The 52423-nt window shown below is 69.4% G+C and carries 64 protein-coding genes, 2 tRNA genes and 1 pseudogene (2 of these 67 cut by a window edge); 39 read left to right on the forward strand and 28 right to left on the reverse strand.

All coding sequences use genetic code 11. The features are described from left to right. On the forward strand, positions 1 to 2668 hold the 3' portion of the coding sequence (locus L8951_RS08155; RefSeq protein ID WP_244382496.1) for a M16 family metallopeptidase. Its footprint begins 194 nt before the window's first position; only the last 2668 of its 2862 coding nucleotides appear in the window; its start codon lies off the left edge, out of view; its stop codon occupies positions 2666 to 2668. A gap of 150 nt (positions 2669 to 2818) precedes the next feature. On the opposite strand, the gene rplA is transcribed toward L8951_RS08155, so the two are convergent. The 4 genes from rplA to L8951_RS08175 all read right to left on the reverse strand — a co-directional run bounded on the left by rplA (position 2819) and on the right by L8951_RS08175 (position 5472). Then, positions 2819 to 3517, reverse strand: a complete 699-nt coding sequence (gene rplA / locus L8951_RS08160) for a 50S ribosomal protein L1 (protein WP_244382497.1) — start codon at positions 3515 to 3517, stop codon at positions 2819 to 2821. Positions 3518 to 3519: 2 nt separating this feature from the next. Beyond that, a complete protein-coding gene (gene rplK, locus L8951_RS08165) occupies positions 3520 to 3951 on the reverse strand; it encodes a 50S ribosomal protein L11 (protein ID WP_244382498.1) in 432 nt (143 codons plus the stop codon). A gap of 175 nt (positions 3952 to 4126) precedes the next feature. Then, positions 4127 to 5086 carry a hypothetical protein gene (locus tag L8951_RS08170; RefSeq protein ID WP_244382499.1) on the reverse strand — a complete coding sequence of 320 codons (960 nt, stop codon included), beginning with the start codon at positions 5084 to 5086 and terminating at the stop codon, positions 4127 to 4129. Between the two features lie 230 nt (positions 5087 to 5316). After that, positions 5317 to 5472 (reverse strand): hypothetical protein, encoded by a 156-nt coding sequence (locus tag L8951_RS08175; protein ID WP_244382500.1) that lies wholly within the window; start codon positions 5470 to 5472, stop codon positions 5317 to 5319. Positions 5473 to 5714: 242 nt separating this feature from the next. Between L8951_RS08175 and L8951_RS08180 the strand changes: the two genes are divergently transcribed. Genes L8951_RS08180 through L8951_RS08205 form a run of 6 tightly spaced genes read left to right on the forward strand, consistent with a single transcriptional unit; the run spans position 5715 to position 9594 of the window. Next, positions 5715 to 6197, forward strand: coding sequence for an arylsulfotransferase family protein (locus tag L8951_RS08180; RefSeq protein ID WP_244382501.1), 483 nt, complete (start codon positions 5715 to 5717; stop codon positions 6195 to 6197). 51 nt (positions 6198 to 6248) lie between these two features. Further along, a complete protein-coding gene (locus L8951_RS08185; protein ID WP_244382502.1) occupies positions 6249 to 7565 on the forward strand; it encodes an arylsulfotransferase family protein in 1317 nt (438 codons plus the stop codon). Next, positions 7553 to 7837 carry a hypothetical protein gene (locus tag L8951_RS08190; protein ID WP_244382503.1) on the forward strand — a complete coding sequence of 95 codons (285 nt, stop codon included), beginning with the start codon at positions 7553 to 7555 and terminating at the stop codon, positions 7835 to 7837. The genes L8951_RS08185 and L8951_RS08190 overlap by 13 nt, the downstream gene beginning before the upstream one ends. Continuing rightward, positions 7834 to 8226: a hypothetical protein gene (locus L8951_RS08195; protein WP_244382504.1), complete on the forward strand. Its 393-nt coding sequence runs from the start codon at positions 7834 to 7836 to the stop codon at positions 8224 to 8226. The genes L8951_RS08190 and L8951_RS08195 overlap by 4 nt, the downstream gene beginning before the upstream one ends. Further along, positions 8226 to 9278 (forward strand): sulfotransferase, encoded by a 1053-nt coding sequence (locus L8951_RS08200; RefSeq protein ID WP_244382505.1) that lies wholly within the window; start codon positions 8226 to 8228, stop codon positions 9276 to 9278. The genes L8951_RS08195 and L8951_RS08200 overlap by 1 nt, the downstream gene beginning before the upstream one ends. A 55-nt stretch (positions 9279 to 9333) precedes the next feature. Next, positions 9334 to 9594: a hypothetical protein gene (locus L8951_RS08205; RefSeq protein WP_244382506.1), complete on the forward strand. Its 261-nt coding sequence runs from the start codon at positions 9334 to 9336 to the stop codon at positions 9592 to 9594. On the opposite strand, the gene L8951_RS08210 is transcribed toward L8951_RS08205, so the two are convergent. Continuing rightward, the gene (locus L8951_RS08210; RefSeq protein WP_244382507.1) at positions 9591 to 9923 is read right to left on the reverse strand and encodes a hypothetical protein; all 333 of its coding nucleotides are present in this window, start codon (positions 9921 to 9923) and stop codon (positions 9591 to 9593) included. The genes L8951_RS08205 and L8951_RS08210 overlap by 4 nt on opposite strands. Positions 9924 to 10176: 253 nt before the next feature. On the opposite strand from L8951_RS08210, the gene L8951_RS08215 reads away from it, so the two are divergent. Beyond that, positions 10177 to 11103, forward strand: a complete 927-nt coding sequence (locus L8951_RS08215; RefSeq protein ID WP_244382508.1) for a hypothetical protein — start codon at positions 10177 to 10179, stop codon at positions 11101 to 11103. A 142-nt stretch (positions 11104 to 11245) separates the two neighbouring features. Then, a complete protein-coding gene (locus L8951_RS08220) occupies positions 11246 to 11416 on the forward strand; it encodes a hypothetical protein (RefSeq protein ID WP_244382509.1) in 171 nt (56 codons plus the stop codon). Between the two features lie 69 nt (positions 11417 to 11485). On the opposite strand, the gene nusG is transcribed toward L8951_RS08220, so the two are convergent. The 5 genes from nusG to L8951_RS08245 form a co-directional block, all read right to left on the reverse strand. Beyond that, positions 11486 to 12022: a transcription termination/antitermination protein NusG gene (gene nusG / locus L8951_RS08225; RefSeq protein WP_244382510.1), complete on the reverse strand. Its 537-nt coding sequence runs from the start codon at positions 12020 to 12022 to the stop codon at positions 11486 to 11488. A gap of 20 nt (positions 12023 to 12042) precedes the next feature. Beyond that, positions 12043 to 12240 (reverse strand): preprotein translocase subunit SecE, encoded by a 198-nt coding sequence (gene secE, locus L8951_RS08230; protein ID WP_244382511.1) that lies wholly within the window; start codon positions 12238 to 12240, stop codon positions 12043 to 12045. 138 nt (positions 12241 to 12378) lie between these two features. After that, positions 12379 to 13896: an ArnT family glycosyltransferase gene (locus tag L8951_RS08235; protein ID WP_244382512.1), complete on the reverse strand. Its 1518-nt coding sequence runs from the start codon at positions 13894 to 13896 to the stop codon at positions 12379 to 12381. Positions 13897 to 13927: 31 nt separating this feature from the next. Continuing rightward, positions 13928 to 14003: transfer RNA gene (locus L8951_RS08240), tRNA-Trp, on the reverse strand. Between the two features lie 45 nt (positions 14004 to 14048). Further along, on the reverse strand, positions 14049 to 15842 hold the full coding sequence (locus L8951_RS08245; RefSeq protein WP_244382513.1) for a fatty acyl-AMP ligase: 1794 nt from the start codon (positions 15840 to 15842) through the stop codon (positions 14049 to 14051). 121 nt (positions 15843 to 15963) lie between these two features. Between L8951_RS08245 and L8951_RS08250 the strand changes: the two genes are divergently transcribed. The 5 genes and pseudogenes from L8951_RS08250 to L8951_RS11640 form a co-directional block, all read left to right on the forward strand. After that, entirely contained in the window at positions 15964 to 16506 is a 543-nt protein-coding gene (locus tag L8951_RS08250; protein WP_244382514.1) for a regulatory protein RecX, read from the forward strand. Between the two features lie 122 nt (positions 16507 to 16628). After that, on the forward strand, positions 16629 to 17195 hold the full coding sequence (locus L8951_RS08255; RefSeq protein WP_244382515.1) for a cold-shock protein: 567 nt from the start codon (positions 16629 to 16631) through the stop codon (positions 17193 to 17195). A gap of 104 nt (positions 17196 to 17299) precedes the next feature. Further along, positions 17300 to 17659 (forward strand): DUF192 domain-containing protein, encoded by a 360-nt coding sequence (locus tag L8951_RS08260; RefSeq protein WP_244382516.1) that lies wholly within the window; start codon positions 17300 to 17302, stop codon positions 17657 to 17659. Positions 17660 to 17699: 40 nt separating this feature from the next. Further along, positions 17700 to 18089: an NADH:ubiquinone oxidoreductase subunit NDUFA12 gene (locus L8951_RS08265; protein WP_244382517.1), complete on the forward strand. Its 390-nt coding sequence runs from the start codon at positions 17700 to 17702 to the stop codon at positions 18087 to 18089. 223 nt (positions 18090 to 18312) lie between these two features. Then, a pseudogene (locus L8951_RS11640) lies at positions 18313 to 18483 on the forward strand (DUF2155 domain-containing protein); the annotation flags it as partial. Between the two features lie 35 nt (positions 18484 to 18518). On the opposite strand, the gene aat reads toward L8951_RS11640, so the two are convergent. The 6 genes from aat to aroQ all read right to left on the reverse strand — a co-directional run bounded on the left by aat (position 18519) and on the right by aroQ (position 22411). Beyond that, complete coding sequence (gene aat, locus L8951_RS08275) at positions 18519 to 19247, reverse strand: leucyl/phenylalanyl-tRNA--protein transferase (RefSeq protein ID WP_244383220.1); 729 nt, start codon at positions 19245 to 19247, stop codon at positions 18519 to 18521. Positions 19248 to 19320: 73 nt separating this feature from the next. Continuing rightward, entirely contained in the window at positions 19321 to 19674 is a 354-nt protein-coding gene (gene arsC, locus L8951_RS08280) for an arsenate reductase (glutaredoxin) (protein WP_244382518.1), read from the reverse strand. Next, on the reverse strand, positions 19671 to 20036 hold the full coding sequence (locus tag L8951_RS08285) for an ACT domain-containing protein (protein ID WP_244382519.1): 366 nt from the start codon (positions 20034 to 20036) through the stop codon (positions 19671 to 19673). Before L8951_RS08285 ends, arsC begins: the two co-directional genes overlap by 4 nt. After that, a complete protein-coding gene (accC, locus tag L8951_RS08290; RefSeq protein WP_244382520.1) occupies positions 20033 to 21388 on the reverse strand; it encodes an acetyl-CoA carboxylase biotin carboxylase subunit in 1356 nt (451 codons plus the stop codon). Before accC ends, L8951_RS08285 begins: the two co-directional genes overlap by 4 nt. 8 nt (positions 21389 to 21396) lie before the next feature. Continuing rightward, the gene (accB, locus tag L8951_RS08295) at positions 21397 to 21882 is read right to left on the reverse strand and encodes an acetyl-CoA carboxylase biotin carboxyl carrier protein (RefSeq protein WP_244382521.1); all 486 of its coding nucleotides are present in this window, start codon (positions 21880 to 21882) and stop codon (positions 21397 to 21399) included. A gap of 7 nt (positions 21883 to 21889) precedes the next feature. Then, a complete protein-coding gene (aroQ, locus tag L8951_RS08300; protein ID WP_322597140.1) occupies positions 21890 to 22411 on the reverse strand; it encodes a type II 3-dehydroquinate dehydratase in 522 nt (173 codons plus the stop codon). A 50-nt stretch (positions 22412 to 22461) separates the two neighbouring features. Between aroQ and thiS the strand changes: the two genes are divergently transcribed. From thiS to L8951_RS08325, 5 genes are all read left to right on the forward strand, one after another. Next, positions 22462 to 22680: a sulfur carrier protein ThiS gene (gene thiS, locus L8951_RS11645; protein ID WP_244382522.1), complete on the forward strand. Its 219-nt coding sequence runs from the start codon at positions 22462 to 22464 to the stop codon at positions 22678 to 22680. 33 nt (positions 22681 to 22713) lie between these two features. Further along, on the forward strand, positions 22714 to 23496 hold the full coding sequence (locus tag L8951_RS08310) for a bifunctional sulfur carrier protein/thiazole synthase protein (RefSeq protein WP_244382523.1): 783 nt from the start codon (positions 22714 to 22716) through the stop codon (positions 23494 to 23496). 125 nt (positions 23497 to 23621) lie between these two features. Further along, positions 23622 to 24032 (forward strand): CsbD family protein, encoded by a 411-nt coding sequence (locus L8951_RS11740; protein WP_407696402.1) that lies wholly within the window; start codon positions 23622 to 23624, stop codon positions 24030 to 24032. Positions 24033 to 24233: 201 nt separating this feature from the next. Further along, positions 24234 to 24389, forward strand: a complete 156-nt coding sequence (locus tag L8951_RS08320; protein ID WP_244382524.1) for a hypothetical protein — start codon at positions 24234 to 24236, stop codon at positions 24387 to 24389. Between the two features lie 214 nt (positions 24390 to 24603). Further along, positions 24604 to 24831 carry a hypothetical protein gene (locus tag L8951_RS08325; RefSeq protein ID WP_244382525.1) on the forward strand — a complete coding sequence of 76 codons (228 nt, stop codon included), beginning with the start codon at positions 24604 to 24606 and terminating at the stop codon, positions 24829 to 24831. A gap of 308 nt (positions 24832 to 25139) precedes the next feature. On the opposite strand, the gene L8951_RS08330 is transcribed toward L8951_RS08325, so the two are convergent. The 3 genes from L8951_RS08330 to L8951_RS08340 form a co-directional block, all read right to left on the reverse strand. Then, positions 25140 to 26804, reverse strand: coding sequence for a thiamine pyrophosphate-binding protein (locus tag L8951_RS08330; protein WP_244382526.1), 1665 nt, complete (start codon positions 26802 to 26804; stop codon positions 25140 to 25142). Between the two features lie 240 nt (positions 26805 to 27044). After that, the gene (locus L8951_RS08335) at positions 27045 to 27305 is read right to left on the reverse strand and encodes a hypothetical protein (protein WP_244382527.1); all 261 of its coding nucleotides are present in this window, start codon (positions 27303 to 27305) and stop codon (positions 27045 to 27047) included. A 141-nt stretch (positions 27306 to 27446) separates the two neighbouring features. After that, a complete protein-coding gene (locus L8951_RS08340) occupies positions 27447 to 28874 on the reverse strand; it encodes an NAD-dependent succinate-semialdehyde dehydrogenase (protein WP_244382528.1) in 1428 nt (475 codons plus the stop codon). A 94-nt stretch (positions 28875 to 28968) separates the two neighbouring features. On the opposite strand from L8951_RS08340, the gene L8951_RS08345 reads away from it, so the two are divergent. Further along, the gene (locus L8951_RS08345) at positions 28969 to 29274 is read left to right on the forward strand and encodes an SCP2 sterol-binding domain-containing protein (RefSeq protein WP_244382529.1); all 306 of its coding nucleotides are present in this window, start codon (positions 28969 to 28971) and stop codon (positions 29272 to 29274) included. A gap of 84 nt (positions 29275 to 29358) precedes the next feature. Here the strand turns inward: L8951_RS08345 and L8951_RS08350 are convergent, their stop codons facing one another. From L8951_RS08350 to L8951_RS08360, 3 genes are all read right to left on the reverse strand, one after another. Then, complete coding sequence (locus tag L8951_RS08350; RefSeq protein WP_244382530.1) at positions 29359 to 30849, reverse strand: ABC transporter permease; 1491 nt, start codon at positions 30847 to 30849, stop codon at positions 29359 to 29361. Continuing rightward, on the reverse strand, positions 30846 to 31766 hold the full coding sequence (locus L8951_RS08355; protein ID WP_244382531.1) for an ABC transporter ATP-binding protein: 921 nt from the start codon (positions 31764 to 31766) through the stop codon (positions 30846 to 30848). Before L8951_RS08355 ends, L8951_RS08350 begins: the two co-directional genes overlap by 4 nt. 107 nt (positions 31767 to 31873) lie before the next feature. Continuing rightward, the gene (locus L8951_RS08360) at positions 31874 to 32854 is read right to left on the reverse strand and encodes a YeiH family protein (RefSeq protein ID WP_244382532.1); all 981 of its coding nucleotides are present in this window, start codon (positions 32852 to 32854) and stop codon (positions 31874 to 31876) included. Positions 32855 to 32977: 123 nt separating this feature from the next. Here L8951_RS08360 and L8951_RS08365 point away from each other — a divergent pair, with 123 nt between their 5' ends. The 16 genes from L8951_RS08365 (at position 32978) to nadA (ending at position 45271) form a co-directional block, all read left to right on the forward strand. Next, positions 32978 to 33685, forward strand: a complete 708-nt coding sequence (locus tag L8951_RS08365; protein WP_244382533.1) for a CoA transferase subunit A — start codon at positions 32978 to 32980, stop codon at positions 33683 to 33685. Then, positions 33685 to 34326, forward strand: coding sequence for a 3-oxoacid CoA-transferase subunit B (locus tag L8951_RS08370; RefSeq protein WP_244382534.1), 642 nt, complete (start codon positions 33685 to 33687; stop codon positions 34324 to 34326). The genes L8951_RS08365 and L8951_RS08370 overlap by 1 nt, the downstream gene beginning before the upstream one ends. An 8-nt stretch (positions 34327 to 34334) precedes the next feature. After that, positions 34335 to 34616 (forward strand): DUF6694 family lipoprotein, encoded by a 282-nt coding sequence (locus L8951_RS08375; protein WP_244382535.1) that lies wholly within the window; start codon positions 34335 to 34337, stop codon positions 34614 to 34616. Positions 34617 to 34618: 2 nt separating this feature from the next. Continuing rightward, positions 34619 to 35617: an NADPH:quinone oxidoreductase family protein gene (locus L8951_RS08380; RefSeq protein ID WP_244382536.1), complete on the forward strand. Its 999-nt coding sequence runs from the start codon at positions 34619 to 34621 to the stop codon at positions 35615 to 35617. 10 nt (positions 35618 to 35627) lie between these two features. After that, the gene (locus L8951_RS08385) at positions 35628 to 35909 is read left to right on the forward strand and encodes a hypothetical protein (protein ID WP_244382537.1); all 282 of its coding nucleotides are present in this window, start codon (positions 35628 to 35630) and stop codon (positions 35907 to 35909) included. Between the two features lie 181 nt (positions 35910 to 36090). Next, entirely contained in the window at positions 36091 to 37434 is a 1344-nt protein-coding gene (locus L8951_RS08390) for a L,D-transpeptidase family protein (protein ID WP_244382538.1), read from the forward strand. A gap of 76 nt (positions 37435 to 37510) precedes the next feature. Continuing rightward, positions 37511 to 37837, forward strand: coding sequence for a DUF1476 domain-containing protein (locus L8951_RS08395; RefSeq protein WP_244382539.1), 327 nt, complete (start codon positions 37511 to 37513; stop codon positions 37835 to 37837). Next, entirely contained in the window at positions 37837 to 38085 is a 249-nt protein-coding gene (locus tag L8951_RS08400; protein ID WP_244382540.1) for a BolA/IbaG family iron-sulfur metabolism protein, read from the forward strand. Before L8951_RS08395 ends, L8951_RS08400 begins: the two co-directional genes overlap by 1 nt. After that, a complete protein-coding gene (gene grxD, locus L8951_RS08405; protein ID WP_244382541.1) occupies positions 38082 to 38402 on the forward strand; it encodes a Grx4 family monothiol glutaredoxin in 321 nt (106 codons plus the stop codon). Before L8951_RS08400 ends, grxD begins: the two co-directional genes overlap by 4 nt. A gap of 301 nt (positions 38403 to 38703) precedes the next feature. Continuing rightward, the gene (locus L8951_RS08410) at positions 38704 to 39960 is read left to right on the forward strand and encodes a glycosyltransferase (RefSeq protein ID WP_244382542.1); all 1257 of its coding nucleotides are present in this window, start codon (positions 38704 to 38706) and stop codon (positions 39958 to 39960) included. A gap of 68 nt (positions 39961 to 40028) precedes the next feature. Beyond that, on the forward strand, positions 40029 to 40556 hold the full coding sequence (locus L8951_RS08415) for a hypothetical protein (RefSeq protein ID WP_244382543.1): 528 nt from the start codon (positions 40029 to 40031) through the stop codon (positions 40554 to 40556). A 103-nt stretch (positions 40557 to 40659) separates the two neighbouring features. Then, positions 40660 to 41034, forward strand: a complete 375-nt coding sequence (locus tag L8951_RS08420; RefSeq protein ID WP_244382544.1) for a BlaI/MecI/CopY family transcriptional regulator — start codon at positions 40660 to 40662, stop codon at positions 41032 to 41034. Next, positions 41031 to 42569: a M56 family metallopeptidase gene (locus L8951_RS08425; protein ID WP_244382545.1), complete on the forward strand. Its 1539-nt coding sequence runs from the start codon at positions 41031 to 41033 to the stop codon at positions 42567 to 42569. Before L8951_RS08420 ends, L8951_RS08425 begins: the two co-directional genes overlap by 4 nt. Before the next feature lie 106 nt (positions 42570 to 42675). Next, positions 42676 to 43569, forward strand: coding sequence for an MBL fold metallo-hydrolase (locus L8951_RS08430; RefSeq protein ID WP_244382546.1), 894 nt, complete (start codon positions 42676 to 42678; stop codon positions 43567 to 43569). Continuing rightward, complete coding sequence (locus L8951_RS08435; RefSeq protein ID WP_244382547.1) at positions 43536 to 44279, forward strand: DUF4230 domain-containing protein; 744 nt, start codon at positions 43536 to 43538, stop codon at positions 44277 to 44279. Before L8951_RS08430 ends, L8951_RS08435 begins: the two co-directional genes overlap by 34 nt. Then, positions 44276 to 45271: a quinolinate synthase NadA gene (gene nadA / locus L8951_RS08440; RefSeq protein WP_244382548.1), complete on the forward strand. Its 996-nt coding sequence runs from the start codon at positions 44276 to 44278 to the stop codon at positions 45269 to 45271. Before L8951_RS08435 ends, nadA begins: the two co-directional genes overlap by 4 nt. Here nadA and L8951_RS08445 read toward each other — a convergent pair. The 4 genes from L8951_RS08445 to L8951_RS08460 all read right to left on the reverse strand — a co-directional run bounded on the left by L8951_RS08445 (position 45268) and on the right by L8951_RS08460 (position 48825). Further along, positions 45268 to 46206: a hypothetical protein gene (locus L8951_RS08445; protein ID WP_244382549.1), complete on the reverse strand. Its 939-nt coding sequence runs from the start codon at positions 46204 to 46206 to the stop codon at positions 45268 to 45270. The genes nadA and L8951_RS08445 overlap by 4 nt on opposite strands. Continuing rightward, the gene (locus tag L8951_RS08450) at positions 46199 to 46906 is read right to left on the reverse strand and encodes a L,D-transpeptidase family protein (RefSeq protein ID WP_244382551.1); all 708 of its coding nucleotides are present in this window, start codon (positions 46904 to 46906) and stop codon (positions 46199 to 46201) included. Before L8951_RS08450 ends, L8951_RS08445 begins: the two co-directional genes overlap by 8 nt. Before the next feature lie 84 nt (positions 46907 to 46990). Further along, entirely contained in the window at positions 46991 to 47398 is a 408-nt protein-coding gene (locus L8951_RS08455) for a DUF4112 domain-containing protein (RefSeq protein WP_244382553.1), read from the reverse strand. After that, positions 47398 to 48825, reverse strand: coding sequence for an ABC transporter substrate-binding protein (locus L8951_RS08460; RefSeq protein ID WP_244382554.1), 1428 nt, complete (start codon positions 48823 to 48825; stop codon positions 47398 to 47400). Before L8951_RS08460 ends, L8951_RS08455 begins: the two co-directional genes overlap by 1 nt. Before the next feature lie 110 nt (positions 48826 to 48935). On the opposite strand from L8951_RS08460, the gene L8951_RS08465 reads away from it, so the two are divergent. Further along, a complete protein-coding gene (locus tag L8951_RS08465; protein WP_244382555.1) occupies positions 48936 to 50882 on the forward strand; it encodes a transglycosylase domain-containing protein in 1947 nt (648 codons plus the stop codon). Positions 50883 to 51065: 183 nt separating this feature from the next. Continuing rightward, positions 51066 to 51224, forward strand: coding sequence for a Flp family type IVb pilin (locus tag L8951_RS08470; RefSeq protein WP_244382556.1), 159 nt, complete (start codon positions 51066 to 51068; stop codon positions 51222 to 51224). Between the two features lie 255 nt (positions 51225 to 51479). Here the strand turns inward: L8951_RS08470 and L8951_RS08475 are convergent. Beyond that, positions 51480 to 51555, reverse strand: a tRNA-Ala gene (locus L8951_RS08475). A gap of 70 nt (positions 51556 to 51625) precedes the next feature. Beyond that, on the reverse strand, positions 51626 to 51937 hold the full coding sequence (locus L8951_RS08480) for an FYDLN acid domain-containing protein (protein ID WP_244382557.1): 312 nt from the start codon (positions 51935 to 51937) through the stop codon (positions 51626 to 51628). A 109-nt stretch (positions 51938 to 52046) separates the two neighbouring features. Here L8951_RS08480 and cmk point away from each other — a divergent pair, with 109 nt between their 5' ends. Next, positions 52047 to 52423 carry the 5' portion of a (d)CMP kinase gene (cmk, locus tag L8951_RS08485; RefSeq protein ID WP_244382559.1) on the forward strand. 271 nt of this gene lie beyond the right edge of the window, so 377 of the gene's 648 nt are visible here — the first part of the coding sequence; the start codon lies at positions 52047 to 52049; the stop codon falls past the right edge of the window.

Raw genomic sequence — 52423 nt, forward strand, 5'->3', positions numbered from 1 at the left:
GGACGACACCACGCCCGACGTCTATGTCTCGATGTGGTATGACGTCGGCTCCAAGCACGATCCGGCGGGGCGCGGCGGGTTCGCGCACCTGTTCGAACATATCCTGTCGCGCAAGACCGAGAACATCACCTTCTCCTCGATCGCCAAATATGTCGACGACGTCGGCGGCAGCCGCAACGCCTCGACCTGGCTCGACCGCACCAACTATTACGAGACCGTGCCCGCCGCGCACCTCGAACCGATCCTGTGGACCCATGCCGAGCGCATGGCGCGCCCGGTGATCGACGAGGACGTGTTCAAGGCCGAGCGCGACATCGTGCAGGAGGAATATCGCCAGCGCTACGCCTCGCCGCCCTACGGCCGCCAGCTGCTCGCGCTGAACGAGAACCTCTATTCGGCCTCGCCCTATCGGCGCCCGACGATCGGCAATATCGAGGAACTGCAGTCGGCCACGCTCGAGGACGCGCGCGCCTTCTTCGAGGCCTATTACGGCCCCGATACCGCAACCCTCATCGTCGCCGGCAATTTCGACGAGGCCGAGCTGCGGGCGCAGGTCGAGAAATATTTCAGCGACATCCCGCGCCGCGCCAACCCGGTGAGCCTCGAGATCGAGACGCTGCCGCAGCCGCTCACCGAGAGCCGCACCGTCACCGTGACCGCGCCCAACGTGCCGCTGCCCAAGGTCGCCTATGCCTGGCAGCTGCCCCCGACCAGGAGCCGCGACATGGCGGCGGTCGACCTCATCACCACCATCCTGTCGGGGGGCGACAACAACCGCCTCGACCCCGCGCTCGTGCGCACCGGGCTCGCCGTCGGCGCCGGCACCTTCGCCAACGACCTCGAGGAGGGCGGCTTCATGGTCGTCGACGCGACCGCCGCGAGCGGGACCGATCCCGACAGGCTCGCCCAAGCGCTCGACGCGGTGCTCGCCCGCTTCATCGCCGAAGGCCCGACCGAGGCCGAGATGACCGAGGCCCGCAACACCATCCTGTCGAACCGCCTGCGCGGGCGCGAGACCGCGACCGGGCGCGCCAACGAGATCGGCGAGGCGCTGGTGCGCTCGGGCGAGCCCGACCAGGCCAACAAGCGGCTCGAGCAGGTGCTGTCGACGAGCGCCGCCGACGTCCAGCGCGTGGCGCGCGAGATCATGCGCCCCGATGCGCGCATCGAACTGCGCTACGTCAAGGGCGACGGCGACAATGACGTCTGGGCCAACCCGGCCCCGGGGCCGGTGCTCAAGACCCCGCCGCCCGCCACCCAGCCGCTGCGGCAGGTCAAGGCCGAGGGCGAGCGCATGCCCTGGCCGACCCCGGCCGCCGACGTCGAGGTGCCGGTGACGCAGCTCGAACGCGCGCGCCTGTCCAACGGTATCGAGGTGCTCGCGGGGCAGACCAGCGAGGTGCCGGTCGGCACCCTGATCATCGCCTTCGAGGGCGGGGCACTGGTCGACCCCGCGGCCAAGGCGGGGCGCGCGGCGCTCGCCGCCTCGCTCGCCGAGAAGGGCACCGCGACCCGCAGCGAGGAAGAGATCGCCGCGCGGCTCGAGGCCCTGGGCGCGCAGGTCGGGGCGTCCTCGGCCGCCGACGGCAGCTACCTCTTCGTCCTCGCCCCGGTCGCCAATCTCGAGGCCGCGGCGATGATCGCCGCCGACCTCGTCAAGAACGCGACCTATCCGCAGGCGGTGTTCGAGCGCGAACGCAAGCGCGCGCTCGACGGGCTGCGCGTGGCGATGAACAATCCGGCGGGGCTCGGCGGCATGCTGGTCGCGCCGCTGATTTTCGGCGCCGGCTCGCCCTATGCTGTGCCCACCAGCGGCACCGTGGGCAGCCTCGAGGCGATGCGCCGCGAGGACCTGGTCGCCTATCGCGAGGCCTATTGGCGGCCCGAGAATGCCACCATCATCGCCTCGGGCGGGTTGAGCGCCGAGCGCGCCACCGCGATCGCCGAGGCGGCGTTCGGCGACTGGAGCGTCGAGGGGCCGGGCGGCGAGATCGTCACCGAGGTCGCCACCGAGATGCAGCCGCGGCGCACGCTCGTCGTCGACATGCCCGGCGTCGGGCAGGCGGCGGTGTTCGCGGTCGCGCGGGGGGTGACCGCCAGCGACCCGCGCCTCGATGCGATGCAGCTGGTCAACGCCGAGCTCGGCGGGTCGGGTACCGCGCGCCTGTTCGACGAGGTGCGCAACAAGCGCGCGCTGTCCTACGGCGCCTATAGCGGCATCTCGACCTACACCCACGACGGGCTCATCACCGCGCGCTCGCAGACCAAGAACGAGAGCGCGGCCGAGGTCGCCAAGCTGCTCGTCGAGGAAATGGATAAGGTCGGCGAGGGCCACTACACCGAAGAAGTGCTCGAACCGCGCCGCGCCTTGCTCGCGGGGCGTGCCGACCGTTCGCTCCAGACCAGCCTCGGCTTTGCCGCCACGGTCGCGACCGCGGTGGGCGAGGGGGTCGAGCCCGAGCGCGCATTGTCCTACGGCAATCGCGTGCGCGTCGTGCCCGCCGAGCGGGCCGGCGCGATGTACGGCGCCTTCCTCGAACCCGAGCGCGTCTCGGTGGTGATCGTCGGCGATGCCTCGGCCTTCATCGACGAGCTGCGCGAATGGCGCCCCGACGTCGAGGTCGTCGCGGCCGGGGAGGTCGATCTCGACACGATGCTCGCCCGGTAGGGCGCGGCATCACCGCCCGATCGAAGAGGGGCCGGGGAGCTGCACGCTTCCCGGCCCCTTTTTCGCGCCCGTCATCCCGCGCGAGGGCAAAGAAAAAGCCGGCGGGTTGCCCCGCCGGCCCTTCCGTGTTCGAGCGTTGGTGAAGGTCGCTTAGGCGCCTTCGACCTCGCTGGTGTCGATGCGCACGCCGCGACCCATGGTCGAGGAAAGCGCGACCTTTTGGACATACTTGCCCTTGGCGCCCGACGGCTTGGCCTTGACGATGGCGCTGACGAAGGCGTCGAAATTGGCCTTGAGGTCGGCGTCGGCGAAGCTCGCCTTGCCGATGCCGGCGTGAATGATGCCCGACTTCTCGGCGCGATACTGGACTTCACCGGCCTTGGCGTTCTTGACCGCTTCGGCGGGGTTCGGCGTGACCGTACCCAGCTTGGGGTTGGGCATCAGCCCCTTGGGGCCGAGCACCTTGCCGAGGCGACCGACGACCCCCATCATGTCCGGCGTGGCGATCACGCGGTCATAATCGAGGTTGCCGTTCTGCATGTCTTCCATGAGGTCCTCGGCGCCGACGACATCAGCGCCCGCGGCCTTGGCCTCGTCGGCCTTGTCGCCCTTGGCGAACACCGCGACCTTGACGTCCTTGCCGGTGCCGTTGGGCATGGCGACGACGCCGCGGACCATCTGGTCGGCGTGGCGCGGGTCGACCCCGAGGTTCATCGCGATCTCGACGGTCTCGTCGAACTTGGCGGTGGCCAGTTCCTTGACCAGCTTGATCGCCTCATCGACGCCGTAGAGCTTTTCCGAATCGACCTTGTCGGCGAACGCCTTCTGCTTCTTGGTGAGCTTGGCCATGATTAACCCTCCACCACTTCGAGGCCCATGGCGCGCGCCGAGCCTTCGATGATCTTCGTGGCGGCCTCGATGTCATTGGCATTGAGGTCGGCCATCTTGGTTTCCGCGATCTTGGCAACGTCGCTGCGCTTGATCGTGCCGGCGCTGTCGCTGCCCGGCGCGCTCGAGCCCTTCTTGAGCTTGGCGGCGCGCTTCAGCAGGAAGCTGGCGGGCGGGGTCTTCATGGTGAACGAGAAGCTGCGATCCGCATAGACCGTGATGGTCGTCGGGATCGGCATGTTCTTTTCCATGTCCTGCGTGGCGGCGTTGAAGGCCTTGCAGAATTCCATGATGTTGACACCACGCTGACCGAGCGCGGGGCCGATCGGCGGGGAGGGGTTGGCGACGCCCGCGGGCACCTGGAGCTTGATATAGCCCGAAATCTTCTTCGCCATGGCAAAGAATTCCTTTCACACTGTCGAGACCGCCTCGCAGCGGCTCTCATGTTAAGCGGTACGAACGGCCGGCCCGACGGGCACGGCCTCCCGCGCGAAGTATCTCGATCCGGGGATGGAGATGGGCGCGCGCCTAGCAGCAAGCGCCCGCCCGATCAAGCCCCGCGGCGGTCCGCTAGAGCCGCGTGCGCGCGGCCAGCGCGACCTGCCCGTAGGCATAGCCCTCGCCGAGGATCGTCGGCACCTCGCTGTAGAGCGCCTGCGCCTCGAGGCTGACGCGCCCGGACGCGGGGCTGGTGACCCGCGCCTCGATAAGGCGGCTGCCGCGCCAGTCGCTCCCGCGCTCCTTCTGCGCGCCCCAACCGCCCGCCAGCCGGTAGCGCCACCCCGCGGCAAAGCGCTGGACCTGCACCACCGGGAGCAGCTGGAGATAGTCGCCGGGGGCATAATAGTCATATTCGCGCGGCACGCTGTCGCGGAAATAGCGCCCGCGCAGCTGCAGGCTCACCCCCGCGTCGGGGGCGATCGCGTAGATCGCGTTGGCGCGCGCGTGGAGGCGGCGGTTGTCGCCGCTGAAGTCGAGCGCCGCGCCGACGAGCGTGAGCTGCGCGCGCGCCCCCAGCGGCACGTCGAGCGACGCCCCCGCGAGCGTGCTCGACAGCCCGAGCGCGAGCCCCTGCGGGGTCTCGACGATCTCGCGCTCGACGAAGAATTCCTTGCGCAGCGGTACCGCGTGGACCAGCGCGGCGGTGCCCAGCAGCCGCTCGCCGTCGGTGCCCACCAGGCTGTCGATCTGCCACTCGGGGGCGACCGGGCGGACGAGGCGCAGATAGGCGCGCGTCGCGGTCTCGGGGGTGCCGCCCGCCGGCGCGAAGCGGGCGCGTTCGAGCCGCACCCCGAGCGCCTCCTCGCGGCCGACCCGTGCGAGGTCGAAGTCGATCCCCAGCTTGGTGACCTCGGTGCCGTCGGCATCGCTCGAGGCGAACAGGCTGGCGCCGATCGCGGGACGCGGCGCGTCCGCGCTGGCGCCGGCGTCCCCGCTCGCGCTGGCGCTGGCGCTGGCGCTGGCGTGGGCGCTGTCGGGGGCGAGCGCGAGCGCGAACAGCGCGGCGGTGGCGACGAGGCGCACGGTCACTAGCGGGTTCCCCATTTCTTGCGCAGCCCGAGCAGTTCGGCGACATACCCCCACACGCACACCGGCTGCACGACGATGCGGGGCGGGTGGTTCACGAGTGGGAGGTCGATTTCTACAAGCATTTTCCCGACGCCCGCGACTTCGTGCCCAAGAAGCGCTTCCCCGCCGCGCACCGAGAATTACCACCTGCAGGGGGTCGAGGCCTTTCCCGACGGCTCGCTGCTCTTCAACTACAGCCATTTCGCGGCGGTCAAGCTCGATGCCTGCTCGAACGTCGAGTGGCGCGTGAAGGCGCCGCTGCACCACCAGGTCACCGCCAATCCCGACGGCACCTTCTGGGTGCCGAGCCATCGCGAACTGGCCGACACCCCCGAAAAATGGATCACCTTTCCCTACGACCGCGCCAGCCTCGAGGCGATCACCAAGGATGCCAAGCGCTATCACGACACGGCGGTGCTGCTCTCCCCCGAGGGCGAGATCCTGCACGAGGTGTCGATCCTCGAGGCGGTGGTCGAGGACGGGCCCGAGCAGGCCTTCTACGAGGCCGCGCGCTACGATCCGACCGACCTCACGCACCTCAACGATGTCGAGGTGGTCACCCCGGCGCTGGCCGCGCGGATCGAGGGGGGTGGAGGCGGGCGACCTGCTGGTCTCGCTGCGCGACTTCCACATGCTGGCGATCATCGACCCCGACAGCAACGCGCTCAAATGGTATCGCAGCGGCCCTTGGGTGCGGCAGCACGATCCCGACATCGCCCCCGACGGCACGATCACGCTGTTCAACAACCGCTCGGGGTTCCGCGGCCAGAGCCAGCTGTTGCGCTACGACCCCGCGCGCGACGCGGTCGAGCTGCTCTACCCGCACGACCCCGACACGCCGTTCTTCTCGGACATCATGGGCACCCAGCAGGTGCTGCCCAACGGCAACGTGCTCCTGACCGAGAGCACCGGGGGGCGGATCATCGAGATCACCCCCGCGGGCGAGGTGGTGTGGGACTATCGCGCCGCCTTCGACGAGGAGGATGCCGCGCTGCTGACCGAGGCGGTGCGGCTGGCGCCCGACTTCTTCGAGCCGGGCGCGCTCGCCTGCGCGCCGTCGCGGCGAGGATGATTACCGCCGCCTTTACCATTTTTTCACCGCTCGGCCGGCACAGCGTGGGGCATGAGTGAACGAGGTTTCAGGGACCGGCTGCCGATCTATCTGCTGGCGGCGGCGGGGCTCGCGCTGGCGGGGATGTACGGGGCGGTCGGGGGCTGGCCCTTCCCCCAGCTCGTCGCGCAGGCCAGGACCAGCTACGAGATCGGCCAGACCGTGCTGGGCTCGCGCCGCCCCGAACTGTTCGCGCGCGAATATGACGGCGAGGGGCTGGTCGCCCACGATCCGGCGCGCAGCGCCGGGGGGCTGACGCTCGTCACCGGGACCTTCCGCGAGGGGCAGGCGGTCCGCCTGCTCGATGCGGAGGGGCGCATCGTCCACCAGTGGGAGGTCGATTTCTTCGAGCATTTCCCCGACGCGCGCGAGTTCGTGCGCGACAAGCGCTACCCCGCGAGCCACGCCAACTACTACCTCCAAGGCGTCCACCCCTTTGCCGACGGCTCGGTGATGCTCAACTACAGCCATCTCGCCGCGATCAAGCTCGATGTCTGTTCGCAGCCCGTCTGGCGGGTCCGGGCGCCGCTCCACCACAGCATCTCGCAAAATGCGGACGGCAGCTTCTGGGTGCCCTCGCACCGCGAACTCGACGCCACCCCCGAGGCGTGGATCCACCCCCCGCATACGCGGCAGGGACTCGAGGCGCGGACCCGTGACACCCACCGCTATCACGACACCGTGGTGCGCGTGTCGCCCGAGGGCGAGATCCTCGCCGAGGTGTCGGTCCTCGAGGCGGTCATCAAGGGCGGACCCGAGCACGAATATTTCGATTCGATGGCGCGCAACCCGACCGATCTCACGCATCTCAACGATGCCGTGGAGGTCACCCCCGCGCTCGCCGCCAAGATCGACGGGGTCGAGGCGGGCGACCTGCTCGTCTCGCTGCGCGATTACCATACCCTCGCGATCATCGATCCCGAGGACAATGCGCTGCGCTGGTACAAGACCGGGCCGTGGTTGCGCCAGCACGATCCCGACATCACCCCCGAGGGCAACATCACGCTGTTCAACAACCGCACGCGCTACCTCGGGCAGAGCCAGCTGATGGAATATGACCCGGCCACCGACGCGGCCCGCGTCCTCTATCCGCGCGCGCCCGAGGACCGCTTCTATTCGTGGATCATGGGCACCCAGCAGGCGCTCCCCAACGGCAATTTCCTGCTCACCGAAAGCGCCGCCGGACGGGTCATCGAGGTGACCCGCGCGGGCGAGGTGGTATGGGATTATCGCATGCCTTATGATGACGCCGATGCGGCGATGATCACCGAGGCGATCCGGCTGCCGACCGATTTTTACGATACGGAGATACCGCAATGTCCGAGATGACCCAGAAGCTCACCGCCCCGCTCGCCGGCCTCGCGCTGGTCGGCGCGCTCGTGCCCACCCCCGCGCTCGCCTATGTCGGCGCCGGTGCGGGGCTGTCGGCGATCGGCTCGGTGCTGAGCTTCCTCGGCGTCCTGCTCCTCATGATCGTCGGGTTCGTTTGGTACCCGGTCAAGCGGCTCATGAAGAAGCGCCGCGGCAAGGCCGCCGACGAAGCCCCCGCGACTAGCGCGACCCCCGCGACCCCCGCGACCACCGCCCAGCCCGAGGAATGATCGCGCTGCTGGCGACCTACTGCGCCGCCGTCGCTCTCTTCGCCATCGCCTTCACCCGGCTCGGCATCATCGCCACCGTGCCCGCGCTGATGCGCGAGATGCGCACCGCCTTCGCGGTCATCGGCGACAAGGCGCTCGACGACGAGGCCAAGGAAGCCGCGGTGCGCCAGACCTCGATCGCGCTCCTCGGCAAGGCGCTGAAGCTCGCGCTGGGCCTCGCCGCCGTCCTCGCCGCCGCCGCCATCCCCGCGCTCCTCGCCGAGGCCGCCGGCTGGAGCAGCATGGCCGCCTTCATCGCCTTCTCGCTCGATCCGATCGTCCTCCTCGCCACCATCGGCGTCTTTGTCGCGCTGGGCTGGCTCCTCAAGCGCCGCCGGGCCAGCGCCTGATGGCGATCGAGGATTATGGCTGGGCCGACCGCATAGTCCACCGCCTCGCCTTCGGCTCCCCGATCCCGCAGGACCTGCTGCTCGACATCGAGCAGAAGAAGCACGGGCGGGCGATCGCCGCGCAGCCGCTGACCGCCCCCATCTTCGTCACCGCGCTCGCCCGCGCCGGCACCACGCTGATCCTCGAGATCCTCGCGCGCCACCCGCGGCTCGCCAGCCACACGCATCGCGACATGCCCTTCGTCCTCACCCCCATCCTGTGGCGCGAGCTCACCTGGCGCTTCGCGGTCGCGCAGGAGAAGAAGGAGCGCAGCCACAAGGACGGCCTCCTCGTCAACGTCGACAGCCCCGAGGCGTTCGAGGAAATCCTGTGGAAGCGCGAATTCCCCGATCATTACCGCGCCGACGGCATCACCCCCTGGGGCCCGCTGCCCGAAGCCTTCACCGCCAAGCTCAGCCGCCACATGAAGGCGCTCGTCCTCGCCCGCGGCGGCGGCCCCGAGCAGCGCTATTTGTCCAAGAACAACGCCAATATCGCGCGCCTCCCGGGGCTCGCACAGGCCTTCCCCGACGCCCGCTTCCTCGTCCCGCTGCGCCACCCCGTCGACCATGCGCGCAGTTTCCTGCGCCAGCACCGGCTCGGCCTCGACAGCCATGCCGAGAGCGACTTCGCCCGCCGCTACGCCGCCGATACCGGGCACCACGAATTCGGCCTCGTCCACAAGCCCATCCTGTTCGACGGCTTCGACGGGCAGGGCGATGCCACCCGTCTCGACTATTGGCTGCGCTACTGGATCGCCGCCTATCGCGCGGTCGAAGCCGCCCCGCGCGCCGAGCTGATCGACATGCAGCGCTTCACCGCCGCGAAGAAGGCCGCCCAGCTGTTCGCGCACCTCGGCCTCCCCCTCGCGCCCGAGGCCGTCGCCGAGGCCGAGGCGATGATCCGCCCGATCAAGGCCTATGATGGAACCATCGACGCCGACCCCGCGCTCGTCGCCGCTGCCGAGGCGCTCTACGAGCGCCTGCGCGCCGACCCCCGTTGCGTCCTCTGACACGGCCCGCCGCGCCCCGCCTTGCCAAATAGGATTTGCGCTGATCCAATCGAGCATGAAGCCCGATCCTACAGCGCGCCCCCAATCGCCCCGCCGCCGGCCCCACCGTCCCGCCGACCTCGCCGCCTTTCTCGAGGCGCTCGCGCTGACCGGCAATTTCGCGCTCGCCGCCCGCGCCATCGGCCGCACCAAGGGCGGGCTCTACAAGCGCCGCGCCCGCGACCCCGCCTTCGCCGCCGCCTGCGCGGCTGCCTTGGCCAAATTCCATTCCTCTCCCCACCGGGGGAGAGGAGTGCGAAGCTTGCAAACAGGCTAGCGCAGCTTGGAGCCGGGAAGAGTGAAGGGCAGGGGCCCCCAACCCTCCGCTACCTCCCCGCCCGGGGCACCCGCCGCGCCCAGCTGCGCCGCAGCCCGCCCGGCAGTCTCACCCCGCCGCGCGAGGCTGACTTCCTCACCGCCCTCGCCGCCACCGGCAACGTCCGCCTCGCCGCCGACAGCATCGGCATCGCGCCCAGCAGCATCCACCGCCGCCGCAAGGTCGACCCCGCCTTCGCCGCCCGCTTCGATGAGGCGCAGGAGCGCGCCGAGGCGGTGGTGGAGGACCTGATGGTCGAACGCTTCTTCCTCAATTTCGATGTCGCGCATCGGGTGGAGATGACGGGAACGCGCGAGCTGGATGAAGCGCAGAAACTCACCACGGGGCAGGCGCTGCAGTTCCTCTATCGGATGGATCGCAAGGGGTGAGGGGGCGCGCCGAATGTCCCCTCACGACCCCATTGCGGTCGTGGAAGGTCGCGGGTTTTGCATTGCAGGCAACGATGCCAGCCGCCGTACCATTTGCATGGATCTACAATATATGTTTCTTGTTTGATGATATCGTCATGTAGGGGGGAAGTCGATGAAGCCTAATGTCATCTTGCCCGCGTTCGTGCTGTCACTCACTGCCTGTTCGACAGAGCCACTCCTGGGGGAGCAACCCGCGAACCTCCTCGAACTGGAAGTGCAGGGGCTTTCCTTTGTAGGCCCTGATACGATCAAGTCCGGTTGGACCACCATCCGCGTCAACAACACGGGCGGGATGACCCATCATGCGCTCGTCTATCGACTTCCTGACGGTATCACCGCGGAGATGGTCGACGAGCAGATCGTGGAACCCATTCAAAGAATCCTCACGGCAGCAATTGGTGGCGACACCGAAAAAGCTGCCGAGATCGCGGCAACGATTCCGGCGTGGGTTGGCGACCTCGTGTGGATGGGCGGACCTGGCATGATGTCGGATGGGGTCACCGGCGAGGCGACGATGTATCTCGAGCCCGGCAACTACATTCTAGAGTGCTACGTCAAGACCGACGGGGTTCAACACAATTATAACCCCGAGCCGGGGGAGTTCGGCATGATGCTTCCTCTGACCGTGGTGGCTGAAGATGGCGGGATGGCCGAACCCGACGCCAACGTGACCCTGACCCTCACGAATAGCGGCTACGAAATCACGGATGGTGCTTTCCGGGCCGGCGACAATGACGTCAGGGTCAAATTTGAGGAACAACGCCTCTATAACAACTTCGTCGGTCACGACGCCCATGTCTTCCGGATAGACGACGATACCGATGTGGATGCGGCGGTGCGCTGGCCCGACTTCTTTCCGACCGAGGGACAGCAGACACCCGCGCCTGCCCGCTTCGTAGGAGGCATTCATGATATGCCGCAGGGCGCGACGGGCTATTTCAAGCTGGACCTCGAACCTGGCGAATATGGCATTACAGCCGAGATCCCCGACGCTGCGAAAAATGGTTTCTTCAAAAGGTTCAGCGTGGACACGGACTGAGCGTCCTTAGCTTCCCCCGCCCTGCGGGCACCACGAACGCGCCCAAAGGCATCTCGCCCCTCTTCTTGGAAGGCGGAAAAGCGCCTAGAGCATTGAAGATAAAGGTGTTTTTTGCTATCCGTGCGCCGAGAGGAGGAAGCGTATGAGGCAAGCGGACCGGATCTATTATCTCAAGCGCGCGGAGCAGGAGTGCGAATTGGCGCAAAGCACGCATTCACCTGCCGCCGAGCGCGCGCATCGCGAAATGGCCCGATATTACACCGCTCGGGCGCTGCACGGCGAACGGGAGGCGATGACGTCCTCGCAAGACTGACCGCCGGGGCGCCGGCGTGAAAAAAGGACCGCCGAAGCGGTCCTTTTCTCATTCGCGGCCGCGCGGGGCCTACTTGACCAGTTCGACCTGGTCGAATTCGAGCTCGACCGGGGTCGCGCGGCCGAAGATCGAGACCGACACCTTGACCATGCCGCGCTCGAAGTTGAGCTCCTCGACGATGCCGTTGAAGCTCGCGAACGGCCCGTCGAGCACCTTGACGTTGTCGCCGATCTCGTAATCGACGCTGATCTTTTGCTTGGGCGCGTCAGCGGTCTCGTCCTTGGTGTCGAGCATGCGGTTGGCCTGCGCGTCGGGGATCGGCTGCGGCTTGCCGTTGTTGCCGAGGAAGCCGGTGACCTTGGGGGTGTTCTTGACGAGGTGAAAGACGTCGTCGGTCATGGTCAGCTTGGCGAGGACATAGCCGGGCATGAACTTGCGCTCGGACTGGACCTTCTTGCCGCGCTTGATCTCGGTGACCGTCTCGGTCGGCACCTCGACGCGCTCGACCGCTTCCTCGAGCCCGAGCCGCTTGGCCTCGGACAGGACGGCTTCCTTCACCTTGTTCTCGAAGCCCGAATAGGCGTGGATGATGTACCAGCGGGACATGGAAAAGACTTTCTGATCGATCAGCCGATGAGGCCGATGAGGAAATTGACGATGGCGCGGAACGCGCTGTCGATACCGAGGAAGAAGAAGGCGAGGATCGCGGTCATGATCAGCACCATGATCGCGGTCTGGATGGTCTCCTTGCGGGTCGGCCAGACGACCTTGCGCGCTTCGGCGCGGACCTGCGAGATAAATTCGGCGGGGCTCGGCTTGGCCACGGCATGATCCTTCTGTTCAACGGCTTTCGGGTAGGGCTCTTCCCCCGCCGCCGGTCTCTTCCGGTGCGGGGAACGCTTACCACCCATGTCGCATGGGTAGGCGATGTAGCGCCCCCGCGCGCGAAATTCAAGCGACGATCAGCGCGCGGGTCGCGGGGCGCCGGGGGGCACCAGGTCGGGGCGCAGCGCAAGCCGCACGCCGCGATGCGCCGCCACCTCGACATAGTCGGCGAAGATGCCCTCGATCATCGCGAGCTCAGCCTCGGGGCAGTTCTCGCCGATAATGAAGACCTCGGGCGCGCGCGCGTGGATCGCGCGGATATGCGTCTCGGGGTCGAGCCCGGGCAGGTAGCCGTAGACGTGGATGCTCCAGAAGGGATAGCGGGTCGGCGCCTCGAGCCCCAGCGTCAGGTAATAGATCGGCTGCGCGCAGGTGACATAGCCGCTGGCCCCCGGGGGGACATGCTCCGCGAACAGCCGCGTCGCGCTGCGTTCGCGGTCGAGTTCGGGCAGCCCGCCCGCCGCCAGCGTGCGCGCGACGCCGATCCCGCGCTGCGCCTGCCCGAGCGCCACGAACAGCCCGGGCAGGGTGGCGAGGAGGAGGAGGAGGCTGAGCCGCGCGCGCCGCGCCGCCGGGCTCGCCGCGAGCCCCTCGAGGACGATCAGGAACAGCCCCGGCAGCAGCAGGTGGAAATAATGCGCGAACACCCGCCCCGAGACGAGCGCCATCGTCACCGCCGCCGCGAGGTAGAGCAATCCGAGCAGCCCCAGCCCGCCGCGCGCGGCGCGCTCGCCGGGCGCGCCTTGCGCGCCGCGCGCGGCGAGCCCGAGCAGCAGCGCGACCAGCATCAGCGGCGCCAGTTCGAGCGCTACCGGGCGCAGCACCGTGCCCCAGTCGGCGAGCGCGATATTGCCCTGGTAGCGCGACAGGAAGGCGACCTGCTGCGCGACATAGCCCTCGAGCGTGCCCGCGAGCAGCAGCGGCACGAGCAGCAGCAGCGCGACCGCGATGGCCACCAGCCCCGAGGCGAGCAGCCAGCCGACATGCTTGCGCGGGGCGGGCAGGAGCGCGCCGAGGTAGAGCGCCGCGAGCAGCGGGCCGGCGAGATAGTTGACCTGCACCGCGATCCCCGCGGCCAGCCCCGACAGCAGCGCGGCGGGGGCGAAGCGCGCGGCGCCGCGCGACCAGCCGAGGAAGGCGGCGAGCCACAGCATCAGCCAGCCGTTGAGGAGGATCTCGGTGTTGGAGGAATAGCCCTCGAGCCCGAACGAGGCGAAGGCCCAGCCGAGCCCGACGAGCAGCGCCGCGCGCGGCGGCAGCGCGAAGACGCGGCGCGCGATCCACCACAGCGTCAGCGCCGAGCCGAGCGCGGCCAGCGTGGCGAGCCAGCGGATCGCCGACGGGTCCTCGCCCCCCAGCCCCATCGCCGCGGCATAGTGCAGGTAGAGCGCGATCGGCTTGTGGTCGAAGGCGCCCGCGAAGGGCCATTGCCCCGCGAGCAGGTCGCGCGCGACCAGCATGTAGGCCGATTCATCGACGCTGAGGACGGCGATCGGGTGGAGCGGCAGCCGCAGCGCGAGCACGACCAGCGCAATCAGCGCGGCGGCGCCCCAGCGGGCGCGGCGCGGCGCCTCGGTCGCGGTAATGGCGGTCATGCGCTGCTTCCCCCCGAACGCGCCGGCGGCCTGGCAGGGGCAGCAGGATTCGAACCCGCGACCCTCGGTTTTGGAGACCGATGCTCTACCAACTGAGCTATACCCCTAGGCCAACGCCGGGTTACCCCCCCACCCTCGATTGTTCAAGCCCCTTAGGCGGCAATATCGACCGGCTGGATTTCGCCCGACAGGTAGAGGTTGCGCGCCTTGGTGCGGCTGAGCTTGCCCGACGAGGTGCGGGGCAGGCTGCGTGGGGGCACCAATTCGACGATCGGCGAGATGCCGGTGATCGAGCGCACGCGCTCCTTGATCTCGTCGCGCAGGCGGCCGCGCTCGGACAGGTCGGAGACGCGGCAGTGGACCAGCACCGCGGGCAGTTCCTCGCCCGTCTCGGTGGTCAGCGCGAAGGCGGCGATGTCGCCCGACTTGAAGCCGGGCAGCTGCTCGACCGCCCATTCGATGTCCTGCGGCCAGTGGTTGCGCCCGTTGATGATGATCATGTCCTTGGCGCGGCCGACGATGAAGATATAGCCGTTCGACAGATAGCCCATGTCGCCGGTGTCGAGCCAGCCGTCCTCACCGAGGCAGGCGGCGGTGCTCTCGGGATCGCGGAAATAGCCGGTCATCACCGACCCGCCGCGCACGAGGACGCGCCCAACCTGGCGGTCGCCGAGCAGGCGGTCGTCGTGATCGCGGATCTCGATCTCCATGCCCTCGACCGCCTTGCCGCAGTTGACGATGGCGCGGTAGCGCTGGGGGCGGTCCTCGCCGCCCGGCGCGGGCGCCCCGCCGGCGAGCTTCTCTTCCTCCACCAGCTCGAGCTTGATGCCCTCGCCGGGGGGCATCAGGCTGACCGCCAGCGTGGCTTCGGCGAGCCCGTAGCTGGGGCAGAAGCTCTTGGGGTCGAAGCCCGCCGAGGCATAGGCATCGACGAAGCTCTGCATCACGTCGGGGCGGATCATGTCGGCGCCGTTGCCCGCGATCCGCCAACGCGACAGGTCGAAGCGATCCTCGGCCTTGGTCTTGGACGAGATGCGGCGCGCGCAGATGTCGTAGCCGAAGGTGGGCGAATAGGAGAGGGCGGTGCCGGGGTTGCGGCTTATCAGGTCGAGCCAGGTCAGCGGCCGCCGCGCGAAGTCCTCGGTCTTCATATAGTCGACCGAAATCTGGTTGGCCATCGGCGAGAGCATGCAGCCGACCAGCCCCATGTCGTGATACCACGGCAGCCAGCTGACGCAGCGGTCGGTGTCGATGTCGCCGACCTTGAGGCCGAGCCCGTGGGCGCGAAGGTTGTCGAGCAGCTGGCGATGGGTGACCGCGACCCCGTGGGGGAAGCGGGTCGAGCCCGAGCTGTACTGGAGATAGGCGATCGCGTCGGGATCGGCGCTCGGCAGCGCGGCGTCGCCGACGGGCAGCTCGAGGAGCGATTCCCAGCTCCGGTGCGGGATCGCCTTGAGGTCGCCGGCGGGGGTGCAGAAGGTGGCCATGTCCTCGGGGTAGAGGAAGAGCTGCGGATCCGAGCTCGTCAGCATCACCTTGAGCTGTTCGGTATAGGCATCGCGCCCGCCGAAGCTGGTCGGCAGCGGCAGCGGCACCGGCCACAGCCCGGCATAGACCGCGCCGAAGAAGCAGGCGGCGAAATGCGGGTTGGTCTCGGCGACCAGCGCGACGCGATCGCCGGGCTGGAGGCCGAGCGAGACGAAGCGCTGCGCGTGGGCGAGCGCATCCACCTGCAACTGGCTGTAGGGCAGCACCGAGACGAGCCGCCCGCGCGCGTCGTGGAAGTTCATGCCGCGGCGACCGCGCGCGGCATAGTCGAGGGCATCGCCGAGCGTGGCGAAATCGGCGATCCGGCGGGGCAAGGCATCGCGCGTCGGGGTGGTCCCTTCGGGCGCGAGCGCGTCGTCCTGGTCGAGGTTCGTCAAATCGAGCACCCTGTTTCCCATCTGAATAAGGTTGTTCCGAGCTCGCTCCGGCGCCCTCCACGACGCCGTGCGCTTGGTTGTCGCAGCGTCAATGCTGCGCGACTATGGCACAATCAAGGCGGAATGTGACAGGGTATCGCCGATGAAACGCCCCCGCCCTCCGCTCGAGTCGGCGCAGATCGAGGCGCTCGCGCTGCGCTACGTCGAGCGCTTCGCGACGACCCGCGCCAAACTCGGCGCCTATCTCGCGCGCAAGGTGCGCGAGCGCGGCTGGGCGGGCGAGCCGGCGGCGAGCGAGGCGATCGCCGCGCTGGTCGAGCGCTTCGCCGAGCGCGGCTATGTCGATGACCGGAGCTTCGCCGAGGCCAAGGCGCGCGACCTCACGCTGCGCGGTTATGGCGCGCGCCGCCTCGATCAGGCGCTCTACGGCGCCGGGGTGGGCGAGGGCGATGCGGACGGCGCGCGCGCGATCGCGCGCGCCGGCGCGGTCGAGGCCGCGCTCAAGTTCGCGGCGCGGCGGCGGCTTGGCCCTTTTGCGCAGGCGGCGATCGAGGACCCGCGCCAGCGCCAGCGCGCGCTCGCCGCATTCCAGCGCGCGGGGCACGGCTTCCGGCTCGCCGCCGCGATCCTCGACCTTGCGCCGGGGACCGACCCCGACCCCGAGGCGCTGGAGGAGGAGAGCTGACCGGGGCCACCGCGCGCGGGCCCGAGGGTGGCGCGCGGGCAGAAAGACGGGCATGTCGGTTTCCCGACACAACGCGTTGTGGTATGAGCGTTCACACCGGGGGTTCGGAGAAGAGTGCAGTCATGTTCCAGCAGTCCAAACCCGAAATGAGCGCGCTGACCGAAGGCGAACGGGAAGACAGCGCGATCGAGGTGTCGGGCCGGGTCAAGTGGTTCGATGCCACGCGCGGTTTCGGGTTCGTGGTCTCCGAGGCGATCGACGGCGACATCCTCGTCCATTTCTCGACGCTCGAGCCGCACGACCGACGCTCGCTGCCCGAAGGGGCCACGGTCGAACTGCTCGCGGTCCGGCAGGAGCGCGGCTGGCAGGCGCGCGAGATTCTCGCCATCGACCTGTCGACCGCCTTGCCCCAGGAGCCGCGCTCGTCCATTTCTACCGCCGAACGCGCGGACCGCGATGCCCTGCTCGAGGGTGCCGGTCCCTATGAAGCGGTGGAGGTCAAATGGTTCAATCGCGTCAAGGGCTACGGGTTCGTCAACCGGCAGGGAACGAGCGAGCCCGACATCTTCGTGCATATGGAGACGGTGCGCGCGGGGCACCTGCTCGACCTCGAGCCGGGGGACGAGCTGGAGGCGCGGATTGCGCAAGGGCGCAAGGGGCTGACCGCGGTCGCCTTGCGCGCCGCCTGAGCCTTTTCCTCGCGCTGTTCGCGGCCGCCCCGCTGGCGGCGTGCCAGCCCTCGCAGCCCGCCCCCAGCCTCGCCCCCTCGGGGCTGGTCGAGGTGCCGCTCACCGTGGTCACCGCAGCCGGCGACGAGCATGGCTTCACGGTCGAACTGGCCGAGACCCCCGAAGCGCAGCGCCAAGGGCTGATGTATCGCGACTCGCTCGCCCCCGACCGGGGCATGCTGTTCGTCTACGATACCCCCGCCACCCAGAGCTTCTGGATGCGCAACACCTATATCCCGCTCGACATCATCTTCGTGCGCGCCGACGGGACCATCGCGCGGATCGCCGAGAATACCGTGCCGCTATCGGAAACCCCGATCGGCAGCCTCGAGCCGGTGACGATGGTGCTCGAGATCGCGGGCGGGCGCGCGGCCGAACTGGGCATCGCGCCGGGCGACCGCGTCCGCGTCGAGGGGGGCGCTTGATGCTTGCATGGACGCGGGTGCGGCTTTAAGCGGCGGGCACATGGGACTTCTCGGCAAGATCTTCACCTGGTGGAACGGCGCGAGCGTCGGCACCGACCTGTTCACCCGCCGCCACGGGCAGGCGGTCGGCACCGATCATCTCGGCAACGTCTATTACCGCCACAAGCGCGATCCCCGGCGGCGCTGGGTGATCTACGAGGGGTCGAACGATTCGAGCCGGGTGCCGCCGGGCTGGAACGCCTGGCTGCGCGGGACGATCGACGAGGTCCCCGAGCAGGCGCTGCCCCCGCGCCGCCCCTTCGAGAAGGACCCGAGCCCCAACCTCACCGGCACGGTGGGGGCCTATCGCCCGAGCGGCACGCTCGGGCGCCCCGGCACCCGCCCCGCCGCCACCGGCGATTACGAGGCCTGGTCCCCTGAGCAGGACTGACCGCGCCGCCGCTTGCCTCGCCCCCGCGGTGCTGGCGCTGGCGCTGGGCGCCTGCGACCGCGAGCCGCCCACCACCGGGGAGGGCGAGGAAGAGGCGCTGGTGGTCGAGCAGTCGGGCGAGGTCGTCGACAATAGCGGGCTCCCCGGGGTCACCCCGATGGCCGAGCGGGTCGCCGTGCTCGGCTTCCTCAACAAGCGCAACGGGCTGACCCGCGATCTCGAAATGCGCCCGGGGCAGGAAGTCCGGATCGGCGATGCGCTAGTGCGGCTGCGCGCGTGCGAGACGACCGCGCCGTGGGAGGACGAGCGCTGGACCGGCGCCTTCGTCCAGCTCGACGTCGAGAGCCGCCGCACGAGGCGGATGGAGCGGGTCTTCTCGGGGTGGCTGTTCAAGGAAAGCCCCTCGCTCAACGTCGTCGAGCACCAGGTCTATGACGTCTGGCCCAAGAGCTGCACGATGGCCTTTCCCGACGGGCCCGAGCCGCCGCCGGGGGTCCGCTCGAGCAGTTCGTCGAGCGCCTCGAATCGCGGCGCCGCGCCGGCGCCCGCGCCAGCCGAGGCAGGCGAGGAAGGCGCAGCGGGGGGCGCGTCCCCCGACCCGCTGGCCCCGCTGCCCGGCGACAGCGCCTCCGACAGCATCTGAAGGTAACGCTCGCGCGGCACCGCGACCGCGCCCAGCCGCTCGAGATGGTCGGTCATGAACTGGCAGTCGAGCAGCGAGAAACCGCCCACGCGCAGCCGCGCCACCAGCCACGCCAGCGCGACCTTCGAGGCATCGGTCATGGTGCTGAACATCGACTCGCCGAAGAAGGCGCCCCCCAGCGCGATGCCATAGAGCCCGCCGACGAGCCGGCCCTCGTGCCAGGTCTCGATCGAATGCGCGTGCCCGGTCGCGTGCAGCCCGATCACCGCGCGCGCGATGGTCGGGTTGATCCAGGTCTCGTCGCGGTTGGCGCAGCCCGCGAGCACCGCTTCGAACGCGGTGTCACGGGTCACCGTAAAGCGTCCCGAGCGCAGCCGACGGGCGAGGCTGCGCGAGAGGTGGAAGCCGTCGAGCGGGATCACCGCGCGCTGGCGCGGTTCCACCCAGAAGATGTCGGGCGCGTCGGCGCTGTCGGCCATCGGGAAGATGCCCGCCGCATAGCCGCGCAGCAGCATCCGGGGATCGAGGATCTCGCTCACCGGGCGATCATAGCAGGCGCGATCGCGACTGTCCCGGGGCGAGGCCGGGTCACAGGATCCGGCGGACCTCGTCCTGCGGGCGGGCCAGCAGCGCGCCCTTCTGCGTCTCGACGATCGGACGATTGAGCAGGATCGGATGCTCGACCATGGCGTCGAGGATCTCGTCGTCGCTGGCGCTGTCCTGCGTGAGCCCGAGGTCGCGCGCGAGCGGCTCCTTGGCGCGCAGCAGGTCGCGCGCGGTCATGCCGCCCTTGTCGAGCAGGTGGGCGATCTCATCGCGCGAGAGCGGCTCCTCGAGATAGCGGCGCTGGGTCACCTCGAACCCCTCCTCCTCGAGGATCGCGAGGGTCTTGCGGGCGGTGCCGCAGCGCGGGTTGAACGTCATCCAGGCGGTCTTGGTCATGGGGCCTCCAGTCGGTCGAGGATCGCGAGGGCCTCCGCGCGCCGCTCCCACGGCACGAGGAGGTGGTCGTGGTGATAGCCGGCCAGCGTGTTGCAGGCGATGCCCGCCGCGGCGAGCGCGGTGGCGAAGGCGGCGGTCAGCCCGACCCCGTCGAGCGCGCTGGCGAGCCCGAGGCTGACGAGCGCGAAGGGCGCGCCCGGCTCGATCCCCGCGGCGGCGAGCGCGGCATGGTCGGCGACCACGGTCAGTCCCTCGCGCTCGGCGACCAGCGCGAAGGGGGCGAGCCCGGCGGGAACGCGGGGATCGGGCAGGCAGGCGATGCCGAAGCGGGCGGGATGGAGCCGGGGCTCGAGCCCGCTCATCGGGCGTCCTGCGCCTCCAGCCATTCCTCAAGCCACTTGATCGTATAGTCGCCGTTGGCGAATTCGTCGGTGGCGATGATGCGCTGGTGCAGGGGCACGGTGGTCTTCATGCCGTCGAGCACGAATTCCTCGAGCGCACGCTTCAAGCGCAGGATGCAACTGTCGCGGTTGCGCCCGAAGACGATCAGCTTGCCGATCATGCTGTCATAGTAGGGCGGGACCGAATAGCCGGCGTAGAGCCCGCTATCGACGCGGACATGCATGCCGCCGGGGGCGACATAGTTCTTCACCTTGCCGGGCGAGGGCGCGAAGGTGCGCGGGTCCTCGGCGTTGATGCGGCACTCGATGGCATGCCCCTCGAAGCGCACCTCGTCCTGCGTGACCGACAGGCCGTCGCCCTGCGCGACATGGATCTGTTCGCGCACGAGGTCGATCCCGGTGATCATCTCGGTGACCGGATGCTCGACCTGGAGGCGGGTGTTCATCTCGATGAAGTAGAATTCGCCGTCCTCGTAGAGGAATTCGATGGTGCCCGCGCCGCGATAGCCCATGTCGGCCATGGCGTCGGCGCAGATCTTGCCCATGCGCGCGCGTTCCTCGGGCGTGATGACGGGGGAGGGGGCTTCCTCGATCACCTTCTGGTGGCGGCGCTGGATCGAGCAGTCGCGCTCGCCCAGGTGGACGGCCTTGCCGTCACCGTCGCCGAACACCTGGAACTCGATATGGCGCGGGTTGCCGAGATATTTCTCCATATAGACGGTATCGTCGCCGAACGCCGCCTTGGCCTCCGAGGCCGCCTGCTTCCACAAGCTTTCAAGCTGGTCGGCCTGCGGCACGACCTTCATGCCCCGCCCGCCGCCGCCCGAGGCGGCCTTGATGAGCACCGGATAGCCGATTTCCTCGGCGAGCGCCTTGGCTTCCTCGACGCTTTCCAGCGCGCCCTCGGAGCCCGGCACCAGCGGCAGCCCGAGCTTGCCCGCGGTGCGCTTGGCCTCGACCTTGTCGCCCATGATGCGGATATGTTCGGGTTTGGGCCCGACCCAGATCAGGTCGTGGCTCTCGACGATCTCGGCGAACTTGGCGTTTTCCGAGAGGAAGCCGTAGCCCGGATGGACCGCGTCGGCATGGGTGACCTCGGCCGCCGAGATGATGTTGGCGATGTTGAGATAGCTGTCGGTCGCGGGGGGCGGGCCGATGCACACGGTCTCGTCGGCGAGCCGCACGTGCATCGCGTCGGCGTCGGCGGTCGAATGGACCGCGACCGTCTTGATGCCCAACTCGTGGCAGGCGCGGTGGATGCGCAGCGCGATCTCGCCGCGGTTGGCGATCAGGAGCTTGGTGATCTTGGCCATGGTCCGCCTCAGCCGATGATGACGAGCGGCTGGTCGAACTCGACCGGCTGCGCATCGGCGACCATGATCTTCTTGACCGTGCCCGCGCAGGGCGCGGTGATCGGGTTCATCACCTTCATCGCCTCGACGATGAGGAGCGTGTCGCCCTCCTTCACGCTCGCGCCTTCGGTGATGAAGGGCGCGGCGCCCGGTTCGGCCGCCATGTAGGCGGTGCCGACCATGGGCGCGAGCACTGGGGTGCCCTGCGGCAGCGCATCACCGGCGGGCGCGGCCTCGGCGGCGTCGGACGCGGCAGGCGCGGGCGCGGGTGCGGGCGCGGCAGGCGCGGGCGCGGGTGCGGGCGCGGCGGCCGGGGCGGCAGCCGCGGCATAGGTCACGTTCTTCTCGCGGCTGACGCGGATCTTGCGATTGCCGTCCTCGACCTCGATCTCGGTGAGCTCGTTCGCGCTCAGCAGTTCGGCGAGTTCGCGCACCAGCGTGCTATCGACGCGCATCTTGTCTTCAGTGCCGTTGCTTTTTGGCATCGGAAATTCCCTGTTGGTTGGTGGCGCCAGCCTGCGCCTTCATGGATTGCGCTGTTAGGACGATCCGGTGGGCCGCGTCCAGCGCGAGGAGATAGCCCTGCGCGCCGAACCCCTGGATCCCCCCCACCGCGACATGGCTGATGAGGCTCTGGCGGCGAAAGGCTTCGCGCGCGTAGATGTTGGTGAGATGGACCTCGACGACCGGCAAGCCGACCGCCGGGATCGCGTCGCGCAGCGCGATCGAGCTGTGCGAATAGGCGCCCGCGTTGATGATCAGCGCGGCCGCGCCCTGGTCGCCCGCCTCGTGCACCCAGTCGACCAGCTGTCCCTCGTGGTTGGACTGCTTGACGGTCACCTGCACCCCGAGCGCCTGCGCGCGTTCGTTGAGCGCCAGCGTGATGTCGTCGAGCGTGGTCGTCCCGTAGAGCTGGGGCTGCCGCTTGCCGAGAAGATTGAGATTGGGCCCGTTGAGGACGTGGATCGATGCTGGCGAACTCATGGCCATCGCCTATATGGAAGCGCAAGCCGTAACGGAAGGAAAAGCGTCACATGTCCCTCGATTCCACCCTCGCGGTGCGCGTCAACGGCGAGCATCGCCGCGTGGCGCAAGGCACCAGCGTGGCCCAACTCGTGCGCGAGATCGGGCTCGATCCCGCCCGGGTCGCGGTCGAGCGCAACCTCGAGATCGTCCCGCGCGCCACGCTCGAGGAGGTCGCGGTGGCCGATGGCGATAGTTACGAGATCGTCCATTTCGTCGGCGGCGGTTGAGCCCGGATAGCGAAGCGGACTAGGGGAACGGGCATGACCGAACTAAATAACGACAGCTGGACCGTCGCCGGACGGACCTTCACCTCGCGCCTCATCGTCGGCACGGGCAAGTACAAGGACTTCGCGCAGAACGCCGCGGCGGTCGAGGCGAGCGGCGCCGAAATCGTCACCGTGGCGGTGCGGCGGGTCAATATCGCCGATCCCAACCAGCCGACGCTGCAGGATCACATCGATCCCAAGAAGATCACCTACCTGCCCAACACCGCGGGCTGCTTTACCGCCGAGGAGGCGATCCGCACGCTGCGGCTGGCGCGCGAGGCGGGGGGCTGGGACCTCGTCAAGCTCGAGGTGCTGGGCGAGGCCAAGACACTCTATCCCGACATGCGCGAGACGCTGAAGGCGACCGAGACGCTGGCGAACGAGGGCTTCCACCCGATGGTCTATTGCGTCGACGACCCAATCGCGGCGAAGCAGCTCGAGGATGCGGGCGCGGTGGCGATCATGCCGCTGGGCGCGCCGATCGGCTCGGGGCTCGGCATCCAGAACCGCGTCACCATCCGGCTGATCGTCGAGGGCGCCAAGGTGCCGGTGCTGGTCGATGCAGGCGTGGGCACCCCCTCCGATGCCGCGGTGGGGATGGAGCTCGGCTGCGACGGGATCCTCATGAACACCGCGATCGCCGAGGCGAAGGACCCGATCCGCATGGCGCGGGCGATGAAGCTGGCGGTCGAGGCGGGGCGGCACGGCTATCTGGCCGGACGCATGGCCAAGCGCCGCTACGCCGACCCCTCGAGCCCGTTGGCCGGGCTGATCTGACCGCGCCCGCGGCGGCGGCGCCCCCGCGGGCGCGCTGCCGCCAGCGCGAAACGGCGGGATGCGACGAACCGAGGATACCTTCGGCCGGTCGTGCGTTTTACCCTTGCTGATGAGATAAACACATCATGCATTTCCGGGGTGAAAACCCGGGAGAGAGAGGCCGGTCCTGCGGGATCGGCCTCTTTTCGTTGGGCGTGAAGCGCAGCGGTGCAGCCATGCGCATCGCGGGCCGCCTCGCGCGGGGTCGGTCCAGCGTTTTAGCCAGGACGCGGCTTTTCGACGACGAGCCGAGGGGCGCGCTGCGTGGCCGTCGCGTTGATGAGGGGAAGTCCAAACCAGTAGGAGTAACCACCATGGGTGAACTTGGCGAAAAGATCAAAGGCAACACCAACGAAGCGATCGGCGAGACGAAGGAATCGATCGGGCGCGCGACCGACAATGAGTCGCTGATCGCCAAGGGCGAAGCGCAGGAAACCAAGGGTGAAGCGCAGAAGCTCAAGGGCGAGGTCGAAGGCGCGCTGGGCAACGACGTCTAAGCGACGATCGCCTTTCATCGCTTTGCCGGGCCACGGTGCTCGGCGACGGAGGTCGGCCCCCGCGCCGACCTCCTTTTTTTGCGCCGCGGGCCCATCACGGCCCCACAGGATGCGATGGACGGCGGCGGCGACGCGCCGCGTCGTGGCACGGTGCGCCCGCGCCGTTGGTTGGTGGGGCGTAGGCTGAAAGGAACACTCGCGATGACGAACGACAGCCAGACCCCGCAGCCGAGCTATGGCCGCCCGATCGGGCAGGGGCAGCAGCCCCAGCCGGAGCGGTCGAGCGATCGCCAGCCGCCGACGGCGGCGAGCGGCGCGACGGGCGCCGCCGACGCCGCGCGCGACGAGGAAGAATAGCCCCTGCTCGCGGCGACGATCATCGCCGAAACGGACAAGGAAAAGGCCGCCTTCCGAGGCGGTCTTTTTCATTTGTTTACCAGCAGCCGCGAGGGTGGGGGGGCATCGGGTCCGGGGGCGATTCGCGCCACTCGCTCCGATGCGGAGGCTTTCTGCCGCAACGGCGGTCAACAGCAGGGGTTACGAAGACGTGCCGGGTCAGGAGGGAGCGTTCATGTTCACGCACAACCGGCAGCCGTCGTCGACCGCCTTCGCCATCGCGGCGCGTGACCCCGGCGCGGAGGAGCAGCCGGGCAGCTTTACCGAGGAATCGACCGTGCTGCGCACGCTGTTCGACGACCCCGACGGGCGCGGCCCGCGAAAGTGGCGCGACATCTTCAACCCGGCATGCTGCGAGGAAGTCGACCTCGAGTCGATTCTCGCGGGGGTGCCCAAGCTCTAGGCCCGACGGCGCTCGCGCAGGCGCGGGTCGCCGCCGGCGCGGCCCATGGCGGCGCCCTCGTCGCGTCGCGCCGCGATCATCGCCTCGTCGAGCTGCGCTGCCGCCTTACGGGGCAGCGATTGCCGCCTGTGCGGGCGGCACCATCGTTCTCGCCTTATGGTCCGATCGCCGCCGCTTTGGTCGCAGCATCGGCTGCGCGGGCTCGGTCGCTCGCCCCACGGGGGCACGAGCGCGTTGCACCGCCGCGGGCCTCCGTCGCCCCGCGCCCCTGCTCGGCGGGGGATGCGGACGGAGCGGGGCGCGGCGCCCTAGCGGCGCGCGGCCTTGAGCGCGGCGAGCGTCGTGGCGTTGGTAATGACCTCGACATCGGTGAGGAGATGGAGGAGGCGGATACCCTTTTTCTCCATCGCCTCGGCAAGGGCGTCCTCGAACCGGTCGGTGGTCTCGACGCGGGTGCCCCAGCCCCCGAAGGCTTCGGCGAACTTGACGAAATCGGGATTGCCCGGCGCAAGGTCGGTCGCGCTCACCCGGTCGGGGTAGTCGCGTTCCTGATGCATGCGGATGGTCCCATAGGCACCATTGTCGACGACGATGACCAGCAGATCGGCGCCGCGCGCGGCGGCGGTCGCGAGTTCCTGGCCGTTCATCAGGAAATCGCCGTCGCCCGCGACGCAGACTACCCGACGGTTGGGGAAGCGCAGGGCGGCGGCGACGCTGGCGGGGGCGCCATAGCCCATGGTGCCGCTGGTCGGCGCGAGCTGGGTCGGGGTCGGGCCGTAGCGCCAATAGCGGTGCCACCAGCCCGAGAAATTGCCCGCGCCGTTGCAGATGATGGTGTCTGACGGAAGCGCCTCGCGCATCGCCTTGACAACGGGGCCGAGGTCGAGCGCCACCTCGTCGCGCGGCTGGGGCTCGGACCATTCAAGCCATTCCTCGTGGGCCTTGGGGCCGCAGGAGAAGGGGACAAGATCGTCGTCTTCCCATGCATCCATGTCCTGCGCGAATTCCTCCATGTCCGAGACGATGGGCAGGTCGGTGCGATAGACGCGGCCGAGCTCGTTGGGGTCGGGGTGGACGTGGACGAGGATCTGGTCGGGATGGTCGGGGGTGATGAGCTTGTAGCCGTCGGTGGTGGCTTCGCCGAGGCGCGCGCCGACGGCGAGGATCAGGTCGGCATTGCGCACGCGCTGCTGGAGCTTGGGGTTGGGGCCGTAGCCCAGCTGCCCAGCGTAGACGGGGCTGTTGTTGTCGATCGCGTCCTGGCGGCGGAAGGCGGCGGCCACCGGCAGCCCGATGCGGCGCGCGAAGCTTTCGAAATGATGCGCGGCGCAGGGGCACCAGTCGGCGCCGCCGACGATGGCGATCGGGCTGGCCGCGTCTTTCAGCAGCTCGACCAGCGCGCCGAGCGCGCCAGGGTCGGGCGAAATGGCGACGGGGGGCACGGCGGGACGGTCGATCGCCTCGACCTCGTCGCGCAGCATGTCCTCGGGCAGCGCGAGCACCACGGGGCCGGGGCGGCCCGAGGTGGCGACGCGAAAGGCGCGGGCGACATATTCGGGGATGCGCGCGGCATCGTCGATCCGCGCCGCCCATTTGGCGATGGGGGCGAAGAAGGCGGCGAAGTCGATTTCCTGGAACCCCTCGCGGTCGCGGTCGCCGCGGTCGAGGTCGCCGATGAACAGGATCATCGGAGTCGAATCCTGCATCGCCACATGCACCCCCGCGGTGGCGTTGGTGGCGCCGGGGCCGCGGGTGACGAAGGCGATGCCCGGGCGGCCGGTCATCTTGCCGTCGGCATCGGCCATATAGGCGACCCCGCCTTCCTGCCGGCAGACGACGGTATCGATCTCGGGGCTGTCGTGGAGTGCGTCGAGCACGGCGAGGAAGCTTTCGCCGGGAACGGTGAAGATGCGGTCGACGCCCTGCGCGAGGAGCTGGTCGACGAGGATGCGGCCGCCGGTACGGTTGGTCACTTGGGTCCCCTGTCGGACAAGGTTCGAACAATGTCCCCGTCGTCCGCCGGCGCGGCGTTTCCGGGCCAAGGGGCGGGAATCGCTCGATGCGGTGGGCGCGGGACGGTCATGCGGCGCTTACCATAGGCGCCGGCGTCGCGGGAGGACAGGAATTTCGCGCTTTCCGGGGCGGTCGGGCGCGAAAGAAAGGGCGGCCCTGCCGCAGCAGGACCGCCCTTCGCTAGCTCTTGGAGGAGCGCATCATTCCTCGTCGGGAACGGCTTCCTCGACCTCGATCGTCGGGGTCTCGACGGTCACTTCCTCGGTGCCCACATCGATGTCGCCGACATCGCTGTCGATATCGGGCAGTTCACCACCCTCGACATCGAGATCGACGCTGGGCGCCTCGAGCTCGCCTTCGACGTCGGTCGCGAAGAACCCCGTCGCATAGCCGATCACCACCAGCAGGACGATCGCGAGAACGACCCACAGCAGCGTCTTCTTACCCTCACCATTGCTCATGCGCTTGCACCTTTTTCACCGATGATAGTGCACGAACAACCATGACGGGGGCGAAAGGGTTCCCGCGGGCGGCGGGGCGCGGCGGGGGCAGGGAGGCAGCGACGCCGCGCAGCGGGCGACGGATGCGCGGCGCCCCCAGGCTCAGCTCATGTGGATCGCCTTGACCACCTGATAGGTCTCGAGCCCCTCCTTGCCGCCTTCCGAGCCGAAGCCCGAATCCTTCACCCCGCCGAAGGGGGTGTCGGCGCCCGAGATGGCGAAATTGTTGATGCCGACCATCCCCGCCTCGATCATGTCGCCGAGGATGTTGGCGCGCTGGAGCTGGTTGGTGAAGGCGAAGGCGGCGAGGCCGTAGGGCAGGCGGTTGGCCTGTTCGAGCGCCTCGTCCAGGTCCTTGAAGGGGCGCGCGACCGCAACCGGGCCGAAGGGCTCCTCGTTCATGATCCGCGCATCGAGCGGGGCATCGGCGATCAGCGTGGGCTGGAAGAAATTGGCGTTCCCCATCGGCTCGCCCCCGGCCGCGATGCGCGCGCCCTTCGCCTTGGCATCGGTGATGAGGTCGTGGACCGCGGGAAGGCGGCGTTCGTGCGCGAGCGGGCCCATCTGGGTGCCCTCGTCCATGCCGTTGCCGACCTGCACCTTGGCCGTCCGCTCGGCGAAGCCCTTGATGAAGTCGTCGTAAATGCCTTCCTGCACGTAGAAGCGGGTCGGCGAGACGCAGACCTGCCCGGCGTTGCGGAATTTCTGGGGCACCAGCTTGTCGAGCGTCTTTTCAAGGTCGACGTCGTCGAAGACGAGGACGGGGGCGTGGCCGCCGAGTTCGAGGGTGAGGCGCTTAAGGCCATCGGCGGCGAGGCCCATCAGGTGCTTGCCCACCCCGACCGAGCCGGTGAAGCTGACCTTGCGGACGATGTCCGAGGCCATGAGGTGGCGGCTGACCATGTCGGGATCGCCGTGGACGAGCTGGAAGGTGCCTGCGGGAAGCCCGGCCTCGTCCAATGCCTTGGCGACCGCGTTGACGCAGGCGGGGGTTTCCTCGGGCGGCTTGGAGATGACCGAGCAGCCCGCGGCCAATGCGGCGGCGACCTTCTTGGCGAGCAGGTAGATGGGGAAGTTCCAGGGCGTGAAGGTGGCGACGACGCCGACCGGCTGGCGGGTGACGATCGAGCGCTGGCCGACCGGGCGCACGAGGGTGCGGCCATAGTCGCGCTTGGCTTCCTCGGCATACCAGTCGAACATCTGCGCGGCGCCATAGACCTCGCCGACGGCTTCCTTGACGGGCTTGCCCTGTTCCTGCGTGAGGAGGGCGCCGATCTCCTTGGCGTTCTTCTTGAGGTAGGCGGCGGCCTTGTGGAGGATGGCGGCGCGGGTCTCGACGTCGGTCGCGCGCCACTTGGGGTAGGCCTTCTCGGCGGCGTGGAGCGCGGCGTCGAGGTCGGCCTTCGAGGCCATCGGCAGCTGCGCGAGCGTCTCGCCGGTCGCGGGGTTGGTGACGGGCATGCAGTCGCGGCCTTCGGCGCCGCTCCACACACCATCGATGAAGAGCTTGAGATCGGTCTGGTAGGTCATGGCCCCGACATAGGCGTGTCGTTTGGCGGTTGAAAGGGGGCGCGGCACGGCCTAGGTCAGGGCGAGCACTAACAAACATCGATGTCAGGAGCCGATGCAGATGGAAAAAGCCGAACTCGCCGCCAAGATGCAGGAAAACCAGGCCTGGGTCGAAGGCAAGAAGGTCAAGATCGACTATGACGACAAGGGCGTGATCATGCTCGACGGCGTCGATCACAAGGTGACCGAAGAGGATGGCGATGCCGACACCACCATCAAGGTCGCGTGGGACGACTGGCAGGCGATGGCCAATGGCCAGCTCGACGGCATGACCGCCTTCATGACGGGCAAGCTCAAGGTCGAGGGCGACATGTCGAACGCGATGCAGCTGCAGGGCGTGCTCGCCAAGCTGCGCGGCTGACCCGCCGACCGCGCGCGCGGTGACCAACGAGAAGGCCCGCCCCGGGATGCCGGGGCGGGCCTTTCGCTTGCGCCGGGCGCGGGGCTAGTCCTGCGCGATGCGGAAACGGTCGATCAGCTGGCCGATCCCGCTCTTCTGCCCGCTCTTGAGGAGGCTCGCCTGAAACAGGCGGCCCACCAGCCAGAGCATCAGCGCGGTGAAGGCGGCGAGCAGGATCGCGGTGCCGACCAGCTCCCACGTCTCGATCCCGGCGCCGAGCCGGGCGAGCACCGCGAAGGGGGTGACGGGGGGGAACCAGGTCATGATCTGCAGCCCGATCCCGCCGGCATCCTGGACGATCGCCTGGAGCATGTACATCACCGGCAGGAGAATGATCATCATCATCGGCATGATGAACCCCTGCGCCTCGTTCATATTGTCGCTCAGCACCCCGATCGCGAGGAACAGGGTGGAGAGCATGACGTAGCCGAGCACGAAGAAGTAGACGATCGCGAGGATCGCGCCGGGGGTGGCGATGCTGTCGAGCGCAGGGCGGAGGAGGTCGGCGACGATGCCCTTGGTCATCAGCGCCGCGACGATGGCGCAGCCGACCCAGACGAGGATCATCGACAGCCCAACCGCGGTGGTGCCGACGAGCTTGCCCATCATGAGCTGCCAGGGACGCACGCAGGCGATCACCGATTCGACCAGCTTGGAGCCGCGTTCCTCGACCGCGCCCTGCACCATCCAGTTGCCCGAGAGCAGCAGGCTCATCAGCAGCATGTAGGCGAGCGCGAGGGGCAGGATCGAGCGGATCACATGCGTCTCGCGCGCGCCGCCGCCGGGCTGGGGGGTGGAGATCATGATCGGCGGCGCGAGCGCCTCGATTGTCGCGCTGTCGGCGGGGTCGACCCCGCGTTCGGCGAGCGCCTGCGTGCGCAGGGCGCGCGCGGCTTCCTCGCGGACGATCCCGAGCAGGGTCGCGTCGGGGCGATCGCGCGAGACGAGGTGGATCACGGGGCGGCCGTCCGCGTCGGTCTCGATCAGGACGATGTCGTCGGGCACCGGGCCCGCGGCGGTGGCGCGGTCGAAGATCGTGTCACGGCGCGCCTCGATCGCGGCCGCGTCGGCCTCGGCCAGCCCCGCGGGCGGCTCGACCAGCGCGTAATCGGGGCTCGGCGGGTCGAAGTCGCGCACGTCGTCGGGACGCACGGCGTCGATCCGCTCGAGCGCGGCCTCGAGTCCGCCCGCGTCCTCGTAGGCGGCGACGTCGGCGCCGGTCAGCGCGCGGTCGTGGACCGCCCAGGGGGCGGCGGGGTCGGCCGCCTCGAGCTCGTAGCGGCGCACGTAGCGGGACAGCGCCGCGAGTTCGTCGCGGCGATCCTCGAAGGCGAGCCGCGCGGCGATCGCCTCGCCCGCCGGGCCGGGATCGCGATCGATGATGGCGATCCGCGTCGGCTCGTCATCCTCGAGCAGGTCGTGGATCAGCGGGGCGATGAACAGCGCGGCGGGGAGCAGCAGCATCGACACCCAGAAGCTGCGCATCGAGGCGATATGGCGAAACTCGCGCGCGGCGACGAGGAGGATCTTGGTCACGCGGCTTCTCCCTGCGGTTCGCTGCCGACGAGGTGGACGAAAATGTCGTGCAAGGCGGCGTGGCGCGCCTCGAAATCGCGCAGCAGCACGCCCTCGCGGGTCAGCGTCTCGAGCAGCGTGCCGGGGTCGTTGTCGGGCGAGAGGTCCACCTCGTAGCGGGTCCAGTCGCCGTCGCGGCCGAGAATGCGCGCGGCGGCGATGCCGGGGCGCGCGGCGAGGTCGGCCCGCGCGGTCAGGCGCACGGTCGGCGGCACGAGGCCCTGCGCGGCGGCGAGGTCGCCCTCGAACTTCTTCACCCCGCGGCGCAGGATGAGGAGCCGGTCGCACAGCCGCTCGGCGTGCTGCATGATGTGGGTCGAGAACACGACCGCGGCGCCGCGCCGGGCGGCGCGCACGATCTCGGCCTCGAGCAGTTGCTGGTTGACCGGGTCGAGCCCCGAGAAGGGTTCATCGAGGATGAGCAGGTCGGGGCGGTTGACCAGCGCGGTGGCGAGCTGGACCTTCTGCGCCATCCCCTTGGACATGTCGGCGATCGGGCTGGTGGCGCGCTCGGCGAGGTCGAAGCGTTCGAGCAGCGCCATCCCCTCGGCGCGCGCGGTGGCCGCGTCCATGCCCTTGAGCCGCCCGAAATAGGTGATCGTGTCGATCGCCTTCATGCTCGGGTAGAGCCCGCGTTCCTCGGGGAGGAAGCCGATCCGGTCGGCATGCTCCTGCCCGGGCGCCTCGCCGAGCACCGCGATCCGCCCCTCGGTGGGACGGATGATGTCGAGGATCATGCGCAGGCTGGTGGTCTTGCCGGCGCCGTTGCCGCCGAGGAAGCCGAAGATCTCGCCCGGCGCGACATGCATGTCGAGGCGGTCGACGGCAGTGATGTCGCCAAAACGCTTGGTGACACCCTGCATGGACAGGATGGACATTTTCGAAATTTTCCCCCGGGATGAAACCGTATGCGCCGAATGGACCCGCTGGGGCGGCAACAGTCAACGCAAAGTTCTGCGAACGGCGCCGCGGGACGGGGCCAACGCTAGCCGAGCCACCAGCGCGCGGCGGCGAGGCTGGCGAGCAGCGAGGCGAGGGTGGCGGCGGCGACGGGCAGCGCGGCGCGCCAGCCGAGCGCCCGCAGGTCGCCGAGGCGGGTGCGCAGCGCGGTGGCGGTGACCGCGAGGAGCAAGAGCCCCTTGGAAGCGGTGAGCGCGGCGGCGCTCGCGGCGGGGGGAAGGGCGATGAGCGAATTGAGCGCGATCAGGCCGATGAAGGCGAGGATGAAGCCGGGCAGGAGCGGGGGGCGCTCGCTCGCCCCCGCCGCGCCGCGGCGGCGGACGAGCACCACCATCAGCGCGACCAGCGGGGCGAGCAGCGCGACGCGGCTCATCTTGACGATGGTCGCGACCTGACCCGCCTCGTCGGAGACGACGAACCCCGCCCCGACCGCCTGCGCGGCATCGTGGATCCCCGCGCCGATCAGGAAACCCGTCTGCCGGTCCGTGAAGCCGAGCAGCTCGGCAAGCAGCGGATAGGCGAGGAAGGCGAGCGCGCTCGCGCCCGCCAGCACGATGAGGGTCAGGGTGAACTGCGCCTCGCTGATCCGATCCCGACCGATCGCGCCGTGGATCGCGAGCGCGGCCGAGGCGCCGCAGATGGCGGTGCCCCCGCCCGCGAGCAGCGCGGTCTCGCGATTGGCGCCGACGAGCCGTCCCGCGACCAGCGCGGCGCCGATCGCTGCGCCCATCACGAGGAGCAGCGCGGCGAAGGCGGTCCAGCCCAGCGCGGCGATGTCGTCGAAGGCGATCTGGAGCCCGAGGAGGACGATGCCGAGCCGCAGCCCCTGCTTGGCGAGCAGGTCGAGGCCGGCGCCGGTCGGCCGGCGCGCGGCCACGCCCGACAGGAGGAGCCCGAGGACGAGCCCCATGAGGATGAGCGGGGTGCCGAGCGCCAGGGTGGCGGCGAGCGCGACGAGGGCGGCCGCGCCGGCGAGGGAGAGTCCGGGGAGAAGGCGTGCGATCATGGGCCTCGCGCTCCACTCCAGCCGGGGGCGCCTGTCAAGCATCGCGGCATGCCGGGGCGCGGGCGCGAGATGCTTGCCAGCGCGGGTCCGAGTGCCTAGGCGAAGGCTCGACAGGAGGCATGGATGAAGAAAATCTACGACAGTGCCGCCGAGGCGCTCGACGGACTGCTCGAGGACGGCATGCTGATCGCCGCCGGCGGGTTCGGGCTGTGCGGGATCCCCGAGCGGTTGCTCGACGCGATCCGCGATTCAGGGGTGAAGGACCTCACCTTCGCCTCGAACAATGCGGGGATCGACAACGAAGGCATCGGCAAGCTGCTGCGCACGCGGCAGGTGAAGAAGATGATCTCCTCCTACGTCGGCGAGAACAAGGAATTCGAGCGACAGTATCTGGCGGGCGAGCTCGAGGTCGAATTCTGCCCGCAGGGCACGCTGGCCGAGCGCATGCGCGCGGGCGGCGCGGGGATCCCCGGCTTCTACACCAAGACCGGGGTCGGCACCGTCGTCGCCGAGGGCAAGGAGCACAAGGAGTTCGACGGCGAGACCTACATCATGGAGCGCGGCATCTTCGCCGACCTGTCGATCGTCAAGGGCTGGAAGGCCGACGAGGCGGGCAACCTCATGTTCCGCAAGACCGCGCGCAACTTCAACCTGCCGGCGGCGACCTGCGGCAGGGTCTGCGTCGCCGAGGTCGAGGAAATCGTGCCCGTGGGCAGCCTCGACCCCGACTGCATCCACCTGCCCGCGGTCTATGTGAACCGCCTCGTCAACGGCGCGCCCTATGACAAGAAGATCGAGTTCGTGACGACGCGCGAAAGGGAGAATGGCTGATGCCCTGGGATCGCAACCAGATGGCGGCGCGCGCCGCAAAGGAGCTGGAAGACGGCTATTTCGTCAACCTCGGGATCGGCATCCCGACGCTGGTCGCCAACTATATCCCCGAGGGGAAGACGGTGACCTTGCAGTCGGAGAACGGGATGCTCGGCATCGGGCCCTTTCCCTATCCCGACGAAGTCGACGCCGATCTCATCAACGCGGGCAAGCAGACGATCAGCGAATTGCCGCAGTCGAGCTATTTCGACAGCGCGACCAGCTTCGGGATGATCCGCGGCGGGCATATCGACCTGACCGTGCTGGGCGCGATGGAGGTCAGCGAGGACGGCGATATCGCCAACTGGATGATCCCCGGCAAGATGATCAAGGGGATGGGCGGGGCGATGGACCTCGTCGCCGGCGTGAAGAAGATCATCGTCGTGATGGAGCATGTCTCGAAGAATGGCGATCCCAAGTTCAAGCCGGCCTGCGACCTGCCGCTGACCGGGCAGAACGTGGTCGACATGATCATCACCGACCTCGGCGTTTTCCGCCGCAAGGACCATGACAGCAAGTTCGAGCTGATCGAGCTGGCACCCGACGTCACCGAGGCCGAGATCGCCGAGAAGACGACCGCCGCCTACGAGGTCGCGCTTTGAGGCACGCGATGCTCGGGATCGCCTTGCTCGCCGGCCTTGCCGCCTGCGAGGCGCCCGAGCCGGTGGTGATCGACGGGTCGAGCGAGGAGGCGTTCGCCGCCTCCGCCGCCGCCGCCCGCGCGCAATTGCCGATGGACGAGCGGCTGGTCTTCGACCGCGCGCTCAACACGTTCGGCGCGCGCTCGCACCGCGAAAAGGATGTCGACGCCTATCGGCGCCGGACCTTCGACGGGATGACCGCGCAGGACGTGGTCGCCGATGCCCGCGCGCGCGGGCTGGGAGAGGAATGAGCATGCGCACGCTGCTGAGCCACGAACCCGGGGGCCCCGAGACGCTGCGGCTCGAGGAGGTCGCCTCCCCCGAGCCCGGGCCCGGCGAGGTGCGGATCGCGGTGAAGGCGGCGGCGATCAACTATCCCGACCTGCTGATCATCCAGGACCTCTACCAGATGAAGCCGCCGCGCCCGTTCGCGCCGGGCGGCGAGGTGGCGGGAGTCATCGACCGGCTGGGCGAGGGCGTGACGCACCTGTCCGAGGGCGACCGGGTGATCGCGGTGCCGGGGTTCGGCGGGCTGGCCGAGCAGCTGGTGATCGGCGCGAAGCAGGCGATCCCGCTGCCCGAGGGGGTGAGCTTTCGCGAGGGCGCGGCGCTCTTGCTGACCTATGCGACCGCCATCCATGCCCTGAAGGATCGCGGGCGCATCGCCGAGGGGAGCCAGGTGCTGGTGCTCGGTGCGGCGGGCGGGGTCGGGCTTGCCGGCATCGAATTGGCCAAGGCTTTCGGCGCGCGCGTCGTTGCCGCCGTGTCGAGCCCCGACAAGGCGCGGGTCGCCAAGGAAGCGGGCGCCGATGATTGCGTGATCTATGCGCGCGGCCCGCTCGACAAGGATGCCTCGAAGGCGCTGGCGAGGCAGTTCAAGGATGCCGCGCAGGGCGAGGGGTTCGACATCGTGCTCGACCCCGTGGGCGGCGACTATGCCGGACCCGCGCTGCGCAGCCTCGGCTGGCAGGGGCGCTTCCTCGTCGTCGGCTTCCCGGCGGGCATTCCCAAGCTGCCCTTGAACCTCGCGCTCCTCAAGGAAGCCGAGGTGAGCGGGGTCTTCTGGGGCGCCTTCGCGATGCGCGGTCCCGAAGCCTATGGGCGCCAGGTGAAGGAGCTGTTCGACCTGCTGGCGGCGGGCAAGATCAGCCCGCGCGTGACCGGCACCTACCCGCTCGAGAAGGCCGGCAAGGCGATCGCCGCGCTGGCGACCCGCAAGGTGACGGGCAAGCTCGTCGTCACGATGGACTAGGCACCGCGCGATGGCCGAGCCTGCCCCCGACCACTTGCCGTTGATGCCGATCGGCTGCTGGGCGGTGCCGCTCGGGCTGGCGGGCGCCGCGCTGGTCGTCGAACGCAGCGACGACCCGGGCTGGTGGATGCTCAGTCTGGGGGTGGTGTTCGGGCTGTTCACGCTCGCTTATGCCGAGCGCGCGATCGGGGCGCGGCGCAACGGCCGGCCGGCGGGCGGGCAGTGGAAGCGCGCGATGCTGGCGGGCGCGGTCGCGGCGCTGTTCATCGCGCTCCACGCCATCGGGCGCTAGCCGCTCTCGCGGAACCGGCGCCGGGCTGTGCCGTTGGCTCGGGAACGGCGACGAACGGCCCCTGTTGCGGCAACACCACAGCAACGGGACGAAGCGACGATGCGCCCTGTCGGCGTGACGAGCGCTTAATGCCTCGTCCAACTTTGATGGTATAGGACGCGCGTAAGGAATGATGACCGCCATGCGAATTGCCCCCTCCCTCCCGCTCCTTGCGTTGCTCGCGTCCGCCGCCCCCGCGGCGGCGTTAGACGAGGTCCGCTCCCCGGTGCCCACGCAGCCGACCGAGCAGCTGCGCGCGCAGCCGGCCGCGAGTCTGGCGCCCGACAGCGCGCTGCGCTGGTCGGGCAGCGAGGATCACCGGTTGGCGGCGGAGCGGCTCATCACCCTGCTGCGCACCGCCGATTTCGAGGGCTATGACGAGGGGCCGACGATCGCGGCGCAGGCGGAGGCGCTGCGCGCCCGCGCCGAGGCCGGCGACGCCGCCGCGGCGCGGCAATTGTCGCAGCTGCTCGACCGCGCCTATCTCGACTATGTCACCACGCTGCAGGCGCCCGTGGCGGGGATCGAATATGGCGACCCCTACCAGAAGCCCGCGCGCTTCTCGCGGGCCGACCATGTCACGCTGCTGACCCAGTCGCCCTCGCTGTTCGCGCTGGTCCGCCAGCAGACCGGTCGCAACATCGTCTACGAACAGCTGCGCGCCGCCGCGATCGCGCACGGCCGCGCGCTGCCCGAGCAGAGCCGGACCGCGCTCAAGGCCACGCTGGCGCGTACCCGCGCGCTGCCCCGGCGCGACCGCTTCGTGCTGGTCGACGTCGCCACACAGCGGCTGTGGATGTACGAGGGCGGGCGCCCGGTCGACAGCATGAAGGTGGTGGTCGGCACCGAGGAACCGCACAAGCGCACCCCGCTCATCGTCTCGACCATCCATTATGCGACCCACAATCCCTACTGGCACGTGCCCGACACGATCGTGCGCGCCACCGTGGGGCCCAAGATCCGCCGCGAGGGGCAGGCCTATCTCGACCGGCAGGGGTATGAGATCGTTGACCGCTGGGCCAATGACGCGCGGGTCCTCAAGCCGAGCGAGGTCGACTGGTCGACCGCGCTGCAGCCCGGCAACCTCAAGGTTCGCCAGCTGCCGGGGCGCTACAATTCGATGGGCGACTTCAAGTTCAACTTTCCCAACGCCACCGGCATCTACCTCCACGACACGCCGATGCGCGACTATTTCGACAAGGAAGTGCGCACGCTTTCGAACGGCTGCATCCGGCTCGAGGACGCGCGCCGTTTCGCCGCGTGGCTCTACCGGGGGCAGGGGGTGCCCGACCTGCCGGGCACCGAGACGCACGACCAGCTGCCCGCCGGGGTGCCGGTGTTCGTGACCTACCTCACCGCCGAGGCGATCGAGGGGCCGCTCACCATCGCGCATGACGTCTACGGGCTCGACGGCACCCCCCAGCTGACCGAGCAGGTCGCCGCCGCGACCCGGCAGGCGCTCGCCGACGAGGCCGCGACCTTCTAATCGCCACGGGCGCATTGCGCGGCGCGGTCGCGGGCTCTATCTCGGCGGGGAACCGTCACCATCGGAAGGATAGAGCATGGGGAATTTCGACGACCGCGAGAAGGCGTTCGAGAACAAGTTCGCGCGGGACCAGGAGATGCAGTTCAAGATCGCCGCCCGGCGCAATCGGCTGCTCGGCGCCTGGGCCGCGCAGAAAATGGGGCTCTCGCCGGTCGAAGCCGAGAATTACGCCAAGGAAGTGGTGCGCGCCGATTTCGAGGAAGCGGGCGACGAGGACGTGATCCGCAAGCTGCTCGGCGACCTGACCAGCGCCGGCTGCGACGTCAGCGAGGCCGACATCCGCACCGCGCTTGAGCACAAGACGGTCGAGGCGCGGCGCCACTTCATCGAGAGCATGGACTGATGCCGATGACCGCCGCGGCGATCGAGGCGGCGATCAAGGCCGCGATCCCCGACGCCGAGGTCGAACTGACCGACCTTGCCGGCGACGATGATCACTGGGCGGCCGTCGTCACCAGCGCCGAATTTGCAGGATTGAGCCGGGTCCGCCAGCACCAGAAGGTCTATGCCGCGCTGGGCGGGCGGATGGGCGGGGAATTGCATGCGCTGCAGCTGACCACCAGATCCCCGGCACAGGAGACACGATCATGACCGATATCAAGACGCGCATCGATGCGCTGGTGAAGGACCACCAGGTGGTCCTGTTCATGAAGGGCTCGAAGCTCTTCCCGCAATGCGGCTTCTCGAGCCGCGCGGTGGCGATCCTCGATCGCCTCGGCACCGAGTTCGAGACGGTCGATGTGCTGCAGGACCAGGAGATCCGGCAGGGCATCAAGGACTATTCGGACTGGCCGACCATCCCGCAGCTCTACGTCGGCGGCGAATTCGTCGGCGGCTCGGACATCATGATGGAGATGTACGAGAGCGGCGAGCTCAAGGCGATGCTCGAGGACAAGGCGGGCGCCTGACGGCGGGTGCCCGATCGCGGGCGCGCGGACGCGCCGGGTAACAAAAAGGGACGGCGAAGACGGGGACCAGAGACCCGTTTTCGCCGTCCCTTTGCTTGGTTTGTGGAACCAATGTGGACGCCTCTTACTTTGCATGCGGCGTGCCAATTTTCACAAAGCCCGGAAAATCGCGAAAAATGATGGGAGGCGCGGGGCGGCGGTCGCGGCGGGCGTAAAAAAAACCGACATTCGCGGCGCGGCGCGGCCGATTTTTGTCGATCCTGCCGATTTTTCGCCCATTTTACCCGTCAAGGGAGCGGCCATGCTTGACCGAACCCATTTCCCCAGCGGGCGTCCGCCGATGCTGTGCGACCTGACGCAGAACTACTCCGAAACCGGCGGTGGCGGGGGCAACTACCTGCGCTACAAGCGGCGCTACATCCGCGACCAGCTCGACTGGCAGCACCTGCTCGTCATCCCCGGCGCCGAGGACAAGGTGGTCGAGGAGGGGCGGTTGATCACCGCCTACGTCAAGAGCCCGGCGCTGCCGCACCAGCCCAACTATCGGCTGATGCTGCGCAACAAGGCGGTGCGCGCGCTCCTCGATCGCTTCCGTCCCGACGTGATCGAATCGATCGATCCCTACAACCTCCCCTGGGCGGCGCTCGGCTACCGCGACGCGACCCCCGGCACGGCGACGGTGGCGGGCTATCGCACCGACTTTCCCGAGGCGCATTTCTACGAGGCGGTCCACCATGTCGCGGGCAAGCGCGTGGGGCGCTTCGCCGCCGACATGGCGCGGCGCTATGCCAAGAAGCTCTATCGCCGCTTCGATGCGGTCTACGCGCTCAACCCGATCGCGCTCGGGCAGTTTCGCGAGATGGGGGTGCACGAGCCCTTCCAGTTGCCGCAGGGGATCGACCTCAGCCAGTTTCGCGAGGAGGAGCGCGATCCCGCCTTTCGCGCCCGCCTCGGGATCGGCGACCGCCAGCCGCTGCTCGTCTATGCCGGGCGGCTCGACCGCGAGAAGCGCGTGCAGGTGGTGCTCGACGCCTTCCGCAAGCTGCCCGAGGCCATGGGGGCGCACCTGTTGATCCTCGGTGACGGGCGCTGGCGCCAGCGGCAGATCGAGGCCGGGCTCGAGCCGGTGGTGCACATGCCGGGCTATCTCAAGGACCGGCAGGCGCTGGCGCGCGCCTACGCCTCCTCGGATATCTACGTCTCAGCCATGCCCTATGAGGTGGCGGGCAATTCGATCCTCGAGGCACAGGCGGCGGGGTTGCCCGTGGTGGGGGTCGCGGCGGGCTCGATGCCGTGCCAGGTGCCCCCGGGCACCGGTTATTTGGGGCCGGTCGACGATGCCGACGCGATGGCCGCCAACATCGAAAGGGTGTGGCGCGAGGGCGCCAGCGCGATCGGAGCCGAGGGCAAGAAGATGGTCCGCTCCAACTATAGCTGGGACCGCACCTTCGAGATGCTGTTCGGCACGGTCTACCCGGCCGCGCTCGAGCGCCGCCGGCTGCGCGCCGCCGCGCAGGGGCACGCCCCCGCCTTCGACGGGGCGCTCGCGACCCGCTGAGGCGCTGGCATCGCCGCGCGGTTCGTGGCAGGCTCGCTCCCCGCGCCATGACCAGAGGAGTTGCCGCGATGGGCCCGATGATTGCCGCCTTGCTGTTGCAGATGGGGACGCCGGGGGCGCCGCCCCCCGAGAGGACCGCCGAGCCCGGTGCGGAGGCCGCCGCGACCCCGGTCGTGATTCGCCGCGAGGTGCGGCGTTCGCGCGGCCCCGACGGGGTGGTCGAGGAGCAGGTGATCGAGAAAGAGATCACGAAGGAGGTCGAGGGCGGCCCGGGCGACGCGCCGGGCGACGCGCTGCGTGGCGAACCCGCCTGTGCGACCCGCGCGTTCGCGGCCGCGGTCGAGAGCGTGGGCGAGGATGGGGCGCGGCGCGCCCACCGGGTCGTGCTGTGCGCGAGCGATGATTCGGCGGCGACCTATCGCACCATGCTCGAGAGCGCGCGCGAACGGCTCGCGCGGACAGAACAGCTGAGCGCGGCGAGCCGGGTCGCGCTGCTCGAGCAGATCGAGGCCGAGCTGGCCACGCTCCCCCCGGCGGGCGCGGATCGCGAGGCCGAACCGGCCCCCGATCGCAGCGCCGCGCCGCCCACGCGCTAGCCCCCCTTCGTCGATCGTCCGAGCCTGCCCGCCGCGGCGGGCTTGACGTTTACGTTTGTAGTCGCGATGACTACGAGTGTAATCGAAAGGGGAGTGCCGAGTCGTGGACAAGCGCGTGAGCGAAGCCGAACTGGAGATCATGGAAGCGCTGTGGTCGGCCGCCCCGCGCGCGCTCAGCGCCACGCAGGTTGCCGCGGCGGTGTCGGCCAGCCGCGACTGGAGCCTGCCGACGATCAAGACCATGCTGTCGCGCCTCGCGCAGAAGGGGGCGGTCATGCATGAGGCCGAGGGGCGCCGCTATCTCTACCGCCCCGCGATTGCGCGCGAGGCCTATGTCAGTTCCGAGAGTCGCCGGCTGGTCGATCGATTGTTCGGCGGGCGGCTGACGCCGATGATCGCGCAGCTGGCCGAGGACGAGGCGCTGAGCGAGGCGGACATCGCCGATATCGAGGCGCTGCTGAAGGAGCTGCGCAAATGAGCGACTGGCTGGTCGAGACCCTCGCGTGGACGAGCGCGCTGATGTTGCTGGTGCTGCTGGTGCGCGGGCCGGTGGCGGCGCGCTTCGGGGCACGGGTCGCCTACGCGCTCTGGCTCCTGCCCGCCGCGCGCTTCTTTCTGCCGACCTTCGAGACGGTGGTCGAACGCGAGGTCGCCGCGCCGCCGCTGCTTCCCGCCGCGACCCCCGCCGCGGGGCAGGAAGCGGCGCTCGCCGACGCCTTCATTGTCGCCGCAATGCGCGGGCCGGAGGCCGCGGCGATGCCCGACGGCAGCGTCCTGCTGCTGGCGCTGTGGGGACTGGGGGCGGCGGCGACCTGGCTGGTCCACCAGTGGCGCTATCGCCGCCACCGCGACGCGATCCTCACCGCCGCGCACAAGGTCGGGCACGTCGGCGGGATCGACCTCATGGTCTCGCCCGCCGCGCCCGGACCGATGGCGTTCGGCACGCTGCGGCGAGTGATCGCGCTGCCGCAACACTATATCGACCGCTGCAGCGAGGCCGAGCTCGATCTCGCGCTCGAGCATGAACGCTCGCACCACCGTTCGGGCGACCTTATCGCGCGCCAGCTCGGGCTCGTCTTCCTCTCTCTCCACTGGTTCAACCCGATCGCGTGGAAGGCCTATGCCGCCTTCCAGTTCGACCAGGAGGCCGCGTGCGACGCGCGGGTCCTGGCGCGGCGCGGTCCCGAGGCCCGGGCCGACTATGGCCGCGCGATCGCCAAGTCGGCGGCGCCCGCCCGGTTGCTCTTCGCCAATGCCCGCGACACCCGCCTGAAACGGAGATTGAAGATGATGACCAACCCTGCCCACCGCCCCGCCGCGATGGTCGCGATGCTGGCGCTCGGCGCGCTGCTGCTGCCCGCCACCGCGAGCCGCGCGGTCAGCGTCGTCGACGTGCCCGCCGCCGCGCCCGCGGCGCCGGCGTCGCCCGCGCCCACCGCGCCCATTCCCGCGGCCGCCCCGACGACGTCCCCGGTCGCGCCCGCCCCGGTCGCGCCGCTCGCCGCGCGCGGCCTCGCGGCGGCCTTTGCCCCCGCGGCGGCGGATCACTCGCTGATCGACAGCGACACCCCCTATAGCGCGATGAGCGAGCGCGAACGCGCCGATTTCGACCGCGCGCTCGGCAAGATGCGCGAGGCGCTCGCCGAACTGCGCGCCGAGCGCGCGCGGATGCGGCAGGACCTTGCTGCCGACCTGGCGCAGCAGCGCGCGCAATGGACACGCGAGCGCGAGGAAATGCGCGCCGACCTGGCCCAAGCGCGCCGCGAGATCGCCGCGCAGATCGCCGAGGTCGACGCGCAGGCGGGGGCCATGCGCGCCGCGGGCGAGGACCCCGAACTGGTCAAGGCGGGGCTGCGCGCGGCGCAGCAATCGCTCGACGCAATGGATATCGAGGCGATCGTCGAAGCGGCGATGTCGTCGGTCGATCCCGAGCTGGTCGACGAGGCGATGACCGGCGCAGAAGCAGGGCTCCGGTCGGCGATCGCCGACATGGAGGCGCGCCGTAACCGCTAGGATCCGTCCCTAAGCCCCACGCGATCGGCACGCCGGAGGCGGCCCGGGTATCGACCCCGGGCCGTCTTTTTTGTGCCCCCGGCGTCGGCCGCGCTTGGCGCGCGGCATGCGACATGGCAGGAACGAGCGCGTGGAAGCACCCTATGCCCGCCTCGAAACGCTCCGTCCCGGGATCGGGCGGCTGCTGGCGCGCAATCCCTCGCCCTACACCTACACCGGAACCCAGACCTACTTGCTCGGCGATGCGGCCGAGGTGGTGGTGGTCGATCCCGGCCCCGCACTCGAGGCGCATGTCGAGGCGATCCTCGCCGCGATCGGTCGGCGCGCGGTGCGGGCGATCGCCTGCACGCATACCCACCGCGACCATTCCCCCGCCTCGCGCCCGCTCAAGGCGGCGACCGGCGCGCCGATCATCGGTTGCGCGCCGCTGTGCCTCGACGACGACGGCCCGCGTGCCGATGCCAGCTTCGATGCGGACTATGCCCCCGACCGGGTGCTCGGCGACGGCGATGCGCTGGTGGTCGACGGGCACGAGATGGTCGCGGTCGCCACCCCGGGGCATACGTCCAACCATTTGTGCTTCGCCTATCGCGGCGGGCTGATGACGGGCGACCATGTGATGGGCTGGTCGACCAGCGTGATCGTGCCCCCCGATGGCGACATGGGCGCCTACCTGCGCAGCCTCGACAAGCTGCGCGGGCGCGAGGAGGACGAGGTCTATTATCCCGCGCACGGTCCCGAGATCGATCGGCCGCACCGGCTCGTGCGGCATCTCATCGGCCACCGCCTCTCGCGCGAGAAGCAGATTTACAAGGCGGTCGCGGCGGGCGCCGACGACGTCCCCGGAATCGTCGCCGCCTGCTATCCGGGGCTCGACGAACGGCTCGTCGCGGCGGCCGGGGGCACGGTGCGCGCGCATCTGATCGAACTTGCCCGTCGGGGAAGCGTTGAAGAGGTGGAGGGACGATGGATCGCACGTCAGCAAGAGGACCCGGCCTAGCCCGGCCGCTGGTCATCGCGGCGCTCGCCGTAGCGGTGGCGCTGGCGGTGTTCCTGCTCGCGCTCGCGCTCCTCGACCGCTCCGCCAAGGGCCCCGACCCCGAGACGGTGGTCGCCACCAGCCTCCAATCGCTGCAGGCCCAGAACCGGCTGGTGCCCTTCAGCGCGCGCTTCGTTTCGGTGGTGACCTCGCGCCAGCGCCGGCTCGCCGGGCTCGCCAGCGCCGAACGGACGCTGATCCTGCCCGGGACCGCGCGCTACGAGCTCGACCTCGCCGCGCTCGAGGCGGAGGACCTGGCGTGGGACGCGGCGAGCCGCACGCTGACCGTGACCCTGCCCGAGCTCGAGGTGGCGGGCCCCGAGGTCGATCTCGACGGCGCGCGCGAATATGGCGAGGACGGGCTGCTCGCCGCGCTGACCGACAGCGAGGCGGTGCTGACCCGGGCCAACCGCCGGGCCGCGCTTGCCGACCTGCGCAAGCAGGCGGGGGGGCGCGTGCCGATGGGGCTCGCGCGCGAGGCGGCGCGCGACGCGGTGGAAGCCAATTTCGCGCTGCCGCTGCGCGTGGCCGGGCTCGATTCGGTACGCGTGGTCGCGCGCTTCGCGAGCGACCCTTCCCCCTCGACGGAGCAGGTCGACGTCTCTACCAGCTATGAAGATGCCATCGCGGCCGCGCGCCAGCGCCGCGCCGCCCAAGGAGAAGAACCATGAGTGCCCCCCAGCGTCCGCCGCAGGGCGACGAGCTGCTTGCCGAGATCAACCGCCTCAAGAAAGAGCGCAACGCGGTCATCCTCGCACATTATTACCAGAAGCCCGAGATCCAGGACCTCGCCGATTTCGTCGGCGACAGCCTCGACCTGTCGCGCAAGGCGGCGGCGACCGATGCCGAGGTGATCGCCTTTTGCGGGGTGCGCTTCATGGCCGAGACCGCCAAGATCCTGAGCCCCGAAAAGACAGTGATCCTGCCCGACATGGACGCCGGCTGCAGCCTCGAGGACAGCTGCCCGCCCGACCAGTTCAAGGCGTTTCGCGAGGCGCATCCCGACCATATCGCGCTGACCTACATCAACTGCTCGGCCGAGGTGAAGGCGCTGAGCGACATCATCGTCACCTCCTCGTCGGCGCAGGTCATCCTCGACCAGATCCCCGAGGACCAGAAGATCATTTTCGCCCCCGATCGCCACCTCGGCGGCTATCTCGCGCGCAAGTCGGGACGCGACATGCTGCTGTGGCCAGGCATCTGCATCGTCCACCAGGCGTTTTCGGAAACCGAATTGCTCAAGCTCAAGGCCGAGCATCCGGGCGCGCCGGTGGCGGCGCACCCCGAATGCCCGCCGCATATCGTCGAGCATGCCGATCATGTCGGCTCGACCAGCTCGATCCTCAAATTCTGTTCGGAAACCGAGGCCGAGACGGTGCTGGTCGCGACCGAGCCGCATATCATCCACCAGATGGAAAAGGCGCGCCCGCAGACGACCTTCATCGGCGTGCCCGGCGGCGACGGCAACTGCAACTGCAACATGTGCCCCTATATGGCGCTCAACACGCTCGAGAAGCTCTATGTCGCGCTGCGCGACCTCGAGCCGCGGATCGAGCTGTCGGACGAGTTGATGGACGCGGCGCGCAAGCCCCTCGATCGCATGCTCGACATGGCCGGGCGCACCGTTGGGCAGGGCGACGTCGGCAAGCCGCAGATGCGCTAGCCCGCCAGTCCCGCGGGCAGCGGGCGCAGATACCCCTCGGGGGTGCGACAGGTGAATGCAACGAGCCGCGTGCCCTCGGGACAGTCGGCTTCGTCCTCGACGGGCGGGGGCGGGGAGGGCGCGCCGCAGGGAGGCGCGATGCGCAGGCGCTCGATACCTTTGACGGGGTCGGTCCGCTTGCGGCAGGCGTCGAGATAGGCGCTCGCGCGCTCGACACTGACGCCATAGGTCTTGGCCAGGCGGAGAGCGGCTTGCTCGCGGCTCGCCGCCTCGGTGGCGGCGCGGCTTCGGGGCTGGACGTAAAGCGCCGAACGGGCATGGCATTTTTTGCGTAGCGCGGCGGGGAGGTCGGCCTCCTCGACGATCATGCCGCTCCCCATCCAATAGCCCATTTCGCCGATACGGATATTGCGGTTGGCGGGCCAGTCGGGCTGGCCCAACGCCAGATAGCCCTCGGCGTCGCGAAACAAGCGCATGTCGGGGGGCAGGAGATAGGGCCGCGCCGCAGCGCCGACGGGATGCACTTCGAGACAGCCGTTGACGAGTTTCAGTTTGCCGTAGGTCATAGGCGGCACTTCGAGCGTTCGCGGTGCGAGCGTGGGTGGGGGCGTTCCCGGCGGCGGCGGCGGGGGCGGGGGCGGCACGTAGCGGGCGAGCGCGAGAAAGCGCGGCTCGAGGTCCGGCGGCACGAGCGGGGCGGACGGGTCGGGGTCGCGGCTGCCCTTGTCGGCCGATCCGGCCATATAGGTCCAGGGCGGGGCGTGGAGCAGCGTCCCGCTGCCGTCCGCGTTGATCGTCATGCCGGGCACGATGCCGGCATCCACCTGCCGCTCGAGTTCGGAGGCCTCGATGGTCGCGCTGGCCTCGGGCACGCGCGCATCGCTCCCGCAGCCGAGGGTGAAGAGCGCGGCGAGCGTTGCGAGCGTGCTACGCACCGATCATCACGGTCGTGCCGAGGCTGGTGAGCGCATAGAGGTTCTTGGCGAACTGCGAGGGCAGGCGCACGCAACCGGCGCTGGCGGGATAGCCCGGGTTGGGGCCAGCGTGGAGCGCGATGCCATGCTCGTCGATGAACTGGGTGTAGGGCATCGGCGTGTTCTCATAGGCCTTCGAATAATGCATCGGCTTCTTGAGCCAGACGGGGAAGATGCCCTGCGGGGTCAGCTTGTTGTCGCGCGCGGTGGTCACCGAGGCGGCGCCAACGAGCGTGTCGCCGAGATAGACGAAGGCGAGCTGGCGCGAGAGGGAAATGACGACCCGCGGTTCACCGCTCGCCCCTTTGGCGTCCCATTTGAAGCGGTTGGGGGCGATCGCGTCGACGCCGAATTTTTCCTGCATGTCGCGATAGGCGGCTTCGGCCTGCTTGGCGGCCTCGGCGCGCGCGGCATAGCCTTCGAGCGTGTTGGTCCCGCCCGCGACATCGCCGCGAAGCGTGACATCGGCCTTCGAATATTCATATTCGATGCCGTCGTAGCTGAAGATCCGTTCGGGACTGGCGGCGTCGAACGAGAAAGCGGCAAGGCTGCCGGTCGCGACCGGGGCACCATCGTTGCTGTTGCTGTTGTTGGTGCTGGCGAGAACGGGGCTCGTGGTGGCGAGCGCGGCGACCGCCAGCGAGAGCGCTAGCGTCTTCATAATCATAGCCTTTTACAAATCGAACTCTTGCTCGATCAAAGCGGGCAGGGGCGCTTGGTTCCTTCGATTGCGGAGGCGTTACGGCTAGCCGAAATCGGGCCGCGCCGGGTGATGCTTGTCGAGATGCCGGCGGATGATTCTGAGATTGCGGCTGTTCGAGCGGAAGAAGAAATCGGGGATCACCCCGATGACCGGGATGGCCCCGAGCGCCATGTCGACCAGCGTGTTGAGGTTCATGCGTGCCAGCTGCCACCGCGACAGCCCGAGGTTGCGCGCTTCCCACACCAGATAGGTGCCCAGCGCGGCGCCCGAGATGGTGCCGACGCCGGGCACGAGGCTGAGGAGGGCGTCGAGCCCGATCGGCTTGTCGATCCCGGGCACAGTGAACAGGCGCTCGAGCAGATGCTCGAGCCGTTCGACCCGGGCGCGGACATCCTGCGGAGCCTTCGACAGGCGGGCGCGATCGTACAGGTCCTGCATGCGGTCGGGCATCAACGTCTCCTCTGGCTGCGCAGGCCACCGACGAAATGGCGCGCGAAGCGATTTTCGGCGAACCCTTCGAGAGTGGGCGCGACCAGCGACCAGCGTACCGGTGCGGCCAGCGGCAGGAACAGCTGCGCCGCCTCGATCCGATCCGCCGCCTCGCGCAGCAGTTCGTCGCGACGGTCCGGATCGGCGCTCGCACGCGCGCGATCGAGCAGCTCGTCGGTCGCCGGGTCGCACACTGTGACCCGCGCGCAGGTGAAACGGCGCAGGAACCACCCCGTATGGGTCGCGGGCGCGACCTCGTCGAGCAGCTGCAGGTCGGCCTCGGCGGCGTGCGTGACACGGGTCGGCTCGAGCCCGATCGCGCCCCAGTCGGCGGCGAGCCGGGTGAACAGGATGTCGGCGCCGGGCCCCTGGGGCAGCGCGATGGCGATCCGCGTCCCGGCGAGCCCGGCGGCCTCGATCGCGGCGCGCGACTCGGCACGTCGCTCGTCCATCGGCTGGTCGACGTAATCGGGCGGGATCGGGCGCACGTCGGTGTCGGTGCCCGCCTGGAGCACCGTGGCGCGGGGCAGGAGGCTGCGCACCCCGAGCGCGGCGATCAGCGCGTCGCGGTCGATCGCGGCGGACAGCGCGCGGCGCTGCTGGGGGGTGGCGAGCGGCCCCGCTTCGCGCGTCGGCACCAGCCCGAACAGCCCGGCGACGGGATCGAAGCGCGGCGCGCCGAACGGGTTGGAGGCGGCGAGCGCGAGCGGCACGTCGGCGAAGGTGCCCCCGGTCACGAGGTCGACCTCGCCCGCGCCGAACCGGGCAATCGCCTCTGCCACCGGGAGCGTCGTGATCCGCACGCGTTCCTCCGCCAGCTCACCGCGCGCGTCCTCGACCACGCGCCCGACCAGCGGCGGTTCGCCCTCGCCGACGGGGAGGAGGGAGAAGGGGCCGGTGCCGCCGCGCGCATCCTCGATCGCCAGCTCGGGCCGCGCGAGCAGTTGGAGGAAGTGGCGCTGCGGCGCGGCGAGGCGGATCTCGATGACCTTGTCGGTCATCGCGCGCACGTCTTCCACGGCGCCGAACTCGTCGGCCCAGCGTGGGTCGGCGAAGCGCTCTTCGAGGAGCCGCGCGACATCGGGCGCGGTGACCGGTTCGTCCCCCGGCCAGCGGCTGTCGTCGAGCCGGAAGATGTAGCTCAACCCATCGTCGCTGACGTGCCAGCTGGTGGCGAGCCCCTGTTCGATCTCGCCCGCCGCGTCGAAGCGCACCAGCCCCTGCGCCAGCGCGGCGTCGAGCAGTTGCGCGCTGGTCATCTCGTCGATCGCGGCGATCCGCACCTCGCGGTCGGGTTCGCGCGCGCAGCCGATCGCGAGGCAGCCGAGCGCCGCGGCGGCGAGGAGCGGGGCAAGCGATCGGCGGGGGGCGGGGCGGGGGGCAGTCATCGCGTTCCTATGGCGCTTCCAGTCCCGGGGCGGCAAGCCGCGGCAGGCATGGACAAGAGTGTCCTGTCCGTATAAGACACCGGGATGTTCCGGACAAGGTCGAGAAGTTGATGGGCGAACGCGATCCGCACGCATTCGATCCGGCGCCCGCCGATATGCCCGGGGGCGAAGGCGAGGGCACCGGCCCGGGCGCGCCCGACGCGGGGGAACGGCCGCCACGCCGCCGCCGTCGCTGGCTGCGCTGGGGGTTCACCGCCTTCGCCGCGCTGCTGGTGGCGCTGGTGCTGTGGCTGGTGGTCACCGCCCCGCTCGGGCGCAGCCTCGAGCCGCTCGAGGAACCGGCGATCCTGTTCGTCTCGGCCGAGGGCGAGGCGATCGCGCGGCGCGGCGCGATCAAGGACGAGCCGGTCGACGTCACCCGCCTGCCCGCGCATGTCACCAACGCCTTCATCGCCATCGAGGATCGCCGTTTCTACGCGCATTGGGGGGTCGACCCGCGGGGCATCGGCCGCGCGCTGATCGCCAATGCGCAGGCGGGCGGGGTGCGGCAGGGCGGCTCGACGATCACCCAGCAGCTCGCCAAGACGGCCTTTCTCGACGGCGAGCGGACCCTCACGCGCAAGGCGCGCGAGGCGGTCATCGCCTTCTGGCTCGAGGGCTGGCTGACCAAGGACGAGATCCTCTCGCGCTATCTCTCGAGCATCTATTTCGGCGACGGCGTCTACGGGCTGCGCGCCGCCGCGCGGCACTATTTCGACCGCGCCCCCGAGAAACTAACGCTGGCCGAGAGCGCGATGCTGGCGGGGATGGTCAAGGCGCCCTCGCGGCTGGCACCGACCCGCGACCTCGCCGGGGCGCAGGAGCGCAGTCGTCTTGTCCTACAGGCGATGGCCGAGATGGGTTCGCTGGCGCCGGCCGAGGCGAGCGCCACTCCCCCGGCGCGGTTGCGCGGGCAGCGCGCGCGGCTGCCCACCGGCACCTATTTCGCCGACTGGGTCACGCCGCGCGCGCGCGCCGCGATCCGCCCCGGCTATGGGATCACGCGGGTCCCGACCACGCTCGACGCCGACCTCCAGCGGCTCGCCGTGCGGGCGACGATCAACGCCAATCTCGGGGATCGGCAGGTGGGGCTGGTGGCGATGCGCCCGACCGGCGAGGTGGTCGCGCTGATCGGCGGACGCTCGTACAAGAAAAGCCCGTTCAACCGCGCCACGCAGGCGCGCCGCCAGCCGGGCAGCGCGTTCAAGCTGCCGGTCTATCTCGCCGCGCTGCGCGCGGGCTGGCGCCCCGACGACCTGATCGACGACGCGCCGATCACGGTCGATGGCTGGAGCCCGCAGAACGCCGACGGGCGCTACCGCGGAGCGATCACCCTGCGCGAGGCCTTCGCGCGCTCGTCCAACGCGGCGACGGTGCGCCTGGCGCAGGAGGTGGGGCGCGAGGCGGTGGTCCGGGCCGCGCGCGACCTCGGGATCACCGCCGAGATCCCCGCCGGCCCGAGCTATGCGCTGGGCACCGGTGGGGTGCCGCTCATCGAGATGACCGCCGCCTATGCCGCGATCGCCAGCGGGCAGGCCCCGGTGCGGGTCACCGGGTTGGCCGCCGAAGCGGGATCGCGCGCCGCGCGCCCGCTCGCGCCGCAACGCGAATGGGTGCCGATGCTCGAGCTGCTGTACGCCGCAGCCAACGAGGGCACCGGGCGGCGCGCGGCGCTGCGCGTCCCCACCTTCGGCAAGACCGGGACCAGCCAGGACAATCGCGACGCCATCTTCATCGGCTTTGCGGGCAACCTCGTCGTCGGGGTTTGGGTCGGGCATGACGACGACCGCTCGCTCGGCAACGTGTCGGGGGGCACGCTGCCGGCGGCGATCTTCAAGGATTTCATGCGCGGCGCGCTGCGCGTCGACGGCACGCAGGGGCCGCGCCTGCCCGCCCGGTTCGGGCCGCGGCGCGGGCTGCCCGCGCGCGAGCGCGACGGCGGTGGCGAGCGTGGGGACAATCGCGAGCTGTTGCGGCTTATCACCCGGGAAATCGAAGACTTTTTCGAACGTCTTTAGAAATTTCCGGCGGTTTTTCGCCAAATACGCCCCCCTTTGGTTAACAAGAAATTGCCGGGCGGCTTAAGAATTTCTCAACCCATTTCGCGCTATTTGGAAGGACCGGACACGGGATTTTCCCGCGGTCGGCGGACAGCGGGGGACATCCCCCCAAGAATTTGTGGAACCAATTGGAGACCAGTCATGACCAAGATCATCAAGATGCTGAAGAACGACAAGGGTGCGACCGCGATCGAATACGGCCTGATCGCCGCCCTCATCGCCGTGGCCGCGATTGCCGCGATGACCTCGATCGGCAGCGAGCTCGGCTCGACCTTCAACAACGTTGCCAACCAGCTCTAAGCTGTAGCGACATTGTTGCGACAGGATCGGGGCGGTTCCTTCGGGAGCCGCCCCTTTCTTTTGCCGTCTGTCGGGCCGAGGGGGCGGGGCGCGGCCTGATCGTGTCCGATCGGCACGAGGGCCGGGCAACGGGGTGCCGACACGGATGCCGCCGACGACCCGGTCGCGGCGCGAGGCCGGCGCCGCCGGCGCCGGCGCCGCAAACGAAAAAGGCGCCGCTGGCGCGACGCCTTCTTTTCGCTCCCCGGAGGGAAATGGTGGAGCCGAGGGGGATCGAACCCCTGACCTCTACAATGCCATTGTAGCGCTCTCCCAGCTGAGCTACGGCCCCAGAGCGTGGGCGTCGTTTAAAAGTTTTGCGGAGCGATGCAACCCCAAAATTTCAAGCCGACGCTTTTGCCTTAATTTTCGTCGTCGCCGTCGTCGTCCTTGGCGACCTTGATGTCGGCATCACCGGTGTCGAGGTCGACATCGTCGTCGGCGCTGCCCGCGTCATCGTCCTCGACATCGTCGAGGTCGTCGCCCGCCAGGTCATCGTCCTTCTTCTTTTCGTCATCGTCGAAGGGCAGCGGCTGCTTGGACTTGAGCACGGGCTCGGGAATCCATTCGGCATCGCATTCGATGCAGCTGACCGGCTCGTCGTTGCCGAGGTCGTAAAAGCGGGTGCCGCATTTGGGGCAGGTCCGCTTGGTGCCCCATTCGGGTTTGACCATCTGTCTTCCTCTTAATGTGTGCGAAGGCCGGGTTACGATACCGCCGACCACGATGTTCATCGGGCGGCGCCTTGCCATAGCGCACCTGCGCTGTCAAAGCCCTGACACGATGCAAGACCCCGAGCGCCTCCTCATCGCCGTCGACGGTCCCGCCGCCAGTGGCAAGGGCACGATCGCCCGCGCGCTCGCGCGCCACTACGCGTTGCCGCACCTCGACACCGGAATGCTCTATCGCGGAGTGGCGCTCGCGCTGTTCCGCTTTGGCGGCGATCCGGGCAACGCCTTCGAGGCGCGCCGCGCTGTCGACGAACTCGAGACCATCGACCTGTCCGACGAGGAATTGCGCAGCGAGGTGATCGGCGAGATCGCCAGCCGCGTCTCGGCCTACCCCGGGGTGCGCGAGGCGCTGTTGAAACGGCAGCGCGACTTTGCGGGGCAGGGTGGCGGCGCGGTGCTCGACGGGCGCGACATCGGCACCGTCATCGC

The sequence above is a fragment of the Sphingomicrobium astaxanthinifaciens genome, assembly GCF_022865105.1.
GTDB lineage: Bacteria > Pseudomonadota > Alphaproteobacteria > Sphingomonadales > Sphingomonadaceae > Sphingomicrobium > Sphingomicrobium astaxanthinifaciens.

Excerpts from the sequence above, each read along its gene's own strand:
- rplA (WP_244382497.1), bottom strand. The coding sequence starts at position 3,517 with ATGGCCAAGCTCACCAAGAAGCAGAAGGCGTTCGCCGACAAGGTCGAT.
- rplK (WP_244382498.1), bottom strand. The coding sequence starts at position 3,951 with ATGGCGAAGAAGATTTCGGGCTATATCAAGCTCCAGGTGCCCGCGGGC.
- L8951_RS08185 (WP_244382502.1), top strand. The coding sequence starts at position 6,249 with ATGAGTGAACGAGGTTTCAGGGACCGGCTGCCGATCTATCTGCTGGCG.
- L8951_RS08190 (WP_244382503.1), top strand. The coding sequence starts at position 7,553 with ATGTCCGAGATGACCCAGAAGCTCACCGCCCCGCTCGCCGGCCTCGCG.
- L8951_RS08195 (WP_244382504.1), top strand. The coding sequence starts at position 7,834 with ATGATCGCGCTGCTGGCGACCTACTGCGCCGCCGTCGCTCTCTTCGCC.
- L8951_RS08200 (WP_244382505.1), top strand. The coding sequence starts at position 8,226 with ATGGCGATCGAGGATTATGGCTGGGCCGACCGCATAGTCCACCGCCTC.
- L8951_RS08205 (WP_244382506.1), top strand. The coding sequence starts at position 9,334 with ATGAAGCCCGATCCTACAGCGCGCCCCCAATCGCCCCGCCGCCGGCCC.
- L8951_RS08210 (WP_244382507.1), bottom strand. The coding sequence starts at position 9,923 with ATGCGCGACATCGAAATTGAGGAAGAAGCGTTCGACCATCAGGTCCTC.
- L8951_RS08215 (WP_244382508.1), top strand. The coding sequence starts at position 10,177 with ATGAAGCCTAATGTCATCTTGCCCGCGTTCGTGCTGTCACTCACTGCC.
- L8951_RS08220 (WP_244382509.1), top strand. The coding sequence starts at position 11,246 with ATGAGGCAAGCGGACCGGATCTATTATCTCAAGCGCGCGGAGCAGGAG.
- nusG (WP_244382510.1), bottom strand. The coding sequence starts at position 12,022 with ATGTCCCGCTGGTACATCATCCACGCCTATTCGGGCTTCGAGAACAAG.
- L8951_RS08235 (WP_244382512.1), bottom strand. The coding sequence starts at position 13,896 with ATGACCGCCATTACCGCGACCGAGGCGCCGCGCCGCGCCCGCTGGGGC.
- L8951_RS08245 (WP_244382513.1), bottom strand. The coding sequence starts at position 15,842 with ATGGGAAACAGGGTGCTCGATTTGACGAACCTCGACCAGGACGACGCG.
- L8951_RS08250 (WP_244382514.1), top strand. The coding sequence starts at position 15,964 with ATGAAACGCCCCCGCCCTCCGCTCGAGTCGGCGCAGATCGAGGCGCTC.
- L8951_RS08255 (WP_244382515.1), top strand. The coding sequence starts at position 16,629 with ATGTTCCAGCAGTCCAAACCCGAAATGAGCGCGCTGACCGAAGGCGAA.
- L8951_RS08265 (WP_244382517.1), top strand. The coding sequence starts at position 17,700 with ATGGGACTTCTCGGCAAGATCTTCACCTGGTGGAACGGCGCGAGCGTC.
- aat (WP_244383220.1), bottom strand. The coding sequence starts at position 19,247 with ATGCTGCTGCGCGGCTATGCGGCGGGCATCTTCCCGATGGCCGACAGC.
- arsC (WP_244382518.1), bottom strand. The coding sequence starts at position 19,674 with ATGACCAAGACCGCCTGGATGACGTTCAACCCGCGCTGCGGCACCGCC.
- L8951_RS08285 (WP_244382519.1), bottom strand. The coding sequence starts at position 20,036 with ATGAGCGGGCTCGAGCCCCGGCTCCATCCCGCCCGCTTCGGCATCGCC.
- accC (WP_244382520.1), bottom strand. The coding sequence starts at position 21,388 with ATGGCCAAGATCACCAAGCTCCTGATCGCCAACCGCGGCGAGATCGCG.
- accB (WP_244382521.1), bottom strand. The coding sequence starts at position 21,882 with ATGCGCGTCGATAGCACGCTGGTGCGCGAACTCGCCGAACTGCTGAGC.
- aroQ (WP_322597140.1), bottom strand. The coding sequence starts at position 22,411 with ATGAGTTCGCCAGCATCGATCCACGTCCTCAACGGGCCCAATCTCAAT.
- thiS (WP_244382522.1), top strand. The coding sequence starts at position 22,462 with ATGTCCCTCGATTCCACCCTCGCGGTGCGCGTCAACGGCGAGCATCGC.
- L8951_RS08310 (WP_244382523.1), top strand. The coding sequence starts at position 22,714 with ATGACCGAACTAAATAACGACAGCTGGACCGTCGCCGGACGGACCTTC.
- L8951_RS11740 (WP_407696402.1), top strand. The coding sequence starts at position 23,622 with ATGCATTTCCGGGGTGAAAACCCGGGAGAGAGAGGCCGGTCCTGCGGG.
- L8951_RS08320 (WP_244382524.1), top strand. The coding sequence starts at position 24,234 with ATGACGAACGACAGCCAGACCCCGCAGCCGAGCTATGGCCGCCCGATC.
- L8951_RS08325 (WP_244382525.1), top strand. The coding sequence starts at position 24,604 with ATGTTCACGCACAACCGGCAGCCGTCGTCGACCGCCTTCGCCATCGCG.
- L8951_RS08335 (WP_244382527.1), bottom strand. The coding sequence starts at position 27,305 with ATGAGCAATGGTGAGGGTAAGAAGACGCTGCTGTGGGTCGTTCTCGCG.
- L8951_RS08340 (WP_244382528.1), bottom strand. The coding sequence starts at position 28,874 with ATGACCTACCAGACCGATCTCAAGCTCTTCATCGATGGTGTGTGGAGC.
- L8951_RS08345 (WP_244382529.1), top strand. The coding sequence starts at position 28,969 with ATGCAGATGGAAAAAGCCGAACTCGCCGCCAAGATGCAGGAAAACCAG.
- L8951_RS08355 (WP_244382531.1), bottom strand. The coding sequence starts at position 31,766 with ATGTCCATCCTGTCCATGCAGGGTGTCACCAAGCGTTTTGGCGACATC.
- L8951_RS08360 (WP_244382532.1), bottom strand. The coding sequence starts at position 32,854 with ATGATCGCACGCCTTCTCCCCGGACTCTCCCTCGCCGGCGCGGCCGCC.
- L8951_RS08365 (WP_244382533.1), top strand. The coding sequence starts at position 32,978 with ATGAAGAAAATCTACGACAGTGCCGCCGAGGCGCTCGACGGACTGCTC.
- L8951_RS08370 (WP_244382534.1), top strand. The coding sequence starts at position 33,685 with ATGCCCTGGGATCGCAACCAGATGGCGGCGCGCGCCGCAAAGGAGCTG.
- L8951_RS08375 (WP_244382535.1), top strand. The coding sequence starts at position 34,335 with ATGCTCGGGATCGCCTTGCTCGCCGGCCTTGCCGCCTGCGAGGCGCCC.
- L8951_RS08380 (WP_244382536.1), top strand. The coding sequence starts at position 34,619 with ATGCGCACGCTGCTGAGCCACGAACCCGGGGGCCCCGAGACGCTGCGG.
- L8951_RS08385 (WP_244382537.1), top strand. The coding sequence starts at position 35,628 with ATGGCCGAGCCTGCCCCCGACCACTTGCCGTTGATGCCGATCGGCTGC.
- L8951_RS08390 (WP_244382538.1), top strand. The coding sequence starts at position 36,091 with ATGCGAATTGCCCCCTCCCTCCCGCTCCTTGCGTTGCTCGCGTCCGCC.
- L8951_RS08395 (WP_244382539.1), top strand. The coding sequence starts at position 37,511 with ATGGGGAATTTCGACGACCGCGAGAAGGCGTTCGAGAACAAGTTCGCG.
- L8951_RS08400 (WP_244382540.1), top strand. The coding sequence starts at position 37,837 with ATGCCGATGACCGCCGCGGCGATCGAGGCGGCGATCAAGGCCGCGATC.
- grxD (WP_244382541.1), top strand. The coding sequence starts at position 38,082 with ATGACCGATATCAAGACGCGCATCGATGCGCTGGTGAAGGACCACCAG.
- L8951_RS08410 (WP_244382542.1), top strand. The coding sequence starts at position 38,704 with ATGCTTGACCGAACCCATTTCCCCAGCGGGCGTCCGCCGATGCTGTGC.
- L8951_RS08415 (WP_244382543.1), top strand. The coding sequence starts at position 40,029 with ATGGGCCCGATGATTGCCGCCTTGCTGTTGCAGATGGGGACGCCGGGG.
- L8951_RS08425 (WP_244382545.1), top strand. The coding sequence starts at position 41,031 with ATGAGCGACTGGCTGGTCGAGACCCTCGCGTGGACGAGCGCGCTGATG.
- L8951_RS08430 (WP_244382546.1), top strand. The coding sequence starts at position 42,676 with ATGCGACATGGCAGGAACGAGCGCGTGGAAGCACCCTATGCCCGCCTC.
- L8951_RS08435 (WP_244382547.1), top strand. The coding sequence starts at position 43,536 with ATGGATCGCACGTCAGCAAGAGGACCCGGCCTAGCCCGGCCGCTGGTC.
- nadA (WP_244382548.1), top strand. The coding sequence starts at position 44,276 with ATGAGTGCCCCCCAGCGTCCGCCGCAGGGCGACGAGCTGCTTGCCGAG.
- L8951_RS08450 (WP_244382551.1), bottom strand. The coding sequence starts at position 46,906 with ATGAAGACGCTAGCGCTCTCGCTGGCGGTCGCCGCGCTCGCCACCACG.
- L8951_RS08455 (WP_244382553.1), bottom strand. The coding sequence starts at position 47,398 with ATGCCCGACCGCATGCAGGACCTGTACGATCGCGCCCGCCTGTCGAAG.
- L8951_RS08460 (WP_244382554.1), bottom strand. The coding sequence starts at position 48,825 with ATGACTGCCCCCCGCCCCGCCCCCCGCCGATCGCTTGCCCCGCTCCTC.
- L8951_RS08465 (WP_244382555.1), top strand. The coding sequence starts at position 48,936 with ATGGGCGAACGCGATCCGCACGCATTCGATCCGGCGCCCGCCGATATG.
- L8951_RS08470 (WP_244382556.1), top strand. The coding sequence starts at position 51,066 with ATGACCAAGATCATCAAGATGCTGAAGAACGACAAGGGTGCGACCGCG.
- L8951_RS08480 (WP_244382557.1), bottom strand. The coding sequence starts at position 51,937 with ATGGTCAAACCCGAATGGGGCACCAAGCGGACCTGCCCCAAATGCGGC.